Source organism: Kitasatospora sp. NPDC048722 (assembly GCF_040650235.1).
Lineage (GTDB): Bacteria > Actinomycetota > Actinomycetes > Streptomycetales > Streptomycetaceae > Kitasatospora.
The window spans coordinates 137557-192450 of sequence record NZ_JBEZGX010000002.1 but is presented as its reverse complement, the minus strand read 5'-3'; the positions used below and the strand labels follow the sequence as shown (position 1 = coordinate 192450).

At 74.6% G+C, this 54894-nt stretch carries 54 protein-coding genes and 1 pseudogene (1 of these 55 only partly in view); 38 read left to right on the top strand and 17 right to left on the bottom strand.

Annotated features, from left to right (window positions below; translation table 11 throughout):
- On the top strand, nt 1-386 hold the 3' portion of the coding sequence (locus AB0C76_RS02880) for a type 1 glutamine amidotransferase domain-containing protein (RefSeq protein WP_359958632.1). Its footprint begins 196 nt before the window's first position; the window shows 386 of its 582 coding nt (coding positions 197-582); its start codon lies off the left edge, out of view; its stop codon occupies nt 384-386.
- Between the two features lie 118 nt (nt 387-504).
- Here AB0C76_RS02880 and AB0C76_RS02875 read toward each other — a convergent pair whose 3' ends face one another.
- Nucleotides 505-1356 carry a DNA ligase gene (locus AB0C76_RS02875; RefSeq protein ID WP_359958920.1) on the bottom strand — a complete coding sequence of 284 codons (852 nt, stop codon included), beginning with the start codon at nt 1354-1356 and terminating at the stop codon, nt 505-507.
- A gap of 54 nt (nt 1357-1410) precedes the next feature.
- Nucleotides 1411-2289: pseudogene (gene ligD, locus AB0C76_RS02870) on the bottom strand (non-homologous end-joining DNA ligase); the annotation flags it as partial.
- Nucleotides 2290-2449: 160 nt separating this feature from the next.
- On the opposite strand from ligD, the gene AB0C76_RS02865 reads away from it, so the two are divergent.
- Nucleotides 2450-3463 carry a DUF2690 domain-containing protein gene (locus AB0C76_RS02865; RefSeq protein ID WP_359958629.1) on the top strand — a complete coding sequence of 338 codons (1014 nt, stop codon included), beginning with the start codon at nt 2450-2452 and terminating at the stop codon, nt 3461-3463.
- A gap of 20 nt (nt 3464-3483) precedes the next feature.
- On the opposite strand, the gene AB0C76_RS02860 is transcribed toward AB0C76_RS02865, so the two are convergent.
- From AB0C76_RS02860 to AB0C76_RS02850, 3 genes are read right to left on the bottom strand one after another with little or no spacing between them, the layout of a single operon-like run.
- Nucleotides 3484-3834 carry an MmcQ/YjbR family DNA-binding protein gene (locus AB0C76_RS02860; protein WP_359958627.1) on the bottom strand — a complete coding sequence of 117 codons (351 nt, stop codon included), beginning with the start codon at nt 3832-3834 and terminating at the stop codon, nt 3484-3486.
- 7 nt (nt 3835-3841) lie between these two features.
- On the bottom strand, nt 3842-4285 hold the full coding sequence (locus AB0C76_RS02855; protein WP_359958624.1) for a VOC family protein: 444 nt from the start codon (nt 4283-4285) through the stop codon (nt 3842-3844).
- 38 nt (nt 4286-4323) lie between these two features.
- Entirely contained in the window at nt 4324-5223 is a 900-nt protein-coding gene (locus AB0C76_RS02850) for a helix-turn-helix domain-containing protein (protein WP_359958622.1), read from the bottom strand.
- A 160-nt stretch (nt 5224-5383) separates the two neighbouring features.
- Here AB0C76_RS02850 and AB0C76_RS02845 point away from each other — a divergent pair, with 160 nt between their 5' ends.
- Both AB0C76_RS02845 and AB0C76_RS02840 read left to right on the top strand, forming a co-directional pair.
- The gene (locus AB0C76_RS02845; protein ID WP_359958619.1) at nt 5384-5818 is read left to right on the top strand and encodes a CBS domain-containing protein; all 435 of its coding nucleotides are present in this window, start codon (nt 5384-5386) and stop codon (nt 5816-5818) included.
- Nucleotides 5819-5970: 152 nt separating this feature from the next.
- The gene (locus tag AB0C76_RS02840; RefSeq protein WP_359958617.1) at nt 5971-6555 is read left to right on the top strand and encodes a pyridoxamine 5'-phosphate oxidase family protein; all 585 of its coding nucleotides are present in this window, start codon (nt 5971-5973) and stop codon (nt 6553-6555) included.
- A gap of 4 nt (nt 6556-6559) precedes the next feature.
- Here the strand turns inward: AB0C76_RS02840 and AB0C76_RS02835 are convergent, their stop codons facing one another.
- Complete coding sequence (locus tag AB0C76_RS02835) at nt 6560-7183, bottom strand: DinB family protein (RefSeq protein WP_359958615.1); 624 nt, start codon at nt 7181-7183, stop codon at nt 6560-6562.
- 252 nt (nt 7184-7435) lie between these two features.
- Here AB0C76_RS02835 and AB0C76_RS02830 point away from each other — a divergent pair, with 252 nt between their 5' ends.
- Nucleotides 7436-7993, top strand: coding sequence for a hypothetical protein (locus tag AB0C76_RS02830; protein ID WP_359958612.1), 558 nt, complete (start codon nt 7436-7438; stop codon nt 7991-7993).
- A gap of 73 nt (nt 7994-8066) precedes the next feature.
- Here the strand turns inward: AB0C76_RS02830 and AB0C76_RS02825 are convergent, their stop codons facing one another.
- A complete protein-coding gene (locus tag AB0C76_RS02825; RefSeq protein ID WP_359958609.1) occupies nt 8067-8462 on the bottom strand; it encodes a transglycosylase family protein in 396 nt (131 codons plus the stop codon).
- 579 nt (nt 8463-9041) lie between these two features.
- Between AB0C76_RS02825 and AB0C76_RS02820 the strand changes: the two genes are divergently transcribed.
- The 8 genes from AB0C76_RS02820 to AB0C76_RS02785 all read left to right on the top strand — a co-directional run bounded on the left by AB0C76_RS02820 (nt 9042) and on the right by AB0C76_RS02785 (nt 17452).
- On the top strand, nt 9042-9554 hold the full coding sequence (locus AB0C76_RS02820) for a universal stress protein (protein ID WP_359958606.1): 513 nt from the start codon (nt 9042-9044) through the stop codon (nt 9552-9554).
- A gap of 60 nt (nt 9555-9614) precedes the next feature.
- On the top strand, nt 9615-10151 hold the full coding sequence (locus AB0C76_RS02815; RefSeq protein WP_359958603.1) for a hypothetical protein: 537 nt from the start codon (nt 9615-9617) through the stop codon (nt 10149-10151).
- 51 nt (nt 10152-10202) lie between these two features.
- Complete coding sequence (locus AB0C76_RS02810) at nt 10203-11711, top strand: PLP-dependent aminotransferase family protein (RefSeq protein WP_359958600.1); 1509 nt, start codon at nt 10203-10205, stop codon at nt 11709-11711.
- Nucleotides 11712-11915: 204 nt separating this feature from the next.
- A complete protein-coding gene (locus tag AB0C76_RS02805) occupies nt 11916-12425 on the top strand; it encodes a hypothetical protein (protein WP_359958598.1) in 510 nt (169 codons plus the stop codon).
- A gap of 206 nt (nt 12426-12631) precedes the next feature.
- A complete protein-coding gene (locus tag AB0C76_RS02800) occupies nt 12632-13441 on the top strand; it encodes a DUF1963 domain-containing protein (RefSeq protein WP_359958595.1) in 810 nt (269 codons plus the stop codon).
- Nucleotides 13442-13904: 463 nt separating this feature from the next.
- Nucleotides 13905-15311, top strand: a complete 1407-nt coding sequence (locus AB0C76_RS02795; RefSeq protein ID WP_359958592.1) for a family 2B encapsulin nanocompartment shell protein — start codon at nt 13905-13907, stop codon at nt 15309-15311.
- Between the two features lie 998 nt (nt 15312-16309).
- Entirely contained in the window at nt 16310-16561 is a 252-nt protein-coding gene (locus AB0C76_RS02790) for a hypothetical protein (protein WP_359958589.1), read from the top strand.
- A gap of 117 nt (nt 16562-16678) precedes the next feature.
- Complete coding sequence (locus tag AB0C76_RS02785; protein WP_359958586.1) at nt 16679-17452, top strand: hypothetical protein; 774 nt, start codon at nt 16679-16681, stop codon at nt 17450-17452.
- A gap of 71 nt (nt 17453-17523) precedes the next feature.
- Here the strand turns inward: AB0C76_RS02785 and AB0C76_RS02780 are convergent, their stop codons facing one another.
- Nucleotides 17524-19806 (bottom strand): glycosyl hydrolase family 18 protein, encoded by a 2283-nt coding sequence (locus AB0C76_RS02780; RefSeq protein WP_359958584.1) that lies wholly within the window; start codon nt 19804-19806, stop codon nt 17524-17526.
- 328 nt (nt 19807-20134) lie between these two features.
- On the opposite strand from AB0C76_RS02780, the gene AB0C76_RS02775 reads away from it, so the two are divergent.
- The 7 genes from AB0C76_RS02775 (at nt 20135) to AB0C76_RS02745 (ending at nt 26912) form a co-directional block, all read left to right on the top strand.
- Complete coding sequence (locus AB0C76_RS02775; RefSeq protein ID WP_359958581.1) at nt 20135-20791, top strand: class I SAM-dependent methyltransferase; 657 nt, start codon at nt 20135-20137, stop codon at nt 20789-20791.
- Nucleotides 20788-21447 (top strand): histidine phosphatase family protein, encoded by a 660-nt coding sequence (locus AB0C76_RS02770; RefSeq protein WP_359958578.1) that lies wholly within the window; start codon nt 20788-20790, stop codon nt 21445-21447. Before AB0C76_RS02775 ends, AB0C76_RS02770 begins: the two co-directional genes overlap by 4 nt.
- A 110-nt stretch (nt 21448-21557) precedes the next feature.
- Nucleotides 21558-22595 (top strand): DUF5954 family protein, encoded by a 1038-nt coding sequence (locus AB0C76_RS02765; RefSeq protein ID WP_359958575.1) that lies wholly within the window; start codon nt 21558-21560, stop codon nt 22593-22595.
- Nucleotides 22596-22979: 384 nt separating this feature from the next.
- Nucleotides 22980-23687 (top strand): hypothetical protein, encoded by a 708-nt coding sequence (locus tag AB0C76_RS02760; protein WP_359958573.1) that lies wholly within the window; start codon nt 22980-22982, stop codon nt 23685-23687.
- A 107-nt stretch (nt 23688-23794) separates the two neighbouring features.
- Nucleotides 23795-24373, top strand: a complete 579-nt coding sequence (locus tag AB0C76_RS02755) for a hypothetical protein (protein WP_359958570.1) — start codon at nt 23795-23797, stop codon at nt 24371-24373.
- Between the two features lie 11 nt (nt 24374-24384).
- A complete protein-coding gene (locus AB0C76_RS02750) occupies nt 24385-25716 on the top strand; it encodes an MAB_1171c family putative transporter (RefSeq protein ID WP_359958567.1) in 1332 nt (443 codons plus the stop codon).
- Nucleotides 25713-26912 carry a cytochrome P450 gene (locus tag AB0C76_RS02745; protein WP_359958564.1) on the top strand — a complete coding sequence of 400 codons (1200 nt, stop codon included), beginning with the start codon at nt 25713-25715 and terminating at the stop codon, nt 26910-26912. Before AB0C76_RS02750 ends, AB0C76_RS02745 begins: the two co-directional genes overlap by 4 nt.
- A gap of 89 nt (nt 26913-27001) precedes the next feature.
- Here the strand turns inward: AB0C76_RS02745 and AB0C76_RS02740 are convergent, their stop codons facing one another.
- A complete protein-coding gene (locus AB0C76_RS02740) occupies nt 27002-28471 on the bottom strand; it encodes a lytic murein transglycosylase (protein ID WP_359958561.1) in 1470 nt (489 codons plus the stop codon).
- A 478-nt stretch (nt 28472-28949) separates the two neighbouring features.
- Here AB0C76_RS02740 and AB0C76_RS02735 point away from each other — a divergent pair, with 478 nt between their 5' ends.
- Both AB0C76_RS02735 and AB0C76_RS02730 read left to right on the top strand, forming a co-directional pair.
- The gene (locus AB0C76_RS02735) at nt 28950-29375 is read left to right on the top strand and encodes a hypothetical protein (protein WP_359958558.1); all 426 of its coding nucleotides are present in this window, start codon (nt 28950-28952) and stop codon (nt 29373-29375) included.
- 18 nt (nt 29376-29393) lie between these two features.
- On the top strand, nt 29394-29729 hold the full coding sequence (locus tag AB0C76_RS02730) for a hypothetical protein (protein ID WP_359958555.1): 336 nt from the start codon (nt 29394-29396) through the stop codon (nt 29727-29729).
- A 35-nt stretch (nt 29730-29764) separates the two neighbouring features.
- On the opposite strand, the gene AB0C76_RS02725 is transcribed toward AB0C76_RS02730, so the two are convergent.
- From AB0C76_RS02725 to AB0C76_RS02715, 3 genes are all read right to left on the bottom strand, one after another.
- The gene (locus tag AB0C76_RS02725; RefSeq protein ID WP_359958552.1) at nt 29765-31333 is read right to left on the bottom strand and encodes an alpha/beta hydrolase; all 1569 of its coding nucleotides are present in this window, start codon (nt 31331-31333) and stop codon (nt 29765-29767) included.
- Between the two features lie 136 nt (nt 31334-31469).
- A complete protein-coding gene (locus AB0C76_RS02720) occupies nt 31470-32108 on the bottom strand; it encodes an NAD(P)H-binding protein (protein WP_359958549.1) in 639 nt (212 codons plus the stop codon).
- Nucleotides 32109-32138: 30 nt separating this feature from the next.
- Nucleotides 32139-33050 carry an EamA family transporter gene (locus AB0C76_RS02715; RefSeq protein WP_359958546.1) on the bottom strand — a complete coding sequence of 304 codons (912 nt, stop codon included), beginning with the start codon at nt 33048-33050 and terminating at the stop codon, nt 32139-32141.
- Between the two features lie 112 nt (nt 33051-33162).
- Between AB0C76_RS02715 and AB0C76_RS02710 the strand changes: the two genes are divergently transcribed.
- Together AB0C76_RS02710 and AB0C76_RS02705 are read left to right on the top strand one after the other, a co-directional pair.
- On the top strand, nt 33163-33660 hold the full coding sequence (locus AB0C76_RS02710; protein ID WP_359958543.1) for a MarR family transcriptional regulator: 498 nt from the start codon (nt 33163-33165) through the stop codon (nt 33658-33660).
- 19 nt (nt 33661-33679) lie between these two features.
- Nucleotides 33680-34609: an NAD-dependent epimerase/dehydratase family protein gene (locus tag AB0C76_RS02705; RefSeq protein WP_359958540.1), complete on the top strand. Its 930-nt coding sequence runs from the start codon at nt 33680-33682 to the stop codon at nt 34607-34609.
- Nucleotide 34610: 1 nt separating this feature from the next.
- Here AB0C76_RS02705 and AB0C76_RS02700 read toward each other — a convergent pair whose 3' ends face one another.
- On the bottom strand, nt 34611-35441 hold the full coding sequence (locus tag AB0C76_RS02700) for an L-histidine N(alpha)-methyltransferase (protein WP_359958538.1): 831 nt from the start codon (nt 35439-35441) through the stop codon (nt 34611-34613).
- Between the two features lie 29 nt (nt 35442-35470).
- Between AB0C76_RS02700 and AB0C76_RS02695 the strand changes: the two genes are divergently transcribed.
- Both AB0C76_RS02695 and AB0C76_RS02690 read left to right on the top strand, forming a co-directional pair.
- Nucleotides 35471-36958, top strand: a complete 1488-nt coding sequence (locus AB0C76_RS02695) for a PLP-dependent aminotransferase family protein (RefSeq protein ID WP_359958536.1) — start codon at nt 35471-35473, stop codon at nt 36956-36958.
- A gap of 906 nt (nt 36959-37864) precedes the next feature.
- The gene (locus AB0C76_RS02690; protein WP_359958534.1) at nt 37865-39016 is read left to right on the top strand and encodes a glycoside hydrolase family 3 N-terminal domain-containing protein; all 1152 of its coding nucleotides are present in this window, start codon (nt 37865-37867) and stop codon (nt 39014-39016) included.
- Nucleotides 39017-39025: 9 nt separating this feature from the next.
- On the opposite strand, the gene AB0C76_RS02685 is transcribed toward AB0C76_RS02690, so the two are convergent.
- Complete coding sequence (locus AB0C76_RS02685) at nt 39026-39667, bottom strand: TetR/AcrR family transcriptional regulator (RefSeq protein ID WP_359958533.1); 642 nt, start codon at nt 39665-39667, stop codon at nt 39026-39028.
- Between the two features lie 103 nt (nt 39668-39770).
- Here AB0C76_RS02685 and AB0C76_RS02680 point away from each other — a divergent pair, with 103 nt between their 5' ends.
- From AB0C76_RS02680 to AB0C76_RS02670, 3 genes are all read left to right on the top strand, one after another.
- Nucleotides 39771-40910, top strand: coding sequence for a Gfo/Idh/MocA family oxidoreductase (locus AB0C76_RS02680; RefSeq protein WP_359958531.1), 1140 nt, complete (start codon nt 39771-39773; stop codon nt 40908-40910).
- Between the two features lie 287 nt (nt 40911-41197).
- Complete coding sequence (locus tag AB0C76_RS02675) at nt 41198-41545, top strand: metalloregulator ArsR/SmtB family transcription factor (protein WP_359958530.1); 348 nt, start codon at nt 41198-41200, stop codon at nt 41543-41545.
- A gap of 78 nt (nt 41546-41623) precedes the next feature.
- Nucleotides 41624-41767, top strand: coding sequence for a DUF6126 family protein (locus AB0C76_RS02670; RefSeq protein WP_359958528.1), 144 nt, complete (start codon nt 41624-41626; stop codon nt 41765-41767).
- A gap of 30 nt (nt 41768-41797) precedes the next feature.
- On the opposite strand, the gene AB0C76_RS02665 is transcribed toward AB0C76_RS02670, so the two are convergent.
- Nucleotides 41798-44290: a cytochrome P450 gene (locus AB0C76_RS02665; protein ID WP_359958526.1), complete on the bottom strand. Its 2493-nt coding sequence runs from the start codon at nt 44288-44290 to the stop codon at nt 41798-41800.
- A gap of 345 nt (nt 44291-44635) precedes the next feature.
- On the opposite strand from AB0C76_RS02665, the gene AB0C76_RS02660 reads away from it, so the two are divergent.
- From AB0C76_RS02660 to galE, 5 genes are all read left to right on the top strand, one after another.
- Complete coding sequence (locus tag AB0C76_RS02660) at nt 44636-45436, top strand: sigma 54 modulation/S30EA ribosomal C-terminal domain-containing protein (RefSeq protein WP_359958523.1); 801 nt, start codon at nt 44636-44638, stop codon at nt 45434-45436.
- A 128-nt stretch (nt 45437-45564) separates the two neighbouring features.
- Nucleotides 45565-46005, top strand: coding sequence for a hypothetical protein (locus AB0C76_RS02655; protein WP_359958520.1), 441 nt, complete (start codon nt 45565-45567; stop codon nt 46003-46005).
- A gap of 206 nt (nt 46006-46211) precedes the next feature.
- Nucleotides 46212-48440, top strand: a complete 2229-nt coding sequence (locus AB0C76_RS02650) for an RICIN domain-containing protein (RefSeq protein ID WP_359958517.1) — start codon at nt 46212-46214, stop codon at nt 48438-48440.
- Between the two features lie 105 nt (nt 48441-48545).
- The gene (locus AB0C76_RS02645; RefSeq protein WP_359958514.1) at nt 48546-49181 is read left to right on the top strand and encodes a hypothetical protein; all 636 of its coding nucleotides are present in this window, start codon (nt 48546-48548) and stop codon (nt 49179-49181) included.
- A 106-nt stretch (nt 49182-49287) separates the two neighbouring features.
- Complete coding sequence (gene galE, locus AB0C76_RS02640; protein WP_359958511.1) at nt 49288-50310, top strand: UDP-glucose 4-epimerase GalE; 1023 nt, start codon at nt 49288-49290, stop codon at nt 50308-50310.
- A 31-nt stretch (nt 50311-50341) separates the two neighbouring features.
- Here the strand turns inward: galE and AB0C76_RS02635 are convergent, their stop codons facing one another.
- Both AB0C76_RS02635 and AB0C76_RS02630 read right to left on the bottom strand, forming a co-directional pair.
- Entirely contained in the window at nt 50342-50941 is a 600-nt protein-coding gene (locus tag AB0C76_RS02635) for a lytic transglycosylase domain-containing protein (RefSeq protein ID WP_359958917.1), read from the bottom strand.
- A 148-nt stretch (nt 50942-51089) separates the two neighbouring features.
- Entirely contained in the window at nt 51090-51296 is a 207-nt protein-coding gene (locus AB0C76_RS02630; protein WP_359958508.1) for an antitoxin, read from the bottom strand.
- A gap of 270 nt (nt 51297-51566) precedes the next feature.
- Here AB0C76_RS02630 and AB0C76_RS02625 point away from each other — a divergent pair, with 270 nt between their 5' ends.
- The 4 genes from AB0C76_RS02625 to AB0C76_RS02610 all read left to right on the top strand — a co-directional run.
- The gene (locus AB0C76_RS02625) at nt 51567-52181 is read left to right on the top strand and encodes a DUF6542 domain-containing protein (protein WP_359958505.1); all 615 of its coding nucleotides are present in this window, start codon (nt 51567-51569) and stop codon (nt 52179-52181) included.
- Nucleotides 52174-53766: an LCP family protein gene (locus AB0C76_RS02620; RefSeq protein WP_359958502.1), complete on the top strand. Its 1593-nt coding sequence runs from the start codon at nt 52174-52176 to the stop codon at nt 53764-53766. Before AB0C76_RS02625 ends, AB0C76_RS02620 begins: the two co-directional genes overlap by 8 nt.
- A 134-nt stretch (nt 53767-53900) precedes the next feature.
- Nucleotides 53901-54344 carry a helix-turn-helix domain-containing protein gene (locus tag AB0C76_RS02615; RefSeq protein ID WP_359958499.1) on the top strand — a complete coding sequence of 148 codons (444 nt, stop codon included), beginning with the start codon at nt 53901-53903 and terminating at the stop codon, nt 54342-54344.
- Nucleotides 54345-54441: 97 nt separating this feature from the next.
- Nucleotides 54442-54894: hypothetical protein (locus AB0C76_RS02610; protein ID WP_359958497.1), on the top strand; the 453-nt coding region annotated here is incomplete at its 3' end.

Sequence of the window (54894 nt, the reverse complement as noted above, 5' to 3'; positions counted from 1 at the left end):
ACGCGGTCGTCACGGACGCGGAGGCCGCCGCGTACGACGGACTCGTCCTGCCCGGCGGCGTCGCGAGCCCCGACCACCTGCGGCAGGACCGCGACGCGGTCGCCTTCGTGCACGCCTTCTGCGCCTCGGGCCGCCCGGTCGCGGCGATCTGCCACGGGCCCTGGACCCTCATCGAGGCCGACGCCGTCCGCGGCCGCACCCTCACCTCCTGGCCCAGCCTGCGCACCGACCTCGTGAACGCGGGCGCCCACTGGATCGACGCCGAGGTCCACGTCTGCCACGAGGGCCCCGGCCCGCTGGTCACCAGCCGCAAGCCCGCCGACCTCCCGGTCTTCGACGACACCCTGGTCACCGAGTTCGCCCACGCGACGGAACGGCGGAAGTGAGCTGGGCGGGGGCCCGGCCCTCACCCCCGCCACCGGGGCCACCCCGTCCCTCGGCCCGTGGTTCGAGTTCCGGGCCGATCGGCCGGCCGACGCCCGCCCACCGTCCGGGTGCCGGTCGTCAGTCGCCCCTCAACCGGGTGTAGGTGGCGGTGGGCGGGCGGCCGGTGAGGGTGAGTTCGGCGCGGAGGGGGCTGGTGACGGGATGGACGGTGCCGTGGGTGGGGTCGTGGACGGGCGGGGCCAGGTAGGGGCGGGCGGCCTCGGCGATCTGGGCGGCCTGGACGGCGGTGAGCCGCGGGGTGGTGAGCAGGACGCGGCCGTCGTCGAGTTCGACCACGAGGGCGTGCGGGCGGGCGGCCGGGCCGGTGAGCGCGCGGACGAGGGCGTCCACGGTGTCCGTGCGGCGGTACTTGACCCAGACCCGTCCCGCGCCCTGCGCCCGGTACGCCGAGCCTGCGGCCTTGCAGACCAGGCCCTCCACACCGGTGGCCGCGAGGCCTTCCATCCAGTCCAGGGCCTCCGCGCGGTCGGTGGTGGCCATCACGGGCTGGATGGGTGGCGGGACGTCGGCGAGTGCGGCGAGCAGCAGGCGGCGGCGGTCGGTGAGCGGCAGCCGGCGCACGTCGCGGCCGGGGAGGGCGAGGACGTCGAAGGCGATCAGCCCGAGCGCGACGTCGTCGCTCGCGCGGGCCTGGCGGGTGCGCAGCAGTTCCTCGAAGGCGAACCGACCGGCCCGCCAGGCGACCAGCTCGGCGTCGAGCACGAGTCCCTCGGGCAGCCGGGCGACGGCCGCGGCGATCGGCGGGAACTCGGGGGCGAGGTCCCGTCCGCTGCGGGACTGGAGGTAGGCCGGGCGGTCCCCGCGGGCGAAGGCGAGGCAGCGGAAGCCGTCCAGTTTGAGCTCGTACTGCACGCCCCCGCCGCCGAGCCCGTCCGGCGGCGGGACGGCCGGGACGGCGGCCGGGCGCATGACGTCGACGGGCGGCCGGAGCACCTGGCGTTCGGGCTCGGGTGACGGCGCGACCGGGAGGGGCCGGGCGTGCTCGGGGTCGAGCAGCGGGGCGAGGAGGTCGCCGTGGGCGGCGAGCCGTTCGGGGACGTCGGCGAGGGTGAAGACCAGGTCGTCCTCGGAGTCGGCCTCGGCGAGCTCCTCCCAGGTGACCGGGGTGGACACGGTGGGCAGTGGCCGGGCGCGCAGGGTGTACGGGGCGGCGGTGGTCTTCTTGGCGTTGTTCTGCGACCAGTCGACGAAGACCCGCCCGGCCCGGCGGGCCTTGGCCATGGTGTGGACGACGAGGTCGGGACGGTCCGCCTCCAGGGCGGCGGCCAGCGCCTTCGCGTAGGCGGAGACGCGGGCGCTCGGGGTGGGTTCGATCGGGACGAGCAGGTGGAGGCCCTTGGAGCCGGAGGTCTTGGCCCAGGCGGCGAGCCCGTCCGCGGCGAGCCGCTCCCGGAGCAGCCCGGCGACCGTCCGGCAGGTGAGGACGGTCGCGCCCTCGCCCGGGTCGAGGTCGAGGACCAGCCGGTCGGCCAGCCCGGGCGCGGCGGCGTGCCACTGCGGGACGTGCAGTTCGAGGCAGCCGAGGTTGGCGGCCCAGAGCAGCGCGGCGCCGTCGTCCAGGAGGACCTGGCGCAGCTCGCCGCTGTCGCTGGGCACCTCGGCCGTGCGGATCCAGCGCGGGGTGCCGGCGGGCGGGTTCTTGGCGATGAACACCTCGGCCTCGACGCCGTCGGGGCAGCGCAGGAAGGAGACCGGGCGGTCGTGCAGGTGGGGGAGGAGGGCGGTGTGGACGGCCGCGTAGTAGCTGAGGACCTCGCCCTTCAGGGTGCCGGTCCGCGGGTAGTAGACCTTGTCCAGGTGGGAGAGCGCGAGGGTGCGCCCGTCCACGACCATCTGCGGCATGGGCCGCCTCCGAAGCCGTCGGTGTGGCCCCCGCTGCCAGTCTGCCCGGGGTGCGGGGCGGGCGCGAGCGTGGCTTTCCGTGTACGCGCCCGAACGGTCGATGGGACGGTTATGCTGCCGACGGTTCGCGAACTGACGCTGCGTCAAGGGGGATGGGGCGATGGTCGGTGAGTGGCGTGCCCTGCCGGTGAGGTTGGGGCCGCAGGAGCGGGAGCTCGTGGCGGGGCTGCGGGCGCTGAAGGACGGATCGGGGCTGACGCTGGCCGAGCTGGCGGCGAAGACGCACTACAGCAAGTCGTCCTGGCACCGGTGGCTGAACGGGGAGCGCGTGGTGACCGAGGCGGCGCTGGCCGCGTTCGGCGCGCTGGCGGGGGTGCCGGCGGAGCGGTGCGCAGCGCTGGAGGCGCTGCGGGTGGCGGTGTCCGGGGCCGGGGCACCGGAGGCCCGGCCGGTCGCGGAGTCACCGGGGGCGGCGGAGCCGTCGTCGTGGCCGGAGGAGGAGCCGGAGCCCACGGCCCGGCCGCGCCGGACCTGGTGGTGGGCGGCGGCGGCCTCGGCGGCCGGCGTCGCCGCGGTGGCCGGGGCGATCGCCCTGAACGACGGTGGCTCCGAGCGCCGCCCGGTCGCCGCCGCTGCGACACCGGCCACCGCCCAGGCCACCGCCCAGGCCACCGCCCAGGCCACCGCCCAGGCCACCGCGCTGTGCGAGGCCGCCGGCTGCGTGGGGAAGGACCCGCAGGCGAGCGGCTGCGGATCGGACGCGACGACGATCGCGACCGCCAACGTGCGGCAGATGACCATCTACGTGCGCTACAGCCACCGCTGCCGGACGGCCTGGGCGAAGCTGACGGACGCCACGGCGGGGTACCGGGCGACGATCACCAACTCGGCGGGGCAGAGCCAGACCGCCCTGGTCCACTGGGGGTACGACGCGTACTCGCCGATGGTGGACGCGTCCCAGAACGACAGCCGGATCCAGGTCTGCGGCGAGCAGCCGGACAACAGCCGCAACTGCACTCCGGTGATCATGGACCCGGCGACGGCGCCGGTGGTTCCGGTCCCGACGCCGGCCGCGGCCACGGACCCGAGTACGGCCCCGCCCCCGACCTCGCCCGCTACCGACTCCCCGACGCCCGCCCCGAGCCCCGGCGCGGCGGATCCGCCGCCACGGTGACGTCCCGGCGAGGCCGTCGCTCAGCCGGGCGACACGAGGGCGTGAGCGTCCCCGACGAGGTCCTCCACGCGCTCCCAGTCGACGGGCGCCGCGTCCAGGTAGACACCCACCCAGCCGCGGTGCCCGACGTACGGCGGGCGGAAGTACCGCTCCGGGTCCCGCCCGGTCAGCTCCTCCTGCACCCCGTCCGGCGCGGCGCACCAGAAGGCGAGCCGGTCGTCGTGGTGGTGGTCGGCGAGCATGACGAACACCCGGGCCCGGCGGCCGCTGCCGGCGAACCAGGTCGGCTCGCCGTGGCTGACCCGCTCCGCCGTCTCCGGAAGGGCGAGGCAGAGCGCCCGCAGCCGGTCGACCGCGCCCGGTCCGGTCATCGTGCCCTCACGCACCTGCGGTGGGCGCGGACGGCTGCGGGGAGCCCGGGTAGGTGCCGAAGTACCAGCGGTTGCCCTCCGGGTCGGCGGCGGCGAAGTCGCGAGAGCCGTAGTCGGTCTCGTGCAGCCCCGTGGTGATCCGGGCGCCGGCGGCGACGGCCCGCGCGTGGACGCCGTCCGGGTCCGCCGTGACGACGTAGGCGCTGAACGTGCCCGGGCGGCCCGGCCAGGTCTCGGTGCCCTCGGGCGCGTCCCGCGCCGAGCCGAGCATCACGCCGCCGCCCTCGGGCCAGGCCAGTTCGGCGTGCGCGACGAACCCGCCCTCGCCGTACGCCACGACCTCCTCGAAGCCGAAGGCGTCGGCCAGGAAGCGGATCAGGGCGCGCGCGTCGTCGGCGCGCAGCGTGGGCCAGACCTGCGGGGCGGGGGTCTTCGCGTCGGTGGTGTCCATGGCTGCCTCCTGCGGTGGTGGGTGCCGGCCGGTCGCCGTCACGCCTCCCACTCTGCGACCGGGGCACCCGCCCCGCCTTGGACGTTTCGGAACCGCTTCTCCTCCGGCCCCTCCGCCGCCAGCCACGTGCTCGGCGCCGCCCCGGCCAGCGCGCGGAACTCGCGGGCCAGGTGCGCCTGGTCGAAGTAGCCGCAGCGGGCCGCGATCTCCGCCAGCCGGGGCGGCGGCGCGCCGTCGGTCAGCATGCGCCGGGCCCGGTCGAAGCGGATCACCCGGGCGGCGGCCTTCGGCGTCAGCCCGGTCTCGCGGCGGAAGCGCTCCTGGAGGTGCCGCGCGCTCCACCCCGTCTCCCGGGCCAGCGCCGCCACCGCGAGCCCGCCGCCGCTGCGCCGCAGCGCCTGCCAGGCCCAGCCGACCTCCGGCGGCACCTGGCCCGACGGGCGGGCGGCCCGCAGCAGGGCGCCGTCCAGCAGGGCGAAGCGCTCGTCCCAGGTGGCGGCAGCGCGCAGCCGCTCCTGGAGGTGCGGGGCGAGCCGGCCGAGGACGTCCTCCGCCGGGAGGTCGATCCCGGCGAGCTCCCCGGCCGGTACCCCGAACAGCGCCCTGGCGCCCAGTGGGTGCACGGCGATCTGCACGCCCGACTGTCGGCCGTCGTGGGCGATCAGCGCCGGAGCCGTGTGCAGGCCGCCGAGCAGGGTGGCGTACGCGTCGGGCCGCTGCGCCGGGTCGGGGTGGGCGGCGAGGACCAGCGGCTCGTCGAGGGTGAGGATGAAGGTCAGGTAGGGGGAGGGCAGGCCGCGGTGCACGGCGGGCGCGATGCCGCGCTGGCGGTAGCCGGAGTACCAGGCGACGTACGGGCGCAGCGCCGTCGCGGGCCGGGCCCGGACGGCCTCGTCGACCACACCCTCGCGCACGGGCTCGGCGGCTTCCGTCGTCACCCTCCCAGTATCGGCGGCCGGGGTCGCGGGCGGGCGGAATGTTGCCTATGGTGATCGCACGGTCACACCGCGGATGTGCGGTGCCGCCGACGGGGGAGCGAGCGGGGGGAACTGCGAGGGGGGAACGACCCCGGGGGGAACCACTCACGAAGGAGTTCCCGTGACCACTGCCCGAGAGATCATGCACACCGGCGCCCAGTGCATCGGCGCGCACCAGACGCTCGCCGAGGCCGCGAAGATGATGCGCGACAAGAACGTCGGTGCGCTTCCGATCTGCGGTGACGACCAGAAGCTGAAGGGCATCATCACCGACCGCGACATCGTCGTGCGATGTCTCGCGGAGGGCAAGGACCCGGCCACGATGACGGCCATGGACCTCGCCGGGCACCTGCACTGCGTGCGGGCCGACGACGACATGGACGCGGTGCTGCGGAAGATGGAGCAGCACCAGATCCGGCGCATCCCGGTGATCGACGGCGAGCGGCTGGTCGGCATGATCAGCGAGGCCGACCTGGCGATGGGCCGGCGCGACGGCCACCGCCTGACCGACCAGCAGATCCTGGAGTTCATGGAGGGCGTCTACATGAAGGCCTGACCGGGCCGGACGTCCCCGGCGGCGGGCCCCCGTGCGGACGACCGCACGGGGGCCCGCCGCCGGCGTGGTCCCCGGGAAAGGTCCGCCCTGCGAACAGTCTCGACCATCGAAACGATCTTTCTCGATGGGCGAGATGGGCGCACAATGGCGGCATGGGAAAGCAGTACGAGAGCATCGACGGCCGCCTGCGTGAGTTCATCGAGCGCCAGCCCGTCTACTTCGTGGCCACCGCGCCGCTCGCCGCCGACGGGCACGTCAACGTGTCGCCCAAGGGCCGCTCCGGCACCCTGGTCGTCCTGGACGAACGGACCCTCGCCTACCTGGACTTCGGCGGCTCGACCGCCGAGACCATCGCCCACCTGCGGGAGAACGGCCGGATCACGCTCATGTGGTGCGCCTTCGACGGCCCGCCCACCGTCGTGCGCGTCCACGGCCGCGGCGAGCCGGTCTTCCGCGACGACCCGCGCTTCACCGACCTGCTGGCCCGCTTCGAGCCCGGGGTGGACGGTCCCGGCCTGCGCGCGGTCGTCCTGGTCGCGGCCGAACGCGTCAGCGACTCCTGCGGCTTCGCCGTCCCGCTGATGGACTACCGCGCCGACCGCGCCCTCCACGCGGACTACTTCGCCCGCAAGAGCGACGAGGAGTTCGGCACCTACTGCGAGAACAAGCCGCACGTCGTCACCAGCATCGACGGCCTGCCCGCCCTGCCGGTGCCGCTGCCCCCGCGCCCGGCGTGAGCGGCTAGCCGCGGGCGGAGTAGCGGTGGAGGTCGCGCAGCAGGGCGATCTCGGCGCCGTGGTGGAGGAGTTCCTGGTTGACCCACCAGACGACGTCCAGGAAGGGCTCGTCCGCGTCGCCGCCGTAGGGGTAGGTGCAGTGGCCGACGGTGTCGAGCGCGGTGTCGTCGGCGGCGAGCAGGGCCTTCCGCCAGGCGTCCGCGGCGGTGTCGAAGGCGGCGAGCGCGGATTCGGCGTCGCCGTGGACCGGGAAGGCCTCGCGGGTGAGGGAGCGGGTGCCGTCGGTGTGATCGGCGCGCAGCAGGAGCAGTTCGGTGAGGTGGGTCAGCCGCCAGGCGAGGGTGGTGAACGGCGGCGGCTCGGGGTGCGGCCACCCGGCGGTGTCCCGGCCCCACTCGCCCGCGCCGACCAGCAGGGTGGCGCGCTCGCCGGGCCCGTCCGCGTGGCGCCGCACCGACCAGCAGCCGGGCACCGGCTCCCAGCGGTACTCGTCGTCCGTGAGCGGCCCGACGGCCACCTCGGTGCCGTTGCCGCTGTCGACGGCGGGGCCGGCGAGCCGGTCGCGCAGGCGGGTGCGGGCGAAGTCGAACTCGGCCAGCAACGGGACGAGTCGGGGCGGCAAGGGCATCGGGACGGCTCCGGTCGGTGGCAGGGCGCGGACGGCCCGCACCCTGCCACACCCCGGCCGGTCGCCGCGAGCGGATTTGCCCCGTGCCGGCGATCGCCCGCGAGTGCGGGCGGTCACCGGTCGGATGCCGCTGAACCCCACCGCGTCCCTGGCGGAGGGAAGTTGGACGGAAATCGGCTAACGGGTGGCGCGGCGGCAGCGGTACCGTGCGCTTTGGTGAGCATCCGTCAAGGCCGGTGAGGGGGACGTGCCATGGGGGACGGACGGCAGAGCCTGGCGCGGGGGTACTTCCTGCGGGAGGCGGCCGCGTTGCAGCGGGCCAACACCGGGGGCGCGCGGCGGCTGGAGCGGATCGTGTTCCCGGGGGCGGGCGTCGTGGTCGTGGGGACACCTCGGGGAGAGGTGCGGCTCGACGTGAGCGCCTCGCGGGACGAGCTGTTCGCGGCGCTGGGCGGGGAGGCCGCGGGGTGGGCGGAGCCGGATCGCGGGGTGGGGTCGCGCCTGCCGGTGTCGGCGCCGGCGCCGCCGCTGGCGGTCTACGCCGATCTGCTGGACGACCTCGGGGACCTCGTCTTCACGCTCACCACCTACCCGGCCGACGTCGGGCGCCCGCAGGCGGTGGCGCGGCTGGACGCGGTGCGGCTGGTGGGCGGGGTGACGGCGGTGGTGCAGGTGTGTGCGCCGGGCGGCACGCACCGGATCCGGATCCCGCTGGACTCGGGTGTCCCGCTGGTGGCGCTGCCGCTGGCGATCGCCGAGCACCTGCTGGCGGTGGGTGGCGGCACGGATTGGGACTACCCGGTGGAGTGACAGGGGAGAGCGGGGGACGCGAAGAGGCCGCCGCACCCGCGATCGGGTGCGGCGGCCTCGGGTGCCGTGGGGCTTACTTGCCCAGGCCGGCCTTGACCGAGCAGATCGGCCAGGCGCCGGGGCCCTGGGCGGCGAGGACCTTCTCGCCGACGGCGATCTGCTGGTCCTTGGTGGCCAGGTCGGCGCGCGGGGCGAAGGAGGTGCCGCCGAAGGCGGCCCAGGTGCTGGAGGTGAACTGCAGGCCGCCGTAGAAGCCGTTGCCGGAGTTCACGGCCCAGTTGCCGGTGGCCTCGCACGCGGCGACCTTGTCCCAGACGGTGGCCGGCGCGGCGGAGGCGGTCGTCGCCGTGACGAGGCCGGCCACCGGCAGGGCGAGGACCGCCCCGGCCATCAGAGCCATCCGGACGCGGTTGCGGCGCTTCGGGGTGGCGATGGCGGTGGCAGCGGCGGTCTCGTTACGGAAAGTCATGCGGTTCCTTTCGGAGGTTCTGCGGGCGCGCGGAACCAGGCCCTCGGAAGGCCGTCGGTTTCGGGGACACGCACTCGCGTGGTTCGGCACCGGCTCCGGCTCCCGGGCGGTGAGGCCCGGTGGAGCGGCGTGCTCGGTGCAACGGGTTCGAAGGTACGGGGGCGCTTGTGGCGGTTTCAAGGATTGACAAATCAAGGCAGGTCAGGGAGGTGTTACCGGGCGTAAGGATCAAGGAATTGGGTACTATTTGGCGTTTTTGCCCCTAATTCCAAGATCAAAGAGCCCGCCGAAGTGGTCCGGACCACTCAGCGGGCCGTGTGAGGCCGCGCACACCGTCGACGGGGAGTGACGGCCCGCGGGCTCCCGGTGCCGGATCCGCCGCCCCCGGCGCGCCCCGGGGTGGCCCGTGCCACAGGCCTCACCCGGAGTGCCCCGTGTCCTCACTCCCGGTGGCGGGCATAGCCTCGGGCGCATGAGCGAGCGGAGCGAGCGAAGCATCAGCGGGCGCGCACGGGCGAATGCCCCTGGCGAGCGACGGGGGCACCTCCCGGCCGCCAAGGCCGGGGGAGAGGCGGGCGCATGAGCGACGACAGCGGTGCGGAGGCCCTCGGCGGCGCCGAGGAGCCCGGGGCGGCGGTCGCACCCGCCGGGTTCGAGCTGGGGACGGACGGACCGAAGGTGATCCTGGCCGGACTGGACGGCTCGGACTCCTCCTGGCGGGCCACCGCCTACGCGGCCGGTCTGGCCCGGCGGCAGGGCGCGACCCTCGCGGTGGCGTACGTGCAGCCCGTGCTCGGCGCGGCCACGGCACTGGCGGGAGCGGCCGTGGAGGAGACGACGCAGGAGATCGCCGAGGAACTGCTGGCGGCCCTGCGCGACGCCGAGCAGCGGATGAAGGACGTGTGGCGCGTCGAGTGGCGCTTCCTGACCATGCGCGGCGACCCCTATACGGGGCTGGCCAAGCTGGCGAACGACCTGCGGGCCGACGCGGTCGTCGTCGGCGCCTCCGAGCAGGCCGGGCACCGGGTGATCGGCTCGGTGGCCGTCCGGCTGGTGAAGGCGGGGCGCTGGCCGGTGACCGTCGTGCCGTAGCGGCTCGTGCGGCGGGCCAGGGCGCGGGGCCGGCCCGGCGGGGCGCTAGGCTCCGCACCCATGATCGAGATCACGGGGGTCCAGGCGGAGCCTGGCGGCAGCGTCACACTGAGCTTCGAGGACGAGCGCTTCACGGTCGATCCGGTGAAGACGGGGTGGGACTGGCGCGGGATCTTCCTCGCCGGGTTCGGGATCTTCATGCTCCTGGCGCTGGTGTCGCTGTTCGGCTTCGGCTACGTCATCGGCAAGGCCCACCTCGCGAAGCTGGAGACCGCGAACGCCGTCTTCTTCTTCTCGTGCTTCGGGCTCTCGCTGCTGTCCGGCGCCCTGGCCTGGTTGAGCGAGCAGATCGTCGACTTCTTCGGCAGCAGCAAGCCGGCGAAGTACACGCTCGCGGTCGAGCGCATCGCGGGGATCCAGTACGAGCAGACCGACCCGCAGGGCGGCCTGCGGGCCACCGTGCGCAAGGCGGACGGCGACGTCGTCCGGCTGACCGTGGCCGGTGCCGAGGGCCCGGAGCTGTACCAGGCGTTCGACCGGATGTTCCGGCCGGCCGCCCCGCGGTACGGAGAGGCCCCGCAGTACGGCGTGCGCTGAGCCGGGGCCGCCCAACGGGCGTGCGGCACGGCGGAGATAGGGTGCGTGACCATGACGGACACGCCGGTCACGCACCCCCGCCAGCCCGAGCCCGCCCACCAGCCGACCGACTCCGCCCACCAGACCGGCAGTGACCTCCACCTCGACCTGCCCGCCACCGGCGGCCGCAGAGCGGCCCTGATGACGGCGCTGCGCGAGGCCATCCGCAGCGGACGGCTGGCCCCCGGCACCCGGCTGCCGCCCTACCGCACGCTCGCCGCCGACCTCGGGCTCGCCCGCAACACCGCCGCCGAGGCCTACGCCGAACTCGTCGCCGAGGGCTGGCTCACCGCCCGCCAGGGCTCCGGGACCACCGTCGCCGAGCGCGCCGAGCCCGTGCCGACGACCAGGGCCCGCCGCCCCTCCGTCCGCCCCGGGCCCGTCCACGACCTGCGCCAGGGGCAGCCCGACGCCGCCTCCTTCCCGCGCTCAGGCTGGCTCGCCGCCGGGCGCCGTGCCCTGACCGCCGCGCCCAACGAGGCGTTCGGGCCGGGCGACCCGCAGGGGCGGCGCGAACTGCGCACCGTCCTCGCCGACTACCTGGCCCGCGCCCGCGGCGTGCGCACCGACCCCGACCGGATCGTCGTCTGCTCCGGCTTCGCGCACGCGCTGCGGCTGCTGTTCGACGGCGCGGGCGCCGTCCTGGCCGCCGGGGAGAACGGCCCGCTCGCCGTCGAGGGCTACGGGCTGCCGTTCCACCGCGGGCTGCTGGCCCGCGCCGGGGTCACCACCGTGCCGCTCCCGCTGGACGAGGACGGCGCCAGGACGGCCGAGCTGACGGGCGGCCGCGGGTACGGGGGGAGCCGGGGTCTCCAGGACGTCCGGACGGTCCTCCTCACCCCCGCCCACCAGTTCCCCACCGGCGGGCCGCTGCACCCCTCCCGGCGCGCCGCCGTCGTCGACTGGGCGCGCGGTCGCGGCGGGCTCGTCCTGGAGGACGACTACGACGGGGAGTTCCGCTACGACCGCCAGCCGGTCGGCGCCGTCCAGGGCCTCGACCCGGAGCGCGTGGTCTACTTCGGCACGGCGAGCAAGAGCCTGTCGCCCGCGCTGCGCCTCGGCTGGATGGTGCTGCCCGACCACCTGGTCGACCGGGTGCTCGCGGCCAAGGGCGAACGCGAGGGCTGGGCCAGCGCGTTGGACCAGCTGACGCTCGCCGAGTTCATCGGCTCCGGCGGCTACGACCGGCACGTGCGCGGGATGCGCCGCCGCTACCGGGACCGTCGGGACCGGCTGGTGACCGCCCTCGCCGAGAGCGCGCCGCACGTCGCCGTCTCGGGCATCGCGGCCGGTCTGCACGCCGTCCTGCAGCTCGCGCCCGGGACCGAGCGCTCGGTCCTCAAGGCCGCCGCCTACCGGGGCCTCGCCGTGGAGGGGCTCGCCGACTACCGGCACCCGGGGCTCGCGGCGCAGGACATGCCCGCCGCCGACGGCCTCGTGGTCGGCTACGCGACCCCGCCCGACCACGCCTACCAGGCGGCGCTCGCCGCGCTGTGCGACATCCTGCCGCCGCCGGCCTGAGCGGGGGAGGGGCCCCAGGAGCGTCGTCCAGCGGGCCTCGCCACGCACCCGGCGGCGTGGCGGGCAGGATACGGTGCCGGGCGACGGCTGGAGGGCGGAACGCGTGCGCAATGGCCCGGCGCGTCCGCCCGTGCGTCGTCACCCGGTACCAGCCGCAGCGGAGGGGAGCAACGGAAGCGGTACCGCCCCCTACGCTCCATGGACATGCGCAGAACACACCTCAGCCGTTCCGCTCTTGCCGTGATCCCGGTCGCCGCCGGCCTGCTCCTCTCCGCTGCGCCCGCCCAGGCGGCCGCGCCCCTGCCGCTCACGGCCGTCGTGGACCGGGCGACGACCACCCCGGGCGGCTCGTTCACGCTCACGCTGGCGCTGACCAACCCTTATGACACGCCCATCCAGTTCGTCTACCAGAGCGTCCAGCCGACCTACCCGACCACCCTGGAGACGGGCCTCAAGTTCACCGCCACCGCGTGCGGCACCCAGACCAACGGGTGCAGCGAGAACGTGCACGGCGGCATCGCCCGTTACAACGTGCCGCTCGCGCCCGGCGCCTCCAGCAGCTTCAGCGTGACCTTCACCGTCGACAAGGACTCGGCCTGCGGACCGTCCACCCGGATCGACCTCTACACCTACCTGTACTACGAGTACAACGCTGGCCTGTCCAACAACTCCGGCATCGTCGACGTCCCCGGCACGCAGGTGCCCTGCGCCTGACCCGGTTCCCGCACCCCTTCGTCCGTCCCCCGAACCCCGGCGTACCGCCCGGCCTCCCCCGGCCTCTGAAGGTCCGACCTCTCCTGGATCCCACCGAATCCCCCCGATCCCCCGTCAGGTGCCGGCCACCCCCGTACCGGCACCTGACAGGCCGCCCGCGCGCCCGCACCCGGCCGCCTGTCGGTGGCGGCTGGCAGGCTGGACCCATGTCCGAACCGCTGTTCACCGACCCCGCCGACGACCTGCCCGTGCCGATGCCGTACGCCGTGTACACCGCCATCCGGGAACGGGCCGGGGAGCGGTCCGCCCCGCTCGTGGACCGGCTGCTCCGCTCCTCCCTCGCCCTGACCCCGGCCCCCGACGACGGGTCCGGCGACGAGCCCGCCACGGGCCCGGCCGTCGGCCTGCTCGGCGGTCCGGCCGCGTTGCCCGCCGACGTCGAGTGGCCCCGCCACGGCGAGCACCCGATGCAGTTCCTCGCCCAACTCGACTGCGCCGGGCTGGCGGAGGCCCACCGCACCACCGGTCCCGGCGGCCCGTGGCCGCTGCCGGCCGACGGCCTGCTGCTGTTCTTCCACGACGACCTGTTCTCGGACTACGCCGGGAACGGCTGCCGCGTCCTGCACGTCCCGGCCGGGGCGCCCCCGCGGCCCGAGCCGGCCGACCGCGGCGACTTCGCCCCGCTCGCCGCCGTGCCGCTGCGGGCGAACTGGGCGCTGTCCGCACCGTCGTACCAGGACCGCGAGCTGGAAGACCTGTTCCCCGACGACTTCATGGTCGCGCTCGACCTCGCCTCCGACTTCCGCGACCACCTGCCCGGCCCCGATGTCCGGGTGCTCGGCTGGTGCGACACCGACACCGGACGGCACGAGGGGCACCGTCCCCTGCTCCAGGTCGAGGCCTCGGCGGCCGGTGCGGACTGGGGCGAGACGGTCAACGTCTCCTTCTGGATCACGGACGAGGACCTGGCCGCCGGGCGCTTCGACCGCGTCCGCCACGGCATGGAGGTGGCCTGACCGCGGGCCCGCACACGAGCCACCGCACCGCCACGCCACAACCGGCTTGGCGGTGCGTCGTGTTGACGCCGCTCGCCACCCCGTCCGGCCCGTCGCGGGTCCGGTGAGCCAGGGCCTCGGCGGCCGGACCGGGCCCGCGGCGGCTCCGCGACACGGCCCTGGCCAGGGCTCCGGCACACGCGGATCCGCGCGGCGAACGGACGTTTGACAGGCTTCTCGCGCGGAGCGGGCGGATCCGGATCAGATTCACCCTATCGGGGGGCGCTCGGCCGCCGTACGGCTCTGGCCGGGCCCCGGTGATCTAGGGTTCCGGGTGGGCCGCCGGGAGAAGGCGCCCCCGATTGCGCAGACTTCGCCAAACCCCCCACCGATACGCGTACCTGATGATCCGTCATGGCTTTGGCCAGGACGGTTCGGTCCGACCTGCCCGCGTGATTCGACCAGATGAAGGAGACCCCTGCCGATGCCCGTCGACACCAGCACGGAGACACAGCAGGCACAGCAGCAGTCCCTCGCCACAGCCGCTGCCCGCAACCTCGCGACCACCACCAAGTCCGCACCGCAGATGCAGGAGATCACCTCCCGCTGGCTGCTCAAGGTGCTCCCCTGGGTCGAGGCCCACGGTGGCGCCTACCGGGTGAACCGTCGCCTCACCTACACCGTCGGCAACGGCGTGGTCGAGTTCATCAAGACCGGCTCCGAGGTCCGGGTGATCCCCCGCGAGCTCGGCGAGCTCGCCCTGCTGCGCGGCTACGAGGACGACGACGTGCTCACCGCCCTCGCCGACCGCTGCCAGCAGCGGGACTTCGGCCCCGGCGAGGTGCTCGTCACCCAGGGCGATGCGGCCGACCGGATCTACCTGATCGCGCACGGCAAGATCAACAAGATCGGCACGGGCAAGTACGGCGACGAGACGATCGTCGGCGTGCTCGGCGACGGCGACCGCTTCGGCGACGACGCCATCCTGAACCCGGACGCGGTCTGGGAGTACACCGTCAAGAGCGCCACCGCCGGTGTCGTCCTCACACTCAGCCGTCGTGACTTCGAGCAGATCCGCGACAACGCGCCGACCCTCCGGGAGCACCTCCAGGAGTTCCTGACCCTGCCGCTGCAGGCGCAGAACGAGCGCGGCGAGGCCGAGATCGCCATGTCGGCCGGCCACCACGGCGAGCACGAACTGCCCGGCGCCTTCGTGGACTACGAGCTGAAGCCGCGCGAGTACGAGCTCAGCGTCGCGCAGACCATCCTCAAGGTCCACACCCGCGTCGCGGACCTGTACAACCAGCCGATGAACCAGATCGAGCACCAGCTGCGCCTGACCATCGAGGCCCTGCGCGAGCGGCAGGAGTTCGAGATGATCAACAACCCGGAGTTCGGCCTGCTCAACAACGCCGACTTCGACCAGCGGATCCAGACCCACTCCGGCCCGCCCACCCCCGACGACCTGGACGAGCTGCTCAACCGCCGCCGTGACCCCGACTACCTGCTCGCCCACCCGCGCGCCATCGCGGCGATCGGCCGCGAGCTCAACGCCCGCGGGATCTACCCGCACCACGTCGACCTCGGCGGGCAGCAGGTGCCGGCCTGGCGCGGGGTGCCGATCCTGCCGTGCAGCAAGATCCCGATCACCAAGGAGAACACGAGCTCGATCCTCGTGATCCGTACCGGCGAGGACAACCAGGGCGTCATCGGCCTGCACCAGACCGGCCTGCCGGACGAGTACCAGCCGTCGCTGTCGGTCCGCTTCATGGGCATCGACGAGAAGGCGATCATCTCCTACCTGGTCAGCGCCTACTACTCGTGCGCGATCCTGGTACCGGACGCGGTCGGCGTCCTGGAGAACGTCGAGATCGCGCACGGCCGCCACTGAGCGCAGGGCGGCCCCTGGCCGCCGGACCGCGAGCGGCGGTCGCTTTCCGCTCCCGGAACGAGCCGAGGCCGTAACCGGCCCGCTCGAAGATCGTTTGACCAGATGACGGACGGCCCGCCCCGGAGGCGGGCCGTTCGCCTGACGGGGGGCGGCGGGCCCGGGGCCCGCGATCCGCACGGCACGTGCCGGTTCTGCCGCGCCCCTCCGTCCGGCTTTCCTGCCCCAGAGCACTCTGCCCGCAACGGCGGTGTGCTTTCCCGACGATCCGAGAGGTGGGTGGATCCATGCCGCAGCCCCGGCAACTCCGACGGATACCGGTGGACGGCGGAGGACGTGCCCGCCGCGGGCGAAAGGCGCGGGTGGCCGGTGCGGCGGTCGGTGTGGTGGCCATGTGCGCGCTGCTGAGCGGCGCGTCGGCCTCGGGCGCCGTGCGCCACGGCGGGGGGCAGCCGAACGGGCCGGTCGCCGACGTCTGCGTCTGCACCGGTGCGGACGTGTCGGTGGACGCCGGGCCGGACGGGCACGACGTCAGCGTCGGGGTCGGGGTCGGTGTGGACGTCCAGGTGCACTGGCACCACCCGTGCCGGCCGCACCACGATGACGACGATGATGACGGCGGCGGGCAGCACGGCCAGGCCGGGGACGGCGGCGGGGACCACTGGGACCACGGGTACCACTGGGGACACCATCACCATTCCTGCCCGAGCCCGAGCCCGAGCCCGAGCCCGAGCCCGAGCCCGACGCCCACGCCGACCCCCGCCCCGACCCCCACGCCGAGCGCCACACCGCCGACCCCCACCCCGACCCCCACGCCGAGCGTCACACCGCCGCCCCCGATGCGCACACCGGCGCCTCCGCCCTCTTCGCCGGCACCTCCGCCGCCGCCCGCACCGGCGCCGGCCCCGCGGCTTCCCGCCCCGGCCGTGCCGCAGACGCCACGGCCGGCGCCCCCCGTGTTCCCCGCGCCCCCCGCGGCCCCTTCACCGAGCCCGGCCGCCGTGCTCCCCACCCCAGCGGCGAGCCCGCCGGCGCCGCCCCCGGTGACCCCGGCGTGGCCGACCCCTGCGCCGCAGGTCCGCTACCACGTGCCGGTCGGTCAGCCCCTGGCGGAGGCCCCGGTGCACCACCGCACCGCCAAGACGACCACCACGATGCTCATCGTGACCGTGCCCGCGGTGATCGCGGCGGCCGCGCTGCGCCCGGGCCGCGGCGGTGGTGGCGGTGGCCGTGGCCGGTCGAGCGGTTCCTGACCGCCACCCGCCCACCCCTGAACAACCCATGAACAACCCGCTGGGCCCGGACCTTTCGCGTCCGGGCCCCACCCCGACATTCCCCGTCACCGAGCAGAGCCAGAGAAGGGAGTCCCCATGGACGAGTGGGTCGCTTTGGCCATCGCCATGGCGGCGGCGTGCGCCGTCGTCGTGGCGGTGGTCGTGCTACGGCACCGCCGGGTGGGCACCGTGAAGCACGCCGAGACCCCGGACGTGATCGAGTACATCACGATGATGATCGGCGTGGTCTACGCGATCGTCCTCGGCCTCGCGATCGCGGGCGTCTGGGAGGCGCGCGGAAGCGCCCAGGACGGCGTGTTCCGCGAGGCCCAGTCGCTCCAGGAGGTGAGCGACCGGGCGGTGGTCTACCCGGCCGAGGTGCGCGACAAGATCAGGGCCGACGTGGACGCCTACGTGTCGTACGTCGTCCAGGTCGAGTGGGACTACATGCGCGACCACGGGAACGTCTCCGACCGGGGCAACGAACTGCTGGCCCAGGTGCGTTCGGACGTCGCCACCAGGCAGCCCGCGAACGAGCTGGAGGCGCAGACCTACCAGCCCGTCATGGACCGGATCGCCGCCGCCACCGACGCCCGCAACGCGCGCGGGCAGAACGCCGGGCCGACGATGCCCGGGGTGGTCTGGTTCGGGCTGATCGCGGGCGGGCTGGTCACCTTCGGCATGCTCTTCGCGCTCCAGATCCGGCGCACGCAGCGGGAGTTGGTCCTGGCCGGCTGCTTCAGTGCGCTGATCGCCTTCCTGCTGTTCATGATCTGGGACTTCGACGACCCGTTCGGCGGGAGCGTCCGTGTCACCACGCAGGCGTTCACCGATCTGTTTCCCCACCTGAACCTCGGTGGCGGCGACTAGGCGCCGAAGGACCGGGGGCCGTGCGGATCGATCGCCGATCCGCACGGCCCTGATTCATGTCCGACGATCAGTCAGCGCAGGCTGTCGTCCATGGTGTTCAGCAGCGTGCCGGAGGCGTCGTCGTTCTCCAGGGAGAAGGCGAACATGCCGCCCAGGCCCTTGCCCCTGGCGTAGGCGCCGCGGGCCTGGATGGCCTGCGGGGTGTCGCCGGTCCAGAAGTTGGTGCCGTCGTAGACCCAGCTGCTCTCGGTGACCGGGTCCCAGTGGGTGTTCGCGGCCGTCGGGGTGAGCTCCTTCCAGGCGGCCAGGCCGGCCTCCTGGCTGAGCGGCTTGGCCGCGGTCGGGCCGGTCGCGCTCTGGTAGAGGCCGTAGTTCGAGCCGGCCGGCACGCCCGTCCAGCCGCGCCAGTAGAACGGGATGCCGAGGACCAGCTTGTTCGCCGGGAAGCCGCCGGGGATGCCGTACTCCGGAAGACCCGTGGTGTAAGCGGCGAGCATGGTGTCCACGTTGTACTTGCGGGTGCCGGGGGTGATCGGCGTGGTCGGGTCGGCCGGGCTGTCGTGCAGCGGGTCCTGGTGGTTGGTCGGGCCCTTGGCGTCCCAGGCGCCGTGCATGTCGTAGGACATGACGTCGGCGTAGTCCAGGTAGGCGCCGATCTCGCCGGTCTCCAGCTGGGCGATCTTGTCCTGGCCGCTGGGCAGGGCGGCGGTCAGCAGGAAGCGCTTGCCCTGGGCGGCGCCGAGGGCGTCCAGCTGGGTGCGGAACTCCTTGAGCAGCAGGGTGAAGTTCTGCTTGTCGTTGGGGGAGTAGTGATTGCCGGTGTGGCCTCCGGCCGAGGCCGGGTACTCCCAGTCGAGGTCGACCCCGTCGAAGATGCCGGCCGCCGAGGCGGGGCCGCCGGAGGCGTCGCCGGCGACGCCGGTCGGCAGGTCGCCCTTGAGGAACATGTCGACGCACGACGAGACGAACGCCTTGCGGGAGGCGTCGGTCGCGGCGGCGTCGGAGAAGTACTTGGAGTACGTCCAGCCGCCGATGGAGATGGTGAAGCGCAGGTTCGGGTACTTGGCCTTGAGCTGGCGCAGCTGGTTGAAGTTGCCCTTGAGGGGCTGGTCCCAACCGTCGTCGGTGCCGTCGACGCTGTTCGCGGCGGTGTAGCCGTCCTGGTAGTCGGCGTATGCGTCACCGGCGCCGTCACCGGCGTTCGGGTCGCTCTCGTTGGCCGAGTCGGAGGCCTTCACCGCCTGGAAGCAGGTGAACTTCGCCGGGTCGATGTTGGCGAACGCGTAGTGGACGACGTCGAGCTTGCCGGCCGCGCCGCTGGTGTCGACGTTCTTCGGGTAGTACGCGTTCTCGTAGATGCCCCACTGGTCGAAGTAGGCCGAGCGGACGGGCCGTCGGGCGGGCGCGGTGGCGGTCGTGGTGGACACCGGCGCGGACTGGGCGGAGGCGTGGCCGCCGGAGTAGGCCTGCACGCTGAAGGTGTAGCCGGTGCGGGGGAGCAGCGAGCTGACCGCGACCGAGGGGCCCATCGAGGTGGCGACCAGCTGTCCGCCGGACCACACCTTGTAGGCGACCGGGCCGTCGCCGGAGGGCAGCGTGGAGGGCTGCCAGGTCAGCACGACGGCATCGGCGGTGACCTTGGTGACGGAGACGCCGGTGGGCGTCGTGACCTTGCCGTCCCCGGCGGGACCGCTCGCCGTCGCGGTGGCGGTCGGGGTGGGGCTGCCGGTGGCGGTGGGGCTGGTCGAGGGGGTGGGGCTCGTGGTCGCGGTGGGGCTGCCGGTGGCGGTGGGGCTCGTCGACGAGGTCGGCCCGGACGGGCCGGTCAGCGCGAGGTCGTCGGCGTAGTAGGTGCCGGTGCCGTACCAGCCGTGGGTGAAGACGGTGACCGAGCTGGTCGTCGCCCCGGTGGTGAACGTCGTGCTCAGTCGGCTCCATCCGGTCGCCCCCGGCGTCCAGGTCGAGGAGTTGACGCCGGCCCCGGTGGCACCGAGGTAGACGTAGCTGCCCTGCACCCAGCCGGAGAGCGTGTAGGCGGTGTTCGGTTGTACGGCGACGGTCTGCTGGCACTGCGCGGTGTCCGAGGCCGAGGCGGCCCCGCTGAGCGCGTGGGTCCCGCCGTGCGCCGGGGTGGTGACGACCGAGCCGTTCGAGCAGGTCCAGCCGGCCAGGGTGCCGGTCTCGAAGTCGCCGTTGGTCAGCAGGTTGACGGTCGCGGCGGACGCGGGGCCGAGGGTGAGCGCGAGGGCGGCGGTGCCGGTGGTGAGGGTGGCCGCGAGGGCCAGGGCGGTGGCCCGTCTGCGCGGTGCGGCCCGGTGCGCGCCGGGGCGCGCGGGCATGACGCGGTCGTGCATGCGGTGTGTCCTCCGGATGTGTGGGGGTTCCGGCGGTGCGGTGGCCCGGGTGGGCCGTGGGGAGCCGTGCCGGGCGCTGTGGGGGCGCGCGGGCGGGTGGCGCGTGAACTCGGTACCACAGATTGGACTGGACCAATAATCCGCGTCAAGGGTTCGCCGGTCCCGGCCGCGCCCTCGCCGGTCCCGGCCGTGCCCTCGTCGGTCCCGGCCGGTGCCGGGCCCTTCCCCCGGCCGGCGGTGTCCACCGGCCGGACCCTTCCCGGGTGAGGCTTGCGCGGACCGGTAAGTTGACCGGTACCTCGCAGGCCCGCCGAACGGAGGACTCGCCATGGACAGCCAGGACTGGGACGACCGCTACGCCGCGGAGGAGCTGGTGTGGGGCGCCGGTCCCAACCTGTGGGTCGTCCGTGAACTGACCGGCCACGCGCCCGGCCACGCCCTGGACATCGCCACCGGCGAGGGCCGCAACGCGATCTGGTTGGCCGGCCAGGGCTGGGACGTCACCGGGCTGGACTTCTCCGCCGTCGCCGTCGAGCGCGCCGAACGGCTCACCGCCGAACTGCCCGACGACGTCGCCGACCGGCTCACCTGGCGCCACGACGACGCCCGCACCTTCGACCCGCCGGCCGCCGGCTACGACCTCGTCCTGGTCGCCTACCTCCAGGTGCCCGCCCGCGACCGCCGCGCCGCCCTGCGCCGCGCGGCCGACGCGCTCGCACCCGGCGGCACCCTGCTGGTGATCGGGCACGACCTGCGCAACCTCGCCGAGGGCGTCGGCGGCCCGCAGGACCCGCGCGTCCTGTACGGCCCGGAGGACGTCCTCGCGGACGTCGCCGACCACGGCCTGACCGTCGTTCGGGCGGAGAGCGTCCTGCGCCCGGTCGGCGGCGACCCGGGACACGAGGGCCGGGCGGGCCAGGGCGGCGGCGGGGCCGGCGACACCGCCGTCGACGTGCTGGTGCGCCTGGAGCGGGGCGCCGCGTGACCTCTCCGCTCTCCCGCCGCGCCCTGCTCACCGGGCTCACCGCGGTCGTGCCCGTGCTGCTCTCCGGCTGCTCGTCGAGCTCCAAGAAGTCGGCCAAGGCCGCGAACGCGACCGCCGCCCGCGCGAGCGATCCCGGCGGCGACGCCTTCGTGATGATCATCCGGCACGGCGAGAAGCCGGACGGCGGCACGCCGGGCCTGGACGAGAACGGCAAGCACGACGGCAAGTCGCTCACCGAGCGGGGCTGGGCGCGCGCCAAGGCACTGCCCAAGCTGTTCGGCCCGCCGGCCACCGGGCTCCGCACGCCCGCCGGGATCTACGCCGCCTCCGACCAGGGCCCGCTCGCCGGCGCGCACCGGATGCGGCAGACCGTCACCCCGCTGGGCGCCGCGCTCGGGCTGAAGGTCGACATCACCTACGCCGAGTCCCAGGAGACCGAGCTCGCCGGGGCCGCGCTGGCGGGCGCCCAGCCGGTGATCATCAGCTGGGAGCACGGGCGCATCCCCCGGATCGTGGAGGCCCTCGGCGCGACGGGCAGCGGCGCGCCTGCGGTGTGGCCGGACCGCTTCGACCTCGTCTGGGTGTTCTCCCGGACGGCCGGCGGGCCGTGGACGTTCCAGGAGGTGCACCAGCACCTGCTGGACGGCGACTCCTGAGCGCCCGTCCGGCCCGGAGCAGCCACCAGGATCCCACAACGAGCCACCGCACGAGTGCAGTTCACCCAAGGACACCCCGAACGGCGGTCCGCTGCACTACCACTGGCCGCATGGACGACGACGTGGTGCCCATTCCCGAGCACCTCACCATCCGGGTCACCCACACCGACGACCCGGTCTCCGCCGTGGCCGGCCTGGAGGCGTGGGAGTCGCGCGAACGCTATCCGGACCTGCTCATGATGCCGCCGGTCTTCGGCTCGATCGAGCGCACCCCCGAGGGGGCCTGGCGGATCCTCTGCTTCCACGCGGGCACGCCGCAGGGCGCCCGCGACGACCTCGGGCACGTCTTCCGCTGCTGGGCGCACGGCGAGCCCGGGGGCCGGTGGGCCGCCCCCTGGGACATCACCGACGCCGAGCGTGCCGCCTACACCGCCGCCTACGAGCGGCTGGAGTGGGAGAAGCTCGACGAACTGGCCGTCGCCGGGCGGCGGTACCGGGTCTTCCGTGCCGAACAGGTGCTGCGCGGGGGCCCCGAGGGCGTCGAACCGCCGCGCCCCACGGACCCGGACCCGGCGCCGGTCGGCCGGGGGCACCGGGCGCCGTCCCGGGTCGACGGCTTCGTGATCGACCCGGCCGCGGCCGTCTCGCTGGTCGACGGCATCGTCCGACTCGACCTCATGACCCTGGTGCCCAGCGGCCGTTCGATCACCGAGGAGGTCCGCGAGGACGCCAGGCGGGCCTCCGCGCGTCACCCGAACGTGTTCGTGCTCCCCGCGCACTGCGCCGTCGCCGAACAGCGGGACGGGCGCTGGGGCCCGATGACCGGTGCCTGCGAGACCCCGCAGGCCGCCCGTGACACCCTGGCCGCCTACCTGCGCGAGTTCGCGCCGATGACCGACCCCGGTCTCGGCGAGGAGGAACTCGCCGCCTACGCCGCCGCGGCCGACCGCCTGGACGCCCTCCGGGCCAATGCCGTCGAGGCCGCCGGGCGCCGGTTCCAACTGGTGCGCGTCGAGCCGGTGGTGCGGCTCGGCCCGGACGGCCCGGAGCAGCCGCGCCCGTCGGATCCCGACCCGGACCTGCCGATCATGGTCCAGGAGGCCCGGGACCGCGCGGCGGGACTGGTGCCCGAGGACGAGCGGGACTGAACCGGGCGCGCAAGTCTGCCGGGGTGGAGGGGAACCCCCGTCTCCCCTCCACCGCCGGAGCCCGTGGTCAGGTGCGGTGCCGGCCACCCGGAGCCCGTGGGGTGGCTGCGGGTGGCCGGCGGCGCATGCAATGCGCGCATGCGGCACCTTCGTTCGCCGACCGGACGGAGCCGGGACCTGCCCCCGTGTCGCGGCGGGACGGCCCCCGTGTACTGCCCGTCCACGCCTTGCAGGTCCTCACCGTCCGATGCGGCGTCGCGACCGATCGTGCATACACGGACCCCGGTCTGTCAAGGATGCTTGATGGCAACGCCGTTCCGCTGACTTCTCGTCACGTATGCTTGACGACGCTGGACCCGACACCGCGAAGGAGTGCACAGGAAGATGGCCGAGGACACCGCGGCTCACCGCCGGACCATCGCGGAGCGACTCACGCACCTCATGAGCACCGGACACCCCGACGGCACCGGCCCACGGGACTACCACGCGGTGGAGCAGGCCAGCCAGGAGTACGCGGAGCGGTACCCCGGCAGCCCCACGATCAGCCGTCAGACGGTGCACAACCTGCGCAACGAGCGCGTCGCGAACCCGGGCATCAACAGCCTGACCGCGCTGGCGAACGTCTACCGCGTGCCGATCTCGTACTTCCTCTCCGAGGGGGACGCCGCCGGCGGCACGCCCGCACCCGACCCGGAGATGGTGCTCCAGCGCCTCGACGGCATCCTCAAGGTGCTCCAGCCCGACACCGCGGCGGTCCTCGACGACGACGCCCGCGTCGCCGTCCTCGCCGCCAGGAACTGCCCGATCGGCAGCGACGCCCTCGACGGCCTGCGGGCCGGCCGGTGGGACGAGCGGCTGCGCCTGCCGCTGGACGAACTCGCCGCCAGGATCAGCCTCCCGGCCGGCTACTTCGTCGACCACCGCATCCCCGCCGCGGATCCCAACGACCTGCTGCTGCTGGGCGCGCTGAAGGCCCAGGGGGCCAGAGGCATCGCCCTGCGCCAGGTCGCGGGGCTGCCCGAGGACGCCTTCCAGGCCCTCTCGCCCATGCTGGACCTCCTGAGCAAGGCCGATCCGCGCCGCCGCATGTGAACGGGCGCCGCCCGGCGGGACCGGGCGGGGCCGATTCGTTAGGCTCCCCTCCACGCGGTCCTCGACCGAGCGGCAAGGGGGAGCCCGATCAGCGTCCGGGGGCTGGCGTGCCGTTTGTCCGATGGAAGCAGAACGAACGCCTCTGGGGGCCGGAGTTGAACGACAAGGACCTGCGAAAGCACTGCGCCGACGTGGTGGCCCGGATCGACCTCCCGAGCCCCTTCAGCATCAACTCGCTCGTCGACAGCGTCGAGCGGCAGCGCGGACGCGGGATCTCGCTCGTCCCGATCCCCCTGCCGGTCCGTCAGGGCAGCCCCTGCGGCCTGTGGGTGGCCACCGACGACGTCGACTACGTCCTCTACCTCGCGGACACCAGCCGGGCCCACCAGGAACACATCGTCATGCACGAGCTCGGCCACATGCTGCTCGGCCACGGCTTCAGCGAGGCCGACCAGGACGAGGCCGCCCGGCTCCTGATGCCCACCCTCGACCCGCGCTTCGTGCAGTCCGTCCTCGCCCGCTCCGTCTACACCTCGCAGGAGGAGCGGGCCGCCGAGTACGTCGCCTCCCTGCTCCCGTTGCGGGCCGGCCGCGCGCCCTCCCGCACCAGGCAGGAGGCCGTGAGCCCCGGGATGGCCAACCTCGTCCGGCACATCGGCGCGGCCCTGGAGCGCAATTCACGCTAAGGTCGAGCCCCGTGCTGCTGCTCACCGTCGTCTACGCCGTACTCGCGGTCATCACCTGGACCGCCTTCTTCTACAAGGTCCGCGACCTCGTGCGCGACTGGCGCAACCGGGAACTCCAGATCCTGTGCCTGTCGATCGCCACGTTCGCCGCGCCGTTCGTCCTGGCCTCGCCCCACGTCTACATGGGGATCGACCGCCTCCTCGGCGTGCCGAACATCGCGACCCTGATCATCTACGTCTGCGTGGCGGTGTGCGTCTCCGGGTTCATCGCCCTGCTGGTGTCCTGGTCCTCGGCCCAGAGCGGGATGAGGGTGCGTCACTGGCTCGGCGTGGGCTACTCGTTGGCGACCATCGCCGCCATGGCCGTCTTCTTCTTCCTCGGCAACGTCGACGGCGTCGAACACCCGGTGGACTTCGACGTCACCTTCGCCGAGGTGCCCTACATCTCGGTCTTCCTGCTCAGCTACCAACTCCTCTTCACCACCAGCATGGTGATGCTCATCGTGCTCTGCCGCCGTTACGCCGCGGCGGTCGACCGCCCGTGGCTGCGCCGGGGCCTGCGCACCGTCGCCCTCGGCGCGTTCTTCGGCCTCGGCTACGGCGTGCCCAAGATCCTCAACATGCTCTGGGACCAGGTCGCCACCTCGCCCCTGCACACCGTCAGCAGCATCGGCGCCCCGCTGTCCGCCAGTGTCTCGGCCCTGCTGTTCTCCGTGGGCTTCACCATGCCCGCGTGGGGGGAGGGGCTGGACCGCCTGCGCGAGATCGCGGTCTCCTACCGCGCGTACAAGCGCCTCTACCCGCTGTGGTACGACCTCGCGACCGCCTTCCCGGAGCTCGTCCTCCTCCCGTCGAACGACCGTCAGCAGCCCTGGTCCGCCAGGGCGCTGCTCGCCCCGCCGGCCATCGGGATCCGTGAGGGCCGGATGACGCTCTCGCCCCGCGGCGGCGAGCAGGCCGACAGCCTCCAGGACCTCGACCTGCTCGTGGCCCGCCAGCGGGTGGAGATCCGCGACGCCCAGCTCCGGTTGCGCCCCTACTTCACGGACACGACCGCGAACGCGGCGCGGGCCCTCGCCCGGGAGCGTGACCTCGCACCCGACGAGGTCGAGGCCGCCGTGGAGGCCGCCCAGGTGAGCGTGGCCCTGCGGACGCACGCCGCCGGGGCGCCCGTGCCGGCGCGGGCCCCCGGCCGCCACGAGCCCGCGGCCGTCGACCCGGCCGAGGAGGTCGCCTTCCTGGTCAAGGTCGCGGTCGCCTACAAGACCTCTCCGGTGGTCGCCGCCGTCACCGAACGCTGCGGCGCGGCAGGGGCCTTCGACGCCGGGGTCGCCGCCTCATGACGCACGCCGCGACGCTGTTCGACGGGACGCTGCTGACCGACCCGCACGCGGGCTACGCGCACCTGCGCACGGCCTGCCCGGTCGTCCGCACGACGACACCGGACGGTGCGCCGGTATGGCTCGTCACCCGCTACGAGGACGTGCGCGCGGGACTGGCCGACCCGCGGCTGTCGCTGAGCAAGTCGACGGCCACCAGCAGCGGCACGCACGGCGCCTCGATGCCGTCGGCGCTCGACGCGCACCTGCTCAACATGGACCCGCCCGACCACACCCGGGTCCGCCGCCTGGTCGCGCCCGCCTTCACCGCCCGCAGCGTCGCCCGCCTGCGACCGGAAATCGAGCGCCGCACGGCGCAGCTCCTCGACCGCTTCCACGGTGGTTCGGCCGACGTCATGCGGGACTTCGCGACTCCCCTGGCGCTCACGGTGATCTGCGACGTGCTCGGCATCGCGGAGGAGGACCGCCGGGACTTCCGGACGTGGACGGACGCCCTGCGGTCGCCCGCCCCGGACGCTGCGCTCGCCTCCCGTCGGGCCCTGAAGGACATGCACGGCTACCTGGTCGGCCTGATCGCGGGAAAGCGGGCCCGGCCCGGCGACGACCTGCTCACGCAGATGCTCTCGGCCCACGAGGACGGTGACCGGCTCACCGAGCCCGAGCTCGTGGCCCTCGCCTTCCTCCTCCTCTTCGCCGGGTACGACAACAGCGCGAACCTCGTCGGCAACGCCGTCCTGGCGCTCCTGACCCACGAGGAGGCGCTGGGTGCCCTGCGGTCGGGCGGCCTCGCCGTCGGCCGGGTGGTCGACGAGGTCATGAGGTGGAACAGCCCGTCCATGCTGGCCTCCCGGCGCTTCGCCCGGGAGGACCTGGACATCGGCGGTGTCCGGATCGCCGCCGGGGAGCGGATCTGGATGTCCCTCGTCTCGGCCAACCGGGATCCGCAGCAGTTCGACGACCCCGGCCGTTTCGACCCCGCCCGCCACGACGCCGGCCGGCCCGAGGGCGGGCACCTCGGCTTCGGCCACGGCATCCACTACTGCCTCGGCTCGGCGCTCGCCCGCCTGGAGGCCGGGATCGCCGTCGAGGCGCTCGTCCGCCGCTTCCCGTCCCTGCGCGCGGCGGACCCGGAAGCGGCCGTCACGTGGTGCGAGTCCTTCCGCAACCGGGGGCCGCTCGAACTGCCCGTCAGCTGGTGACCCTTTCTCCTCCTCCCCGAGCAGGACAGCGCTTCGCCCCGCCGAGTGGGAACCCGGCGGGGCGAAGCGCTGTCACGGCTGTTCTTGTGTCAGTGACCGGACGGGGCCGCCGAGGGGGAGACGCCCGCGCTCGGGGTCGTCGTCGGCGCGGCGCTCGGGGTGGTGGTGGCGGTGGGCGTCGCGGTGGCGCAGCCGGCGGCCGTCGGGGTCGCGCCCGGGGTGGGCGTGCCGCTCGGCGTGGCCGTCGGGGACGGGGTGCCGGTGGGTGTCGGGGTGGCCGTGGGCGTCGCGGTGGCCGTCGGGGACGGGCAGGCGGTGGGGGTGCCCGTCGGGGTGGCCGTGGGCGTGCCGGTCGGGGTCGCCGTGGGCGTTCCGGTGGGCGTGGCCGTCGGGGACGGGCTGCCGCTCGGGGTGGCGGTCGGCGAGGGAGAGCCGCTGGGCGTCGGCTGCGGGTCCGCCGTGGGCGTCGGCTGGCCGGTCGGGTTGGGCTGCCCGGTCGGGTTCGGCTGGCCGGTCGGGTTCGGGGTCGGCGGGACGGGCGTGGGGGGCTGCGCGCTCGGCGAGGGCTGCGGCTGGACCGGCGTCGTGCCGGGCGTCGTCCCGGTCCCCGCGGTCGTGCCCGTGGTGGTGCCCGTGCCCGGCAGCGGGAACACCGGGAGGGGCGGCAGCGGTGGGAGGAGCGGCAGCAGCGGGGCCGGCCGGTCCGGGGAGGGAGTGACGGTGCCGCTGCCGAAGTGGGCCATCCAGTTCTTGACGGTCCGCAGGTACTCGCCCGAGTAGTTGTAGCTCAGGATCGCCCGGTCGAGCTGCGCCGGGTCGGCGAGGTCGCGGCCGTTGGCGCACAGGTAGCGGCCGGCGGCCTCGGCGGCGTCGAAGATGTTGTTCGGGTCGGCCTTGCCCTTGCCCTGGGTGTCGACGCCCCAGGTCGCCCAGGTGGACGGGATGAACTGCATCGGCCCGACCGCGCGGTCCCAGCGGGTGTCGCCGTCGAAGCGGCCGCCGTCGGTGTCGGCGATCGCGGCGTTGCCGCCGGTGCCGTCGAGCACCGGACCGAGGATCGGGCGCAGCGTCGTGCCGCTGGGGTCCACCTGGCCGCCGTCGGCCTGGCCGGACTCGACCTGGCCGATGCCGGCGAGCAGCTGCCAGGGCAGGTGGCAGCCGGGGGAGCGGGTGGCGAGCGAGGCCTCGGCCTGCTTGTACGCGGCGAAGACGGTCGCGGGCAGCGAGGCGCCGGTGGCGGCGAACGGGCCGGCTCCGGGCAGGCCGGGGATCGCGCCGGGCGGCTGGGGCAGCGGGACGGTGCCGCCGCCGTCGGCGGGCGAACCGGTGCCGAGGCCGGGGATCGTCGGGCCGCCCTGGGTGCCGGGGGCGGCGGACGCGGCGCCGTCGCCGGACTGCGCGGTCACGGAGTCGGCGGCGGCGACCGGGGCCAGACCGAGGCTGGTCATCTGGGAGCCGGTCAGGGCCGCGAGCGCGGTGAACGCCGCCGCCGTCCCGGTGACCCGCTTGCTCAGCCGCACCTTTCGCCCGTTGTCCGCGCTGACGAACCTCGCCGCCATGCCGTGCCCCTCCCCGTGTGCCTGTCCGATCGTCCCGCTCAACGGACGGGTGGTCGCCATCGTGCCTTCAGGTCCATGACGATCCCCCCGCCGGGATGATTAGTATCACGACGATCCGACCGCACCCGAGTGTCCGGCGGGCGTCCCGGGGCGCTCCGCCGCCTTGACACCGCACGTCCCCGGCGGGGCACGGTAGTTGGGAGCGGCCCGGTCGTGCGCGCACCGGGCGCGGAGCCGGCGCACCCGTGGGGCGGACCGGCGGTCCGGGGCACGGGGTGGTGCGTGCGCGGCCTTCCGGGCGCCCCGGCGCCGCCCGCCGGCCACCCCTCTGACCAGCCGGGATCGCGACGGGCCGGGGGCCGTTCCCTACCAGGACGGGCGCCCCGGCGCCAGGCCCCGGCCCCAACTGGGCCCTGGACGGGTGACGTTGTGATGAAAGTGGGCATGCCAGGAGTGCCGGACCGGCATGCTGTGCCCCGTGACCGTGCGGACAGAGGCGCAGATGTGGACGGAGGCCCCGATCGTGAGCGCGAACCTGCCGGAGGCCGTCGCCGAGGGGTCGGTCCTGCCGGCTCCCCCGAGAGTCGTGGGTGACCTGGCCCGGGACCTGAGCCAGGCGGCGGCGGCCGTCCGGGCGGTGTCGCGGGCCGGCGGCAGCGGGGGCGACGTCGCCGTGGCCGCGTACACCGCCGTGGTGTGCACCGGCCGTTCGGCGGCGCGGGCGCTGGAGGAGGCCGCCGCGTGGTGCCGCCAGGCGCCCGGGGCGGAGGTGCACTCGCTGGCCTGGGCCCGCGTGCCGGGGCACCGCGACGACGTCTACGAGTACCGCGTCACGCTGGCCGTCAGCTTCCCCGACGAGGAGACGGGGGAGCACTGCGGAGACACCCACCACGCACGGCGGTGAACCCGTACGATGGCGGCCATGAGTCTTGTGGACGCGAACGATCTGACGAACTCTTCCGCCGCCTCTGCTCCCTCGCCCACCGAGTCCGTCGCCGAGTCCGTCGCCGAGTCCGTTGCCGAGTCCGCTGCCGAGCCGCGTGAACTCTCCACCGCGGCCGCCGTCTGCGCCACCGTCCTCGGCATCGTCGCCGGTGCGGCCGTGCTGCTGGCGTCCTTCCACTGGCTGGGCTGGAACGTCCCGGTGCTCGGCGTGCTCGTCGCCAAGCTCGGGATCAAGCTCGCCGTCGGCGGGGTGGCGGGACTGGGCGCCGCGGTGGCCTGGCTGCGCACGCGCAGGGGCGCCGCCCGGACGTGACGTCCGGTCGGCGCCGCGCCGGGGGTGGTGCGGGATCAACCCGCCTGCGGGGAGGGACAGGTCAGGTCGTGCTCGGGCGCCAGGCCGTCCAGCAGGTAGCGCTCGACGACACCGGTCACGCAGGTGTTGGCGGTGGGGTACTGGCCGTGGTCGCCGTTGCCGGTGACGGTGACCAGCCGTGAGCCGCGCAGCGCGCGGTGGGCGCCGAGAGCGGCCTCGTAGTACGTCGCCGGGTCGTGCACCGAGTTGAGCATGACGGTCGGCGGCAGGTTCGCGCCCGTCACCTTCACGTGCGGGGCGTGGGTCTTGGGCCAGGACGCGCAGACCGCGCTGAAGGCCAGCGTCCGGGCGCCGGCCAGCGGGTAGCGGGCGGTGTTCTCGGCGCCGCGCTCGACCCAGGTGTCCAGGTCCCTGGTCCACGGGGTGTCGGCGCACGTCACGGAGAAGTACTCGGCGAGGAAGTCCGGGCTGAGGTAGTGGCCGAACACCTGCCCGGCCGTGTCCCTGGCCGCGGCGTCCGCGCCGTCCCAGTCGTCGACGGCCGCCAGCCCCTGCGCGAGGTAGGGGAAGTTCTCCTCCTCGTAGATCGCGCCGATCGCGCCGTTGTCGAGCTGGTTCGGGCCGATCGTCACCGACCCCGCGACGATCGGGCTGTCGTGCAGCGCCGCGCGCCGCTTCTCCCAGCGGTCCTTGACCTCCTGCGGCGTCGAGCCGAAGTGGTAGGTGCTGTCGCGGGCCGCGAGCCACGGCACGAAGTCCTCGTCGAACCGCCGCTGGAAGCTCATCGGCTGGCCGAGCTCGAACGTCTCCCAGGTGCCCTCGAAGCCGATGTTGCTGTCCAGCACCATCCGCTCGACCCGGTGCGGGAACAGCGTCCCGTAGTAGGCGCCGATCATCGAGGCGTAGGAAGGCCCGTAGTAGCCGATCTTCCGCTCGCCGAGCAGCGAGCGGAACAGGTCGAGGTCGTGGACGGTCTGCTCGGTGGTCAGGTAGGGGAGCAGGTCCCCGCTGTGCTCCTCGCAAGCGGCCACGAGGGTCTGGGCGTTGGAGACGACCCGGTCGATCGCCTCGGGGGACTGGTCGCGGTAGTCGCCCGCCATGAACTCCTGGAACTGCTCCGGGCTCTGGCACTGCGCCCGGGTGCTGCGCCCGACCCCGCGCTGGTCGAAGCTCACGATGTCGTAGGCGGCAGCGACCTTCGGGGCCTTGGTGGCGAGGCCGGCCGGGCGCAGCAGGCCCGAGGCGCCGGGGCCGCCGGCGGCCATCAGGAGGGTGCCCTGGCGGTGGGCCGGGTCGCCGGCGCGGTGGCGGGAGACGGCGATGGAGAGGTCGGCCCCGGCGTCCGGGTGGTGCCAGTCGCGCGGGACGGCCATGGTGGCGCACTCCAGGGCGGGCTGTCCGTCGCACGGCTTCCAGTCGAGCTGCTGCTGGGCGTAGCGGGTCGGGACGCTCACGGCGTCGCCCGGGTCCCGGGCGTCGTTCGGGGCGGCACTGGCGGTGGCGGGCAGTGCGAGCCCGGCCACCACGGCGGCGGCCACGGCGATGGCGGCGCGGCGGGTGCGGGAGGTGGTGGGCTTCGGGGCGGCGGTGGTGGCTGTCTTCACGTGGAAGATCCTGTCGGACCGGCGGCTGACGGGCGATCAGGCAGGCATCCGTTTCGGGGGTGGTGCCAGCTACACCCCCGTGCGGGGGCCGGCCCCCGGTCCGTCGCGTGAGGCGGACCAGGGACCGGGCGTCGGATCAGTACGCCGCGGTGAAGCGGGTGCGGCGGTGGGCGGGGGTCTCGACCTCGTCGAGGAGGGCGACGGCGAGGTCCTCCATCGAGATCGCGGAGTTGCCGTCGGCGTCCACGAGCAGTTCGTCGCGCCCGAGGCGGAACCGGCCGGTGCGGGTGCCGGGTTCGAGCAGCGCGGCCGGGCTCAGGTAGGTCCAGTCGACCTGCTCGTCGGCGCGGTAGAGCGCGAGCTGCTCGCCGCAGGCGAGGGCGATCGGGCGGATCGCGGCGGGGAAGCCCGGGGTGTCGACGAGGAGGGTGCCGCCGGTCCCGGGGACGGTGAGGCTGCCCGCGCCGCCGACGGCGAGCAGGCGCACGCCCGTCCCGGCGAGGCCGGCCAGCAGGCCCTTGGTGGCGACGGCGAGTTCGCCCTCGCTGCCCGGCGCGGGGCGGGTGGTGGTGATCACGACGTCCTGGCCGGCCGCGAGCCGCGCCACGTCCTCGGCGTCGCGGGCGTCGCCGACGGCTGTCGCCGCGGTGGCGGGGAGCCCGTGCGGCTTGCCCGGGTCGCGGACGACGGCGGTGACCTCGTGGCCGCGGGCGAGCGCCTCGGCGACGACCCGGCCGCCGACGTTGCCGGTCGAGCCGAACACGGTGATGCGCATGGGGGTTTCTCCTTCGAAGGGTTGGTGGAGTCAGGCGTTCTCGTGGACGGACGGCTTCGGCGCCGGACCGGCCTCCGCGGCGGTGGTGCGCGGGCGCTGCAGCTGGGCGGCGACCAGCGAGCCCAGGACGACGAGCGCGCCCAGGACCTGCAACGGCGTGAGGTCCTGTCCGAGGACGAGCCAGCCGAGCGCGGTGGCGACCACCGGGCTGAGCAGCGCGAGGAAGGACACCGAGTTCGGCGGCAGCGCCCGCAGCCCGCGGAACCACAGCACGTACGTCAGGGCCGCGCCGATGAGGCCGAGGTAGAGGTAGCCGAGCACGTTGGTGCCCGTCAGGTGGGACGGCGGGGCGCCCTCGACGACCAGGGCGGCCGGGACGAGCAGCAGCCCGCCGGCGGTGAGCTGCCAGCCGGTCGTCGCGAGCACCGGCGCGGGGGAGACCCAGCGCTTGGCGAGGACGAGGCCGGCGGCCATGACCACCGCGCTGCCGACCGCGGCGGCCAGGCCGACCGCGTCGAGCCGGGCGCCGGCCCGCAGCACGAGCAGGCTGACGCCCGCGACCCCGGCGATGCCGGACAGCACGGTGCGCAGCGTGATCCGCTCGCCCAGCAGCGCCGAGGACAGCACGGCGGTGACGAGCGGCTGGACGGCGCCGACGGTCGCGGCGATGCCGCCGGGCAGGCGGTAGGCGGCGACGAACAGCAGCGCCTGGAACAGGGCGATGTTGAGCGCGCCGAGGACGAGCGCCCGCCACCACCAGTCGCCCCGGGGGAGTCTGCGGGTGAGGGCGACGAGCAGGAGCCCGGCGGGCAGGCAGCGCAGGACGGCGGCGAGCAGCGGCCGGTCGGGCGGCAGGAGTTCGGTGGTGACGAGGTAGGTCGAGCCCCAGACGGCCGGGGCCAGTGCGGTCAGCAGCACGATGCCGAGTCGATGTCTTAGCACTAAGCCAATGTATCTCAGTGCTAAGGCATTTCCTGGCGCTCCGGTGGCGTGAGGTGGCTCACAGTTACCTCACCACTAAGGAACCCGGGGGGCGATCCCCTACCCTGGACCCGTGGCAGATCATGTGGACCGCGTCGTCGCGCAGTGGGGCGCCGAGCGCCCCGACCTGGACGTCTCCTCGATGGAGGTGTTCGGCCGGCTCAAGCGCCTCTTCCGGCTGGTGGACACGGAACTCAACCGCACCTTCGGCGAACACGGCCTGGACGCGGCCTCCTTCGACGTCCTCGCCACCCTGCGCCGCAGCGGGCCGCCCTACCGGCTCACCCCCACCGGCCTCATGCAGTCCGCCATGGTCACCTCCGGCGCCATCACCCAGCGCCTCGACCGTCTGGAGGCTCGCGGCCTGGTCACCCGCACCCGCAGCGAGCAGGACGGCCGCAGCCGTGAGGTCGCCCTCACCCCGGAGGGCCACGACCTCATCGACCGCGCCCTGCCGGCCCACCTCGCCACCGAGTACCGCATGCTCGCCGGCCTCGACGACGTGCAGACCGCCGCCTTCGTCGACGCGATGCGCACGCTCCTCGCCTTCCTCGGCGACAGCGCGGAGTGACGAGCCCTAAGGTATCGGCGTGAGTCTTCATCTGGTGGTGGGATACGGGCCCGCAGGGGCGGCCACGGCGCGGCTGCTGGCCGGGCGCGGACACGAGGTGCGCGTCGTCACCCGGTCGGGACGGCCCGCCGAACCCGGCATCGAGCACCTCGCGCTGGACGCCTCCGACCCCGCCCGGCTGACCGAGGCCGCGCTCGGCGCCGTCGCCGTCCACGGCTGCGCCGCGCCACCCCTGCACCGCTGGGCCGCCGAACTGCCGCCGCTGGCCGACGCGCTGTGCGCCGCGGCCGAGGCGAGCGGCGCGGTGCTCGTCCTGCTCGGCAACCTGTACGGCTACGGCCCGGTCGACGGCCCCCTCACCGAAGACCTGCCGCTCGCCGCGACCGGCCGCAAGGGCCGGGTGCGGGCGCAGGTCTGGGAGCGGGCACGGGCGCTGCACGAGGCGGGCCGGATCCGGGCCGTCGAGGTCCGCGCCGCCGACTTCTTCGGCCCCGGCGTGACGGACCGCGGCCACCTCGCCGCCCGCGTCGTGCCCCGCGTCCTGGCCGGCCGCCCCGTCGCGGTCCTCGGCGACCCGGACGCGCCCCACAGCTGGACCTACCTGCCCGACGTGGCCGCCGCCCTGGCCGAGGCCGCCGGCGACGCACGCGCGTGGGGCCGGGCGTGGCACGTCCCGACGCTCCCGCCGGCGTCGGCCCGCACGATGGTGGCCGGCCTCGCGGCAGCCGCGGGCACCGGCCCGGTCGCCGTCCGCCGCACACCCCCGGCCGTCCTCGCCCTCGGCTCCCTCGTCTCCCCGCTGCTGCGCGAACTGCGGGAGACGCTCTACCAGTTCGACCGCCCGTTCGTGATGGACTCCTCGGCCTACGAGTCCACGTTCACCCTGCGCGCCACCCCGCTGGAGGAGCAGTTCCGCGCCACGGTCGAGTGGTGGCGCGGGAGGCGCTGAGTCACGGCTTCACCGCCACCGCCTTGAAGAACGTGTAGTGGAACGTCCCGCCCGGGTCCGCCGTGCGGCGGAGGTCGGCGATGCCCTCGTCGAACGCGGCGGGGGCGGTGAGGCCGGCGGACAGGGCGTCGTCGCGGACGGACTCGACCATGGCGACGAAGGTGCGGCGGGTGAAGCCCTCGACGAGGGACGGGCGGGACGCGTCGGCGTACACCGTGCGGGGGCGGACGGTGACGTCGGAGAAGCCGGCGGCGCTCAGGAGCGGGTGCAGGCGGCGGCCGACCAGGGCGTCGCCGCCCGCGTCGGACTGGAGGCGGACGAGGTGGCCGACGGTGGCGCGGGCGGCCGGGCTGTCCGGGTGGAAGAAGGCCGACCCGTGGTCGCCCTCGATCACCGTGATCGTGCCGCCCGGGCGCAGCACGCGGCGCAGGGCGGCCAGGCCGGCCGCCGGGTCGGCCAGGTGCTCCAGGACGAAGCACAGGAAGACGTGGTCGAACGTGCCGTCCGGGAAGGGCAGTTCGTGCAGGTCCCCGTGGTGCCAGGCGACCTCGGCGGCGGGCGCGTGCGCCGCCACCCGGGCCTGCGCGCGGGCCAGGGACTCACCCGAGATGTCGGCCGCCGTCAGCCGCGCGCCGGGACTGGCGGCCAGCAGGTGCACGGTCTGCGCGCCCACCCCGCAGCCGGCTTCCAGGACCCGGCTCCCGGGCGGGTACGCGGTGCCCGCGTGGAGCAGGTCGGCGAGGGTGTTCGCCTGGTCGTCGAGGCGGCGGGCCTCGGTGTCGGAGTAGCCGTGGACGTACGGGCCGTCGTGGGTGGCGGTTTCGGTGGTCATGGCCTCAACCTTCGGCCCACAATGGCCCGGTGAACAGGTCCATAGGCGACGCTCCCGACCGGTCCAAAGCCGCCGACCCCGGCGCCGACTTCCTCCAGCTCGACACCGCCGAGGCCCCGCCCGGCGGACTCACCGACTGGCTCGCCCACCGCCTGCGCGAGGCGGTCGCCGACGGTCGCCTCCCGGTCGGCGACCGGCTGCCCGCGACCCGCGTGCTCGCGGCCGAACTCGGCGTCTCCCGAGGGGTGGTGGCCGACGCGTACCGGCGCCTCGCCGAGGAGGGGCAGGTCGCCGGGCGGGGGAGGGGCGGCACCGTCGTCGTCGCGGCCCCCGCGCCGCCCGCCCCGGCACCGTCCGTCGCCCGTCCGGAGCCCCCGCTGTTTTGCCCCGATCCCGGGCCCGAGGTGTTCGACGCCCTGCGTGCCGCCCCCGCCCGGATCGACCTCTCGCCCGGCCGCCCGGACCTCGCCGCCTTCCCCCGAGCCGCCTGGCTGCGCGCCGAACGCGCCGTCCTCGACGGCTTGTCCGCGCACGATCTCGGCTACGGCGACCCGCGCGGCACGCCGGAGCTGCGCCGGGCCGTCGCGCACTGGCTCGCCCGCAACCGCGGCGTCCGCGCCGACCCCGACGAGGTCCTGATCACCGCTGGAACCGCCCAGGCCCTCGCCCTGACCGGCCAGGCGCTCGGCCGGGCGGGCATCACCGAGGTCGCCGCCGAGGACCCGGGCTCGCTCGGAGCCCGCCAGCACCTCGCGCACTGGCTCGCCGCGACCCCTCCGGTCCCGGTCGACGCCGACGGCGTCCGGGTCGACGCGCTGCGCGCCACCGGCGCCCCCGCTGTCCTGCTCACCCCTGCTCACCAGTACCCGACCGGAGTGGTCCTCACCGGTGAGCGGCGGCGCGAACTCCTGCGCTGGGCGGGCGAGGGCGGGCTCGTCATCGAGGACGACTACGACGCCGAGCACCGCCACGACCGCCCGCCGGTGCCCGCCCTGCGTGCCGCCCTCCCGGACCGCGTCCTGTACGCGGGCAGCGTCTCCAAGCTGCTCGCGCCCGCCCTGCGCACCGGCTGGCTCCTCGTGCCGCCCCGCTTCCGCGAGGACGTGCTCGCCGCCAAGCGCTACGCCGACCTCGGCAACCCCGTCCTGCCGCAGCTCGTCCTCGCCCGGATGATGGAGTCCGGCGCGCTCGAACGCCACCTGCGACTGCTGCGCCGCCGCCACCGCAGCCGGCGGGACGCGATGATCGCCGCCGTCCGCCAGCACCTCCCCGGCGCCACCGTGCACGGCGCCGCGGCCGGGCTGCACCTGATGCTCACGCTCCCCGCGGGCCTCGGCTGCACCGACACCGAGCTGGCGACCGCGGCGCTCGCGCACGGGGTCAAGGTGCAGCCGCTGTCGTGGCACGCGCGGCTGCCGTACGCGCAGGGGCTGGTCCTCGGGTACGCGGCCGGTGCGCCGGGGGAGACCGCGGAGGGGGTGGCGGTGCTGGGGCGGCTGGTGCGTCGGTCGGGGTAGCCGGGGGCGCCGGGGCCGCTCGTGCCCGGCGCTCGGTGGAGCGCTTCAGGGTCTCGGCGAGGGCGGCGCCGGGGGTGCGGCCGATGAGCGCGGTGACGGTGCGGGTCAGGCGGGCCTGGTCGGCGAACCCGGCCGCGGCCGCCGCGGTCGCCAGGCCCGCGGCGCCGCTGTGCACCACGGGGGTTGAGACCGGTGGGCGCGCGGGTTCCGGTGTCGCGTATTCGGCGGCTCATGCCCCGAGGCACAACGCCGGGTAGGAGATCAGGCCGGCTGGTTGTGGTCTGGCATGATCGCGCGGTGAATGTCTGCTCTTCCCGCGCGCCCGCCAGGTCCTGCGCATCCAGCGCAGACGCCCCTGTACGGGGCGAGGAAGTGGTCCAGTGAGACCGTCTACGCCATCAGGGGATAGCCGCAGCTGGAAGGCTGCCGCACTGGTCGCTTCCAACGTTACAGCGTTTTTCCGGCACCGGGCTGACTACGTCGTCTACCAGTGGGAGAACTCCACAGATGTGCATACTCTGGGCAATAAGGTCGGTCCTGACGAGTGCATCGGCGTCTGGGTTGATTCATACGACGAACATCTCGTCGCAGAGGGGGCTGGTGCAAGGATCAAACTTGGAATGATTCGTCTTCCCACAGACTCCCAGGAATCTCCTCATGACACCCAGGAGGTTCAAAGCTGAGGCCGGATCCACCGGCCTGATGCCAGGGTGATCGTTTAGCCTGGCCTCGGAGATCCTGTTGTCGGCCGCCGCCCGCCGCGCCGAACGTGCGGTCGCGGCTGCCGAAGCGTGACGGCGGCGCGCACCGTCATGTGGGCGATGATCTGGGTACGCTGACGAACCGTACGCGCTCCCCGCGTGCGGAGTCCGTCCCGTTCCCGTCCGTCCCGTTCCGGGAGGCCCGATGTCCCCGCTCCGGCGTTCCGCCCAGCTCGTGGCGGTGCTCTCGGCCCTGGCCGCTGCGCTCGGGCCGGTCGTCCCGGCCGGCTCGGTGCCGGTGCCGGCCCGCGCGTCAGGTCCGGTGGAGAGGAGCGCCGCCATGCCGTCCACGCTCGACTCCCGACTGCTCGCCGGCCGCCGGATCGTCTACTCCTACCAGGGGCCGACCCCGTCGCCCGTGGTGCTCCGGGCGATCCGCGAGGGCCGGGCGGCCGGAGTGATCCTGTTCGGCGAGAACGTCACCAGCCCGGAACAACTGGCGGAAGCCGTCGGCCAGTTGCGGGAGGCTGCGGCGGAGTCGCCGGTGCCGGAGCCGCTTCTGCTGATGACCGACCAGGAGGGCGGCAAGGTCCGCCGGCTGCCCGGTGCGCCCGAACTCTCGGCCCGCGCCACCGGATTGTCGCCCGACCCGCTCGCCGAGGCGGCCCGCTCGGGCGTCGGCGCGGGGGAGAACCTCGCGGAGTCCGGCCTGAACGTCAACCTCGCCCCCGTGCTGGACGTCTACGACACCCCGGGCAACTTCATCGACCGCCACGAGCGCTCGTACGGCCGGGACCCGGCCGTGGTGGGCCGGCTGGGCAGCGCTTTCGCCGCCGCGCAGCAGGGTCTCGGGGTCGCCGCCACCGCGAAGCACTTCCCCGGTCTCGGCTCGGCCGCCCGGGACGAGAACACCGACGAGCGCCCGGTCACCCTGCCCGTGCCGCTCGCCGAGCTGCGGGCCCGCGGCGAGGAGCCGTACCGGGCGGCGATCGCGGCGGGCGTGCGCCTGGTCATGGCCTCCTGGGCGGTCTACCCGGCACTCGACGCCGAGCGCCCGGCGGGCCTGTCGCCCGCGATCGTGCGGGGCGAGCTCCGGGAGCGCCTGGGCTTCGGCGGCGTCACGGTGACGGACGCCCTCGAAGCCGGCGCCCTCACCCCGTACGGCGACACCGGCGCCCGCGCCGTCGCGGCCGCCGACGCCGGCATGGACCTCCTGCTGTGCTCGGCCCGCGACCCGCAGCAGGGCGAGGACGCGGCCGCCGCGGTCGCCGCCGCCCTGGACTCGGGCCGGCTGGACCGGGCGGCCTTCGACGCCTCCCTCGCCCGCATCACGGGCCTGCGCGCCGCACTCGACTGACGGCCGGCCTCAGGGCGCGGGCGGTGCGGCGCGCAGCCCGTCGAGGATGATGCGCAGATTGCGCTCCCACTGCTGCTCGTGGGCCCGGAGGCCCAGGGTGCGTTCGCCGGTCGCGGCGGCGGCGAGCAGGAACGGGACGTCCTCCCACGCGACGTCCGCGCGCATCGCGCCCGTCTCCTGGGCGCGTTCGACGAGCTGCCGGATCCGGCCCCGCAGGTCCGCCAGCTGCCGGGCGAGCGAGTCCCCGCAGGCCCCGCCGAGCGCCTCGCCGATGCCGCAGCTCTCGGCGCGCAGCCCTACGTAGGCCGCCGCGAACCCGCAGAACCCGTGCCAGGGGTCGGGGTCGGTCAGGGCGTCGTCGGCGCGGTCCGCGATCTCGCCCAGGAGCTCGTCGAGCAGCGCTTCGAGCAACACCTCCAGCGAGGGGATGCGCCGGTAGAAGGTGCCGACGCCGACGCCCGCCCGGCGGGCGATCTCGTGGGCCGAGACGCCGACGCCGACCTCGGCCACGGCGGTTCTGGCGGCCGCCACGAGGCGTTCGACGTTTCGCCGGGCGTCGGCGCGCGGGAGCCGGCCCGACGCGTCGGCGAGCAGGCGTTCCACGGTGCTGTCGCGCTGGGCCGGCGACGGCGCGTTCGGCGGTGCGTTCATGGGCCGATCCTAGCCGCTAACTGGACCAATCCTGTCCGCTTGGCTAGAGTCCCCGACAGGTCAAGCGGACAAGGTCTGTCCGTTTAAGGGTTGGGGGCTTGTCGTGGCACCTGTCGTGGAACCGCGGAAGATCCGGGTCGGCATCCTCGGGGCGAACCCCGACCGGGGGTGGGCGGTCCGGGCGCACCTGCCCGCGCTGCGGGCGCTGTCGCAGTACGAGATCACCGCGGTCGGCACCAGTCGCCCGGAGAGCGCCCGGGCGGCGGCCCGCGCCTTCGGTGCGGCGCACGCCTTCACGGACGCCGGGCGGCTGGCCGAGCACCCCGACGTGGACCTGGTCGTCGTCACCGTGAAGGTGTCCGCGCACGTCGAGCTGGTCGGGGCCGCACTGGCGGCCGGCAAGCACGTGTACTGCGAGTGGCCGCTGTCCCGGACCACCGGCGAGGCGGAGGCGCTCGCGGCGGCGGCCCGCAGTGCCGGCGTGCACCACGTGATCGGGCTCCAGGCGCGGTACGCCCCGGCGCTCGCCCATGCCCGCGAGCTGATCGCCGGTGGCGGCCTCGGGCGCGTCGCCTCGGCGACCGTCCACGCCGCCCGAGGCAAGGGCGCGGGAGGGCTGATTCCGGGCTGGGCTGCCTACACGCTCGACGGTGCCGCCGGTGCGGGGACCCTGGAGGTCGCGGGCGGGCACACGCTCGACGCGGTGCAGCACGTGCTCGGCGGGATCGAGGACCTGGCGGCGGTCACATCCGTCTCCCGGTCCGAGTACACCGTCGCCGAGACCGGCGCCACGGTCGTCGCGACCGGTCCCGACCGGCTGCACCTCGACGGGACCCTCGCCGGCGGCGCCCGCCTGTCGGTCACCGTCCAGGACGCCGAGGGCGTGGAGGCCGGGACGCGCCTGGAGGTCACGGGCACCGAGGGCGCCCTGGCGATCGTCTCGACCGGTCCCGGCGGCCCGGCCGGCATCCAGATCGGCGAGCTGCGCCTGTTGCGGGCGGACGCCCCCGGCGGTGCCTTCCGGGCGGTGCCGCTCCCCGACCGGTACCGGCTGCCCGGGATCGGCCGCGACGCCGAGGGTTTCAACGTGGCCCGGCTGTACGCCCGGCTGGCCCGCGACCTCCGGTCGGGCGAGCACGGCGCGCCCGACTTCGGCGAGGGCGTGCGGGTGCACCGCCTGCTCGACGCGATCAGGCGTTCGGCCGACGCGGGCGGTGCCCGGCGGGTTCTGGTCCGGCCGTAGGGCCGTCCCATTTCCCGGTTCTCCCCTCCGGTGGCGGCGGATCTGCCTGTAGTGTTCTGACGACACGTCACTTCGGCGGCCGAGCTCGGGAGTTGGCAGCGCCCGGCTCGGCCTCCGCGGCCGCGTCCGGGGTGGCCGCGCCCCTTCGGGGCCGTTTCGATGCCGTCGCGACCTTGCGCCGATGCTGTGACGACTTGAAGAATTCTTCATCTCCAAGGATGATGCTTGCCGGCCGTGCGCCCGCACCCGGCCGTCGACCCAGCCGCACACGAGGGAGGGAGCGGACGATGCCCGTCCCGCTGTACCAGGCCAAGGCGGAGTTCTTCCGCACGCTCGGCCACCCGGTCCGGATCCGGGTGCTGGAGCTCCTCCAGGACGGCCCCCGGCCGGTCCGCGAGCTGCTGGCCGAGATCGAGGTCGAGCCGTCCAACCTCTCCCAGCAGCTCGCGGTGCTGCGCCGCACCCAGCTGGTCACGGCCACCCGCGAGGGCAACACCGTGGTGTACGCGCTCAGCACCCCGGACGTCGCAGACCTGCTGCGGGCCGCGCGGCGGATCCTGACCGAGCTGATCACCGACCAGGGCGCGCTGCTCACCGAACTGCGCGCGCCCGGGGCGGCGCTGCCGGGCCGCTGAGGCGCCCGGCAGTCGTTCCGTCCGGCCCTCGCGCGCGCCCGGACCGCAGACCGTTCCACCCGAGGAGAACCCGCCGCCATGAGTGAGAGCACGCCCGACAGCACGAGCGAGGAGCAGCGCCGCCGCAAGGCGATGCTCATCCGTGCCGGCATCTACGTCTTCGCCACGCACCTGTTCGCCGGCTTCGTCCTGCTGCTGTTCGCGCTCGGCGGCCGGAAGTAGCCGAAGAGCTCCGTCCCGACCGTCCGCCGGCTAGTGGTAACGGCGGCTGGTGCTCGTCCAGGCCTGGACGCCCTCGACGAGTTCCCGGGTGCCGTCGAGGTACCAGTCGCTCTCCGGGTGCCGCCGCAGCAGCTCGCGGCGCAACAGCGCGCTCTCGTTGCGCAACTGCGCGACCCGGGCGCGGACCGCGCCGACGGCCCGCGTGCGGGTGCAGCCCCGCAGGCGCTGCAGCGTGAGCACGGTGTTGAAGGCGGCGGCGCCCTGGCGCTCCTCCCGCCGCAGCGAGTAGAGGTCGTTGATCAGCGTGGCGGCGTCGGCGGTGTGGGCGCGCAGCCGGTGCAGGACGGGTTCGGCGTGCAACGCGGCGGGGGCGTCGGCGCCGTGGACGCGTTCCAGTATGTTCATGAACGGGTAGAGGCAGCTGCCGTGGCGGCGCAGCCGCATCGTCTCGGCCAGGCCGAGCCGGGGGACGGTGCCGTGGGCGCGGTGCACGGCCTCGGCGGGGAAGGTCGCGAGGCAGGCCTGCCACTCGCGGGCGGCGCGGGCGCGCCAGGCGGGGGAGGCCGACTCCGTCTGGCGATGCCACAGTTCGTGCCAGGCGGCGGTGAGCGGGTCGTCCCCGACGGCCGGTGCCGTGCCGTCCAGCACGGCGATCAGCGGGTCGACGATCGCCCGGGCCTCGGCGGGCCGGCGGCCGGGCGAGCCGTCGAAGCTGTCGTCGAGGATGGTGAACCAGCCGAGGACGTCGATCAGGAGGTCGAGGTCGGCGCCCCGGGCGCGCGGGTACGCGTGGCCGATCAACTCCGGCAGGGTGTAGGCCTGGTAGCGGGGGAGCTCGGCACGGGTGAGAAGGCCGCGGTCGACCGCCCAGTCGGCGTGCCGGGCGGTGGCCGCGGCCAGTTCGGCGGCCGGGCGGGCGGGTCGGCGCACGGGGTGCGCGGCAGGTCGCAGGGCGGGCTGGTCGGTGGGCTGGTCCACGGGCTGGTCCGCGGGCCGGCGCGGGTCGGCCGGACACCGGCCCGCTGCGGTCTCCTGCCGACCCCGGCCGCTCTCGCGCGGCGCCAGCCGGACCCGCAGCCCGTGCGCCTGGACGGTCGTCCAGACCACCTCGCGGGCCGGCGCGCCGGGGACGGCCACCGGCCGCCAGCGGCGCAGGATCGCCGCCGTCGCGACGGTCAGTTCGGCCCACGCGAAGGCCTCGCCGATGCACTTGTGCTTGCCCGCGCCGAACGGCAGGTAGGACTGCCGCCCGGCGCCGCCGTCCTGCCACCGCTCGGGGCGGAAGGCGAGCGGGTCCGGGTGGCGGACCGGGTCGCGGTGCAGCGCGGTGAGGCTGTACAGCAGCTCGGTGCCGGCCGGGATCCGGTACGGACCGAGCTCGACGGGCACCTGCGCGGTGCGCATCAGGAACGCGTTGGGCGCGTGCAGCCGCACCGCCTCCTGGGCGACGGCGCGCGTGTACGTGAGGCGGGCGAGCGCCTCGGGCGTGGGGACGGTGCCGGTCGGCAGGTGCTCGTCCAGCTCGGCGAGGACACGGGCCTCCACCTCGGGGTGGCGCAGGAGCTCGTCGATCAGCCAGGTGAGGGTGGTGGAGACGGTCTCCGTCCCGGCGCCGAACATGGTGATGGCCTCGGAGCGCACGTCGGCCTCGGTGAGCGGACGGCCGGTGGCCGGGTCGGTCGCGGCGCGCAGCACGGCGGGCAGCGTGCCGGCCGGATCGCCGTTGGCCGGATCGCCCTCCGCCGTCCGGCCGTTGACGGCCTGGTCGACGACCCGGTTGAGCACCCGGACGGCCTCGTCGAAGCGCCGGTTGACGGGCAGCGGCAGCCGGGCCATGGCCGGGTGGGGGTAGAGCGACTGGACGATCTGGCCCTTGACCAGGTCCGGCAGCGCGCGGTGGAAGGCGAGCGTGGCGTCCTCGCTGAGCCGGGCGTCGAACAGGGAGCGGGTGACGATCTCCAGCGCGAGGTGGTTCATCTCCTTGGCCACGTCGAGGACCTGACCGGGCCGCCAGCGGGCGGCCCGCTCCTCGGTGACCCGGTGCATGACGGCGACGTACCCGGCCATCCGGTCCGCGCCGAAGGCGGGCTGGATCACCCGGCGGCGGTCGCGGTGGGCCTGGCCCTCCGACATCAGCAGGCCGTCGCCGAAGGCTGTTCTGAGGGTGTCCTGGACGGCGCCGCGCGGGCAGTCGTGGGCGTGGGCGGTGAGCAGCGCGTGGACGAGCGCCGCGTCGGTGACCACGCAGACGGTGCGCGGGCCGAGCCGGATGCGGACCACGCCGCCGTGGCGGGCCAGCGAGCCGAGGAAGCCGAGCGGGTCGCGCAGCAGGGCGGCCGCGTGGCCGAGGCCGGGGAGCGCGCCGGGGGCGAGCGGCGGGACGGCCGCGGGGGAGGGGGCTCCCGTGGCTGTCGGTGGAGTGGCCTTCGGTGGAGCGGCTGCTCTCGGCGTCCCCGGGGCCGCCGCCGTCCTTCTCGCCGCCGGTGTGCTGCTCGTCGCGAGTGTCTCCGTCGTCAGGGTCATGACACTACCTCTCACCAGATGGGCCGGTGCGGCGGTACCGCGGGATGCGCCGTCGCGTCGGCCGGGAGGCGGGGACCCGGTCAGCGCGGGCCCCGCGTGCGGGGCGCACGCCATAGGAAACGCGCCGTTCGCACGGGCGTTGCGCCGCGCGCGGGCGGATCACCCCAACGGGCCATCGGCGACACCCGCCCGCGCGTCCCCGGCGGCCGGCCCGCACGGCCGCCGCGACCTGCGGTGACGACGGTGCGCCGGTGCGCCCGGGCGTGCCCCGCGGGCAGGGTCTTTCGGCCCTCGCCGGTCGGCCGCGGGCGGGTCCAGCATGGTGGCGGACAAGGAGGTTCCCTGATGACCCGTCTGCGCCGCCGGCCCGCGCTCGACGTGCGCGTCGAGATCCGCGGCGAACTGCCGCGCGAGGACGCCGAGTACGTCCGGACCCGGGCGCTGGACCTGGTCGCCGTGCTCGGCCCGGGCACGCGCTCGGCCCGGGTGCGGCTCACGCGCCTGCGCGACCGGGGCGTCGGCCGGCCCGCCGTGGCGCAGGCCGGCGTGGAGCTCGACGAGGTCGGGCCGGTGCGGGTGCAACTCGCCGCCGTCACGGCCCGGGAGGCCGTCGACCTGGCGCTCGGCACCCTCACCGGCCGGGCCGGGCGGCTGCGCGAGCACGGCCACATCGGGCTCGCCGCCGTCCACGAGAGCGCCTACCGCCCGCAGTTCGCCGCCCGGCCGCTCGCCGAGCGGCGGATCGCCCGGCGCAAACCGGTCGTCCCGGCGCTGCGCACCCCCGAGCAGGCCGCGCGCGACATGCTCAGGCTCGACCGCGGGTTCCACCTCTTCACCGACGAGGGCAGCGGCCAGGACAGCGTCGTCCACCGCCACTCGCCGCTGGGCGGGATCGGGCTGCTGCGGGCGCTGCGGACCGAGGGCGGCGCCGTCTGCGAGACCCTCCCGCTCGACGAGCACCCGGAGCCGGCGCCCTGTCTCGACCTGCGCCAGGCGGCCCGGCAACTCTGGCTGACCGGGCGGCCGTTCGTCTTCCACACCGACCCCGGTGACGGCCGTGGCCGGGTGCTGTACCGCCGCTACGACGGCCACTACGGGCTGATCGCGCCCGTGCCCGACGCCGGCCGCCGGGACGGCTCGGTGTGATCTGCACCGTGCCTACACGAAGCTGGGGCCCGGGAGGTGAGGGCGGGACGGCCGGGGGGCAGGAATCCCCCCGTACGCCGCTCCGCCACCGAACCGGTCCGACGCCACGAGACGGGAACTGGGATCACATGGACTGCGACGACGAGGTCATGGTGACCGTCCGGATCAGCGCCGCGGAGCGGGCCCTGCTGCGTTCCCTGGCACGCGACCGCGGCGGGGACGTCTCCGACGTGGCGGTGGACGGCCTGCTGGACGTCATCACCGCCCTGGACGGCGACGCCGCCGCCCGCCGGCTGCGGCGCGTGCTCGCCCGGCCCGCGCCCTGTGCCGTGACGCTGTGGCTGCCGGCACCGGTCGCCGACCTGCTGCCGCTGCTGGGCGAGCGGATCTCCCGGACGGGCGGCCCGGCGGCGGGCCCGGCCAGCTCCGCGCTGTCCGCGGCCCTGCGGCTCTGGCTCGGTGGCGACCCGGCGGCGCTGGCCGTCGCCCTCGCCCGGTTGCGCTGCGGCCGGGGTGCGGTCCGGCAGGACCCGGGTCCGGCCGTGCGGCGGGCTGCGCACGCCGCCTGAGGCCGTCCGAAGCCGTCGCCTGAGGCCGTCCGAAGCCGCCTGACGTGGGCTGATGCCGCCCGCGATCAGGGCCCGTTCACGCGTCCCGAAGATTTTCGAAAGAAGTTTCTGTTATTCCCACCCGTCCCATCCGGTCTCCCACGTGTCGGAAGGCCCGGCGCCCGTCACCACGGGGGCGCGGGCCGTCGCACGAGGAAAGGAACGCGATGGGACACCGCAGCACGGAGCTCCGTCGACGCAGGCGCAGGCGGTTCACCCGCAGGACGACGCTGATCGCCGCGGCGGTCGCCGCCGGCCTGGTCGCGGGTGCGCTCGGCATCTCGACGGCGCTCGAACCGGCGGGCGGCCGCACCAACGCCACGGTCTCGGCGGACGGTCCGGTCCTGGGCAACCAGGCGGGTGTGGTGTCCGACGACGGCAGCGGCGAGACCGGGACCGCCGAGGGCGCGACCCAGGCCCCCGCGCCCAAGCGCGACCAGAAGGCCGCTCCGCTCAAGGAGATACCCAAGGACCAGCCCGACCGCGGCCTGGTCTACGCCGGTCTGACCCTGCCGAACGGCGACCGCTGCGCCGGGTCGCTCCAGGTCTCCGGCGGTCAGCTGTGCAGCCACGGCCCGGACGCCCCGCCGAAGGACGTCGACATCCACAAGGACGTCGCGCCGGTGGCCGCCGCGGCCGCCCAGGCGCCGGTGCTCACCCCGTCCGCCAACGCCCAGCCCCCGTCCGCCGCCGACCTGTTGAAGGGCGCCGCGCCGGTCCTCGACGCAGGCCAGAAGGCGCTGCTGGGCGACCCGGCCGGTGCCCCCCAGCAGACCACCCCCGCCGCGTCCGGCGGTTCGTCCGTGGTGTGCGAGGGTGACGGCAGCAGCGGCAACCGCATCCAGGTGGTGTACGTCCACGCCCCCGGCAACGACCGCTACGCCCAGTACCTGGCCTCCTTCAAGAAGTGGGCCGCCGACGTCGACGTCATCTACAACGCGAGCGCCCAGGAGACCGGCGGCGCGCGGCACGTCCGCTTCGTCACCGATTCCGACTGCTCCGCGTCCGTGCTGAACGTGCAGATCTCCGACGCGGCGCTCCAGGACTTCAACGCGAGCAACAACGCCCTCGCCGCGCAGGGGTTCAACCGCAAGGACCGCAAGTACATGATGTTCACCGATGCCAAGGTGTACTGCGGCATCGGCACCTTCGCCGGCGACGAGCGCCCCGGCCAGGACAACCTCAGCAACTTCGGTCCCTCGTACGGCCGGACGGACTCGGGCTGCTGGGGCGGGCACACCGCGGCGCACGAACTGGGCCACAACCTGGGCGCGGTGAACAACAGCGCGCCGAGCACCAGCAAGGGCGGCCACTGCGTCTACGACTACGACCTGATGTGCTACTCGGACTACCCGTACTACCCGCAGATGAAGCTCGTCTGCCCGGACCGCTCGCACTACGACCGGCTCGACTGCACGCACGACGACTACTACAGCACCGACCCGAAGCCGGGCAGCTACCTCTCCTCGCACTGGAACGTCGCCAACAACCGCTTCCTGATCACCGGCAACGGCGGTGGCACCGGCCCCAACCCCAACCCGTCGCCGACCGCCACTCCCACGCCGTCCCCGACCGCCTCGCCCACCCGGACCGCGTCGCCGTCCCCGACGCCCGGCGGCGGCACGACCGGCTCGCCTTCCCCGACGGCGACCGCCACCGGCAGCCCGACCGCGACCCCGACCCCGACCGGCACCCCCACCGCCGGCACCGGCTCGCCTGATGTGACGGTAAGCCAGATCACGCAGAACTCGGTCATGCTGAGCTGGCCGGGCGTCCCGAACGCGGCCGGCTACGACGTCCTGCTCGGCGGCCAGACCATCGGCACCGTCCGCGCCACCGTCGTCGGCCTCGTCCGCCTCGCCCCCGGCACCTCGTACAGCGTCGCGGTCGCCGTCCGCGACGCCGCCGGGTCCGTCGGCAAGCCGGGCCGCACCGTCACCTTCCGCACCGCCGCCGACGCCGGACGCCCGCAGCCCGGCACCCACTACACGATGGTCAACGGCCTCACCGGCCAGGCCGCCGACCTGTGGGGCAGCTCGATGAACGACGGCACCGTCGCCATCGCCTACCAGCGCACCGGCTACGCCAACCAGAAGTGGGCGTTCGAGGACGCCGGCGACGGCGCGGTGCGGATCAAGTCCGTCCGCTCCGACAAGTGCCTGCAGCTGGGCGGCGATCCGGTCGCCGGCCAGTACGTCGCACAGCAGCCGTGCTCCGACGCCGCCACCCAGAAGTGGCAACTCACCTCCTCCGGCGGCGGGTTCAGCCTGACCGCGGCCGGCAGCTCGCTGGTGCTCGGGGTCAGCGACCGCTGGTACTACGGTGGTTGGCTGCTGGAGCTCCAGCAGCCGAACGGCCAGCCGTACCAGAACTGGTCGCTGCAGAAGACCGCCTGAGTCCCCTGAGGATCCCGGGTGCGGCCGCCACCACCTCACCGGTGGTGGCGGCCGCACCCGCACCCGTTTTCCCCCGCACGCCCCACCCCCACGAGGAACCCCGCCATGCGCACCCGAACGCTCCTCGCCGCCCCCGCGCTCGCCGTGACCGCCCTCGGCCTCGCCGCCCTCCCCGCCTCCGCCCACGGCGACACCGTCCACCTGGAGATCCCCGGCCAGCAGAACGGCCACGTGACCACCGTCGCCACCTTCGAGAACGACCGCGACCCGGTCGTCGACGAGTTCGCCGGCACGCTCGCCGCGACCTCCGGCGACGGCCGCTCGGCCGGCCCGTGGGTGCTCGTCGCCGTCCCGGGCCGCCCCGGGACGTACACGACGCGCGAGACGCTGCCCGCCGGGCACTGGAAGGTCACCGTCGACTGTGCGTTCCCGTCGCTCGGGCACGGCGAGCGCGAACTCGACGTCGAGGCGGCCGCGATCACCGACCCGGCCCCGGCGATGACCGGCCCCGCCCCGGCCGGGCCGTCCCTCCCGCCGTCCCTCCCGCCGTCCGTCTCACCGGTCGTCAGCAGCGCCGCCCCCACGGCCGTCGCCGCCCCCGAAGCCGCCCACGCCGCCGCGCCGCCGGCTCACGAGACCACCTCGGACGCGACCACCTGGGCCGCCATCGGCACCGCCACCGCGGCCGTCGTCCTCGTCGCCGTCGGCTACTGGCTCCGCGCCCGCGCCGCCCGCCGCTGACCTTGCCGCCACGGTACGTGGTGGAACCGTCCGCTCCGCGCCGCCGTCCCTGCTCTCAGGACCGGCCGCCACCCGGCGGCCGGACGGACGAAAGCGAGCACAGCCTATGAAGAAGGTCCTCATCACCGGCGGAGCGGGCTACATCGGCAGCACGGTCGCGTCCACGCTGCTCGACCGGGGAGTGACCCCGGTCGTGCTGGACGACCTGTCCAAGGGCCGGGCCGAATTCGTCGAGGACCGGATCTTCTACCAGGGCGACATCGCCGACCCCGAGCTCCTCGACCGCGTGTTCGCCGAGCACCCCGACATCGACGCCACCCTGCACTGCGCGGCCCGGATCGTCGTCCCGGAGTCGGTGGCCAAGCCGCTGTACTACTACCGGGAGAACGTCGCCAAGACCGTCGAACTCCTCGACTCCCTCCAGCGCCACCACTGCACCCGCGTCGTCTTCAGCAGCTCGGCCTCCATCTACGCGCCCACCCCGGACGGCCGCGTCGACGAGACCTGCGCCGTCGACGCCCAGAGCCCGTACGCGCGCACCAAGCAGATGATGGAACGCATCCTCCAGGACTGGACCCGCGGCGAGGACGCCGAGGACCAGCGCGTCATCACCCTGCGGTACTTCAACCCGATCGGCGCCGACCCGCAGCTGCGCACCGGCCTCCAGGACCTCCACCCCTCGCACGCCCTCGGCAAGCTGATCGAGGCCCACGGCGACGGCACCCCGTTCACCGTCACCGGCACCGACTGGGCGACCCGCGACGGCTCCGGCATCCGCGACTACATCCACGTCCAGGACGTCGCCGACGCCCACGTGGCGGCCCTCCTGCGCTTCGACGAGGTGATCGCCCCGGCCGCCGCCGAGCGCTACCGCGTCGTCAACGTCGGCACCGGCGAGGGCACCACCGTCCGCGAACTGGTCGCCGCCTTCGAAGCCGCCGTCGGCACCCGCCTCGACGTCCGCGAGGCCGGCCCCCGCCCGGGCGACGTCATCGGCTGCTACGCCGCCGTCGACACCGCCGAATCCCTCCTCGGCTGGACCCCGCGCCGCACCATCACCGAAGCCGTCGCCGACGCCCTGGCCTGGCGAGCCAAGTGGACCACCCACCTGAGCACCACCGCTCCCTGACGGCCCGGGTTCGGCTACCCGGGCCCGCCGGTCACTTCACCGCATCCGCCGACTTCTGCCAGTTGTCGTGGAGGCGGTCGAGGTACGACTGCGCCTGCGAGCCCGGTCTGGCGCCGCGGGCGAAGGCGAGCATGTTGGAGGAGCCGGTGTTGTAGCCGAGGGCGAGGAGTTCGTCGCGGGTGTAGGGGCCGGTGGGTTTGGCGGGGAGCTGGTCGGCGAGGTCGCGCAGGTGCCAGGACTCGGCCTGGACGGCGAGGTTGCGGTCGTCGGGGAGTTCCTCCCAGCGGCGGGAGGCGAAGTCGCGGCCCTTCTTGGTGTCGTCGAACGCGGCGCGGTGCATGTTGGCGATGCCGAAGGAGGCGTCGGGCTTGCTGCGCTGCCAGGCGCGTTCCAGGTCGGGGTCGTGCGGCTTGTAGGACTCGTTGTAGAGGATCGCCATCACGAGCTGCGGGTTCACGCCCGCCTGGGCCGCGTACTCGCGGACGGGCTTCGCGTAGTCGGCGGGGTCGTAGTCCCGCGGGGAGGACGGCGCAGGGGGCGATGAAGGGGCGGACGCGGCGGACGAGGAGGAGACCGAGGGTGCGGAGGGCGGGGCGGCCGGTGCACCGGGGTGGTCGCCGCCGCGGATCATGCCCCAGCCGACGGCGACCACGAGGCCGACGGCGATCCAGCGTCCCCAGCGCGGTCCGCCCTGTTCTTCGCTCACTGTTGCCGGCCCCTCCCCGTCCGTCCGGAATTCCGTTCGATGTCCGTGCAGGTGGACGCCTGTCCGGCGGGTGCTACTCGCCCGGCTTCTGCTCGCCGTCGAGGTTGCGGAGGAAGTCCTTGGCCTTCTCGACACCGGTGTCGATGTGGCCGCTGTACTTGCCGTCCGTCCGGTCGTCGATGGCGTCGCCGACCTTGTCCAGACCCTGCCCGATCACGTCGCTGTGCTCGCGGGCGAGGTCGGTGGCCTTGTCCGCGAGGTTCTTCAGACTCTCAAACATGGTGACGCTCTGCTCCTCTGATGCGTTCCTGTTGATGTGCCGACGTGGCGGGGGGCATGATCGTTCGGATCATGACGATCCTAGCGACGGCCACCGGGTGGTTCGCCCGTGCGGAGCGCGGCGGGTGACTTTGCCGAAATGGGTTTGTATGCTCCAGTCCCACTTCTACAGCGCTGTAGAAGTGGGAACCGCTGCCTGGACGCTCCGCGTCCCGGCACGCAGAGCGGCGCGCTCGCGCCGCGGCAGCCGAAACGATCGAGGGAAGTGCGCATGGCCGGGCAGCGGGCGAGAACGCCGTACCAGGAGGCCGGGCCGCGCCCCGACGACGCCGCCGTCCCCGCACAGCGGTCGCGTCCGGCGGGCGCGGGCGAGCAGACTCCGGCGGGCGGCCCGCGGGGCCAGCGCGCGAACGCCGCCGCGCGGCGCAAGCAGCAGGCGCAGAAGCGCGGAAGCCTCGTGGCGGTCGTGCTGGCGATCGGCCTGCCGCTGGCCGGCGCCGTGGCGGACGAGCTGGGCGGCCCGGGAGTCGGCATCTTCTTCGCCGTGGCCGCAGTCCTCGGCACGGGGCTCGCCGCGCTCCTGTGCAGCCCGGCGGGCCGCTGGTGGGTGGTGACCGGCGCGCCGCTCGTGGTGCTGGTCACGGCCTCCGCCACGGAGTACGTGTTCAACGGTGACAACTACCAGAACACCAAGCAGCTCGGCACGGGCGCGCTGCGCTGGGTCGTCGGGGCGTTCCCGGTGATGGCGGCGGCGGTGGTGGCGGCGCTCGTGGTGATCGTGGCCAAGGCCGTGGTCGAACGACGGCGGCCGGAGGGCCGGCAGCCGGAGGCCCCGGCCGGTGGCGGCGGGGCACCCGACGGCAACCGGAGGAGTCGACGTGGCTGACCGCAGGACCCCGCGCGGGCGGGCCCCGCGCAGCGGACCGGCGCCGCTGGCGGTCGCGGCCCGCACCATCGCCTGCGCCGTCTCGGTGGCCGTGCTCGGGGCGAGCGGCTTCACGTGGTACGAGTACCGCAGCCTCGACGACGGCATGACCAAGTCCGGCGCGCTCGGCGAGGCCAAGAAGAACGCCCCGCCGCACCTCGACAAGTCGGTGAACCTGCTGCTGATCGGCCTCGACAGCCGCAAGGACATGGACGGCAACGACCTGCCGAAGCAGTTCGTCGAGGACGAGCTGCACGCCGGGTCGAGCGAGATCGGCGGGTACAACACCAACGCGCTGATCGTCCTGCACATCCCGGCCAACGGCGGCAAGGTCACCGCGCTGTCCGTCCCGCGCGACGACTACGTGCAGACGGTCGGCGCGGACGGCAAGATGCACAAGATCAAGGAGGCGTACGGGATCGCCAAGGAGGCCGCCGAGGCGAAGCTCGCCAACAAGGGGCTCTCCAAGGCGGAGCTGGAGCGGCAGAGCCGTGAGGCGGGGCGTTCGGCCACCATCCAGACGGTGCAGAGCTTCCTGGACGTCCCGATCGACCACTTCGCCGAGGTCAACCTGATCGGCTTCTACGACATCGCCAAGGCGGTCGAGCCGATCCAGGTCTGCCTCAACCACCCGGTCGACGACCCGATCATCGCCCGCACCGCGAGTCACGAGGGCGGCGGCACCGGGCTCAAACTGCCCGCCGGCATCAGCTCGCTGAACGCCGCCCAGGCGCTCTCCTTCGTCCGCCAGCGCCACCACCTCACCAACGGCGACCTCGACCGCACCCACCGCCAGCAGGCGTTCATCTCCTCGGTCGAGTACAAGCTCAAGCAGCAGGGCATCCTCAACGACTTCGGTCAGATGCAGAAGCTGTTCGGGGTGGTGAAGAAGGACGTCGTCATCGACAACGAGTGGAACATCCTCGACTTCGCCCAGCAGGCGCCCAACCTCACCGGCGGCAACGTCGAGTTCAACACCCTGCCGATCACCGGGTTCAAGACGGTCGGCGGCCAGGAGGTCAACACCGTCAACCCGGACCTGATCAAGAAGATCACCCGGCAGCTCTTCAGCCGCGACCCGGCGCCCGTCCAGGCCGCGCCCGACGCGGGGGACGCCGCCGCCCCGAGTGCCGCGCCCACGACGGCCGCGGCGACGCCCGCCAAGGACAAGTCGACCGTCGACGTCCTCGCGGTGACGGCCGCCGGGCCCGGCGCGGCGGCCAACGAGTCCAAGGCGCTCACCGAACTCGGCTACCCGGCGGGCAAGGTGGGCGACGCGACGGGCAAGGCGAAGACCACCACGGTCACGTACGGCAACGGCGCCAAGGCCGACGCCCAGGCGATCGCGGCCCGCTACGGCGTCACCGCGACGGCGGCCTCGGGCGTGCCCGCCGGGCACGTCATGGTCACGCTGGGCAGCGCCCGCGCCGCCACGCCCAGTGCCCCGCCGTCCGCCGCTCCCTCCGGCGATCCGGGCGACCCGGCGGCCGGCCTCCCGATGCAGGGACCGGCGGTCAAGGCGGGCGGCATCCCCTGCGTCGACTGACGGCCGGAGCGTTCGCTGGGCGGTGGCCGGAGTCCGGGGCCGCCGTCCCGCGGCCGGCCCCCGAACGCCCGCCGGTCTCGAGGGGAACCGATACCCTGGGTGACCGGAACGACCGAGGAGGAGGGGCGGCGGACGTGCCGAAGCGCACCACGCACGAGGAGTCGGCCTGCCCGGTCGCCCGCCCGCTCGACGTCGTCGGCGACGGCTGGACGCTGCTGATCGTCCGCGACGCCTTCGACGGGCTGCGGCGCTTCGGGCAGTTCCAGAAGAACCTCGGCCTCGCGAAGAACGTCCTGTCGGCGCGCCTCGCCAACCTCGTCGCGAACGGCGTCTTCGAGCTCGCGCCCGCCGCCGACGGCAGCCCGTACCAGGAGTACCTGCTCACCGAGAAGGGCCGCGCGCTGTTCCCGGTGGTCACGGCGCTGCGGCAGTGGGGCGACCAGTGGTTCTTCGGGGCCGACGAGCCCCGCGCGCGCCTGGTGGAGCGGGAGTCCGGCGCGCCGGTCGCGCCGGTGGAGGTGCGGGCGGCGGACGGCCGGGTGCTCGGGCCGGACGACACCCGGGTGCTGCTGCCCTGAGGCGTGCCGCTGCCACCGGCGGGTCGAACCGCCGGTGGCAGCGGGGGAGTCACGCGATCAGGGGGTTGGGGCCGAGGCCGTTGCGCAGGGTGGCAGCGTGGACGGGGCGGTGGTCGCGCACGTCGCCGTCGGCGTGTGGACCGTCGGCGTCGTGGTGCCGACGGATGTCGTGCCCGCGGACGTCGTCCTGAGGGACGCGGTCGCCGTGGGCGGGCACGTCGGCAGCGTGCCGGGTGTGCCGGGCGGCCGACACGTGGCCGTCGACGTCGGAGTTCCCGGGGATGTGGTGGTCGCCGTCGCCTTCGTTTCGGACGGGGTGCCCGAGGAGGACGACGGCCCGCCCGACGAGGTGGTCGAGCCGGAGGTCGTGGACCCGGAGGTGGTCGAGCCGGAGGTCGTCGAGCCGGAGGTCGTGGACCCGGAGGTGGTCGAGCCGGAGGTCGTCGAGCCCGAGGTCGTGGACCCGGAGGTGGTCGAGCCGGAGGTCGTCGAGCCCGAGGTCGTGGACCCGGAGGTGGTCGAGCCGGACGTCGTGGTGCCCGAGGTCCGT

Excerpts from the sequence above, each read along its gene's own strand:
- AB0C76_RS02855 (WP_359958624.1), bottom strand. The coding sequence starts at position 4,285 with ATGGACACCACCGACGCGAAGACCCCCGCCCCGCAGGTCTGGCCCACG.
- AB0C76_RS02690 (WP_359958534.1), top strand. The coding sequence starts at position 37,865 with ATGTCCCCGCTCCGGCGTTCCGCCCAGCTCGTGGCGGTGCTCTCGGCC.
- AB0C76_RS02650 (WP_359958517.1), top strand. The coding sequence starts at position 46,212 with ATGGGACACCGCAGCACGGAGCTCCGTCGACGCAGGCGCAGGCGGTTC.
- AB0C76_RS02780 (WP_359958584.1), bottom strand. The coding sequence starts at position 19,806 with ATGCACGACCGCGTCATGCCCGCGCGCCCCGGCGCGCACCGGGCCGCA.
- AB0C76_RS02740 (WP_359958561.1), bottom strand. The coding sequence starts at position 28,471 with ATGGCGGCGAGGTTCGTCAGCGCGGACAACGGGCGAAAGGTGCGGCTG.
- AB0C76_RS02805 (WP_359958598.1), top strand. The coding sequence starts at position 11,916 with ATGCGCAGAACACACCTCAGCCGTTCCGCTCTTGCCGTGATCCCGGTC.
- AB0C76_RS02860 (WP_359958627.1), bottom strand. The coding sequence starts at position 3,834 with ATGACCGGACCGGGCGCGGTCGACCGGCTGCGGGCGCTCTGCCTCGCC.
- AB0C76_RS02730 (WP_359958555.1), top strand. The coding sequence starts at position 29,394 with ATGAGTCTTGTGGACGCGAACGATCTGACGAACTCTTCCGCCGCCTCT.
- AB0C76_RS02785 (WP_359958586.1), top strand. The coding sequence starts at position 16,679 with ATGGACGAGTGGGTCGCTTTGGCCATCGCCATGGCGGCGGCGTGCGCC.
- AB0C76_RS02625 (WP_359958505.1), top strand. The coding sequence starts at position 51,567 with ATGGCCGGGCAGCGGGCGAGAACGCCGTACCAGGAGGCCGGGCCGCGC.
- AB0C76_RS02840 (WP_359958617.1), top strand. The coding sequence starts at position 5,971 with ATGGGAAAGCAGTACGAGAGCATCGACGGCCGCCTGCGTGAGTTCATC.
- AB0C76_RS02685 (WP_359958533.1), bottom strand. The coding sequence starts at position 39,667 with ATGAACGCACCGCCGAACGCGCCGTCGCCGGCCCAGCGCGACAGCACC.
- AB0C76_RS02765 (WP_359958575.1), top strand. The coding sequence starts at position 21,558 with ATGGACGACGACGTGGTGCCCATTCCCGAGCACCTCACCATCCGGGTC.
- AB0C76_RS02820 (WP_359958606.1), top strand. The coding sequence starts at position 9,042 with ATGAGCGACGACAGCGGTGCGGAGGCCCTCGGCGGCGCCGAGGAGCCC.
- AB0C76_RS02775 (WP_359958581.1), top strand. The coding sequence starts at position 20,135 with ATGGACAGCCAGGACTGGGACGACCGCTACGCCGCGGAGGAGCTGGTG.
- AB0C76_RS02720 (WP_359958549.1), bottom strand. The coding sequence starts at position 32,108 with ATGCGCATCACCGTGTTCGGCTCGACCGGCAACGTCGGCGGCCGGGTC.
- AB0C76_RS02670 (WP_359958528.1), top strand. The coding sequence starts at position 41,624 with ATGAGTGAGAGCACGCCCGACAGCACGAGCGAGGAGCAGCGCCGCCGC.
- AB0C76_RS02825 (WP_359958609.1), bottom strand. The coding sequence starts at position 8,462 with ATGACTTTCCGTAACGAGACCGCCGCTGCCACCGCCATCGCCACCCCG.
- AB0C76_RS02830 (WP_359958612.1), top strand. The coding sequence starts at position 7,436 with ATGGGGGACGGACGGCAGAGCCTGGCGCGGGGGTACTTCCTGCGGGAG.
- AB0C76_RS02675 (WP_359958530.1), top strand. The coding sequence starts at position 41,198 with ATGCCCGTCCCGCTGTACCAGGCCAAGGCGGAGTTCTTCCGCACGCTC.
- AB0C76_RS02645 (WP_359958514.1), top strand. The coding sequence starts at position 48,546 with ATGCGCACCCGAACGCTCCTCGCCGCCCCCGCGCTCGCCGTGACCGCC.
- AB0C76_RS02665 (WP_359958526.1), bottom strand. The coding sequence starts at position 44,290 with ATGACCCTGACGACGGAGACACTCGCGACGAGCAGCACACCGGCGGCG.
- AB0C76_RS02815 (WP_359958603.1), top strand. The coding sequence starts at position 9,615 with ATGATCGAGATCACGGGGGTCCAGGCGGAGCCTGGCGGCAGCGTCACA.
- AB0C76_RS02875 (WP_359958920.1), bottom strand. The coding sequence starts at position 1,356 with ATGCGCCCGGCCGCCGTCCCGGCCGTCCCGCCGCCGGACGGGCTCGGC.
- galE (WP_359958511.1), top strand. The coding sequence starts at position 49,288 with ATGAAGAAGGTCCTCATCACCGGCGGAGCGGGCTACATCGGCAGCACG.
- AB0C76_RS02700 (WP_359958538.1), bottom strand. The coding sequence starts at position 35,441 with ATGACCACCGAAACCGCCACCCACGACGGCCCGTACGTCCACGGCTAC.
- AB0C76_RS02810 (WP_359958600.1), top strand. The coding sequence starts at position 10,203 with ATGACGGACACGCCGGTCACGCACCCCCGCCAGCCCGAGCCCGCCCAC.
- AB0C76_RS02655 (WP_359958520.1), top strand. The coding sequence starts at position 45,565 with ATGGACTGCGACGACGAGGTCATGGTGACCGTCCGGATCAGCGCCGCG.
- AB0C76_RS02745 (WP_359958564.1), top strand. The coding sequence starts at position 25,713 with ATGACGCACGCCGCGACGCTGTTCGACGGGACGCTGCTGACCGACCCG.
- AB0C76_RS02835 (WP_359958615.1), bottom strand. The coding sequence starts at position 7,183 with ATGCCCTTGCCGCCCCGACTCGTCCCGTTGCTGGCCGAGTTCGACTTC.
- AB0C76_RS02635 (WP_359958917.1), bottom strand. The coding sequence starts at position 50,941 with ATGATCCGCGGCGGCGACCACCCCGGTGCACCGGCCGCCCCGCCCTCC.
- AB0C76_RS02760 (WP_359958573.1), top strand. The coding sequence starts at position 22,980 with ATGGCCGAGGACACCGCGGCTCACCGCCGGACCATCGCGGAGCGACTC.
- AB0C76_RS02795 (WP_359958592.1), top strand. The coding sequence starts at position 13,905 with ATGCCCGTCGACACCAGCACGGAGACACAGCAGGCACAGCAGCAGTCC.
- AB0C76_RS02800 (WP_359958595.1), top strand. The coding sequence starts at position 12,632 with ATGTCCGAACCGCTGTTCACCGACCCCGCCGACGACCTGCCCGTGCCG.
- AB0C76_RS02865 (WP_359958629.1), top strand. The coding sequence starts at position 2,450 with ATGGTCGGTGAGTGGCGTGCCCTGCCGGTGAGGTTGGGGCCGCAGGAG.
- AB0C76_RS02630 (WP_359958508.1), bottom strand. The coding sequence starts at position 51,296 with ATGTTTGAGAGTCTGAAGAACCTCGCGGACAAGGCCACCGACCTCGCC.
- AB0C76_RS02660 (WP_359958523.1), top strand. The coding sequence starts at position 44,636 with ATGACCCGTCTGCGCCGCCGGCCCGCGCTCGACGTGCGCGTCGAGATC.